Genomic DNA, 57163 nt, shown 5'->3' with positions numbered 1-57163 from the left:
GCCCACGGGCCGCTTTTTTGTTGCCGCCGTCCACCCACGCAGCCTCCGGGTCGCCCGCGCGGCCACGCCATCACCGCCCAGCCTGCGCATTTTTTATGGCGTTTTTACGCCGCGGCCGGCCGGCTGCCATCGAACGTTTACGGCACCCGCGAGCACGATACCGCTCCTGGTACGGGCGGCCGCGCAGGCAATGGCGCCGCCGCTTCCCTTTCCATACGGTACGCCCGCCGCGCAGGCGGTCGCCCCGCTGAACCGAGGTTCCCAATGCCCGGCTGGCTTTTGTTCCTGTGCGGACTGGTGGCGCTGGTCGCTGCCGCCTACCTGCTGTACGCGGTCCTGCGTCCCGAGTCGTTCTGAGGAGCACGCCATGACCGAAGCCCTTGTCATCCTGCTGGCCGGCATCGCCCTGGCGTGGCCGCTGGGCCTGTACCTGGCGCGACTGATGCGCGGCACGCCCATGCGCATCGACCCGCTGTTCCAGTGGATCGAAAAGCCGCTGTACCGGCTGCTCGGCGTGGACCCCGGGCGCGCCATGTCCTGGCGCGGCTATGCCATCGCCTTCCTCGCCAGCAACCTGGTGCTGGCGCTGCCCACGCTGGCGGTGTTCATGACCCAGGCCTGGCTGCCGCTCAACCCCGACCAGGTACCCAACCTGCGCTGGGACACCGCGCTGCACACCCTGGTGTCGTTCCTGACCAACACCAACCAGCAGCACTACAGCGGCCAGGCGCAGCTGTCCTACCTGTCGCAGATGACCGCCATCACCGGCCTGCAGGTGATCACCCCGATGATGGGCCTTGCACTGGCGGTGGCCACGCTGCGGGCCCTGTTCGCGCAGGCGCCGGACCCCGCCACCGGCGCCTCCGCGGCACCGGCACCCGTCACCGTGGGCAACTACTACGCCGACGTGGTGCGCCTGTGCCTGCGCTTCCTGCTGCCACTGTGCCTGGTATGGACGCTGCTGCTGGCCTGGCAGGGCGTGCCCTCGACGCTGGCCGCCGGCCCGCAGGCCACGCCGATCGACGCCAGCGCCGGCATGGCGACGCAGAAGATCCCGCTCGGCCCGGTGGCGGCGATGGTCGCGGCCAAGCAGCTCGGCGCCAATGGCGGTGGCTGGTACGGGCCCAACAGCAGCTTCCCGCTGGAGAACCCGACGCCGCTGTCCAACGCGCTGGAACTGGTCGGCATCGTGCTGGTGCCGATGGCGGTGGTGTTCATGATCGGCGCCTTCACCGGCCGCCGCCGCTTCGGTGCGCTGGTGTTCGGCTGCATGCTCGGCATGTCGCTGCTGTCCACCTTCGGCACGGTGTGGCTGGAAGGGCACGGCGCCGGCGCTGCCAGCCCGTTGCTGATGGAAGGCAAGGAAGTCCGCTTCGGCGCCGACGGCACCGCGCTGTGGGCCACGCTCACCACGCAGGTGCAGAACGGTTCGGTCAACGGCATGCAGGATTCGATGAGTCCGCTGGCCGGCATGGCCTCGCTGGTCAACATGCTGGTCGGTGCCATCTGGGGCGGCATCGGCTGCGGCCTGCAGCAGTTCCTGGTGTACCTGTTGCTGGCGGTGTTCCTGGCCGGGTTGATGACCGGGCGCACGCCCGAGCTGTTCGGCCGCAAGCTGGAAACGCCGCAGGTACGGCTGCTCGCCCTGCTGGTGCTGCTGCAGCCGATCACCCTGCTCGGCATGACCGCGCTGACCCTGGCCATCCCCGGCCTGGCCGGCACCTCCAACCCCGGCTTCCATGGCATCACCCAGGTGTTCTACGAGTTCACCTCGGCCTATGCCAACAACGGCTCGGGCTTTGAAGGGCTGGCCGACAACACGGTCTGGTGGAACCTGAGCTGCGCGCTGGTGCTGGCGCTGGGACGGTTCCCGGTGCTGATCGTGCCGCTGGCCATCGCCGCGCAGCTGGCCGGCAAGCGGCAGGCGCCGCAGGGCGCAGGCAGCCTGCAGATAGAAACCCCGACCTTCGCCCTGACCCTGGTCTGCGTGATCGTCGTCCTGACCGTGCTGCAGTTCATGCCGGCACTGGTGCTCGGCCCGGTGGCCGACCACCTGGGCCTGGCGCTGCAGGGAGCCTGACATCCATGAGCGCTTCGATGAACTCCCCTGTTTCCCGCCCGGCCACGCGCCGCCCCCCGCTGCTGGATGCCGCCGGCTGGCGGCACGCGCTGCGCGAATCCGTGCGCAAGCTCGCGCCGGCGCACCTGCTGCACAACCCGGTGATGGCGGTGGTCATGGCCGGTACCGTACTGGCGCTGCTGCTTACCCTCGGCGGCCAGGCACCGCTGGGCTTCGGCCTGGCGGTTACCGCGATCCTGCTGCTGACGGTGCTGTTCGGCAACTTCGCCGAAGCCGTGGCCGAAGCACGTGGCCGCGGCCAGGCATCGGCGCTGCGGCGTGCGCGCCAGGACCTGGTCGCGCGTCGCCTGGCGGCACCGCGGATCGGCGCGGCCGAAAGCGCGGTCGCGGCCGCGGCGCTGCGCCCGGGCGATCACGTGATCGTCGGTGCCGGCGAGTTCGTGCCGGCCGATGGCGAGATCGTGCTGGGGCTGGCCACCATCAACGAGGCCGCCGTCACCGGCGAATCGGCGCCCGTGCTGCGCGAGGCCGGCACCGACCGCTCCGGGGTGATCGGCGGCACCAAGGTGCTGTCCGACCAGATCGTGGTGCGCGTCACCGCCGAGCCGGGGCACAGCTTCCTCGACCGCATGATCGCGCTGGTGGAGGGCGCCAACCGGCAGAAGACGCCGAACGAGATCGCGCTGACCCTGCTGCTGGCGGCGATGTCGCTGACCTTCCTGGTGGTGGTGGCGACGCTGCCGGCGATCGCCGCCGCCGTCGGCGTGCGGCTCGATCCGCTGCTGCTGATCGCGTTGCTGGTGTGCCTGATCCCGACCACCATCGGCGGGCTGCTGCCGGCCATCGGCATCGCCGGCATGAACCGCGCGCTGCAGGCCAACGTGCTGGCCAAGTCGGGCAAGGCGGTGGAGGTTGCCGGCGACGTGGATGTGCTGCTGCTCGACAAGACCGGCACCATCACCTACGGCGATCGCCAGGCCAGCGCCTTCCATCCGCTGGCCGGCATCGAAGCCTGGCAGCTGCGCGAAGCCGCACTGCTGTCCTCGCTGGCCGACCCGACCCCGGAAGGCCGGTCGATCGTGCGCCTGGCGCGCGAGCAGGGCTGCGCCACGGCCGAGCCGGACCAGGCCGACTACCTGGCGTTCAGCGCGCAGACGCGCATGTCCGGGGTGGACCTTGCGGGCGGTCGCCGCATCCGCAAGGGCGCCGCCGATGCCATCACCGCGCATGTATCGGCGCTGGGCGGCAGCGTGCCCAACGAGCTGCAGGCGCGCGTGGACCAGGTCGCACGCGGCGGCGCCACCCCGCTGGTGGTGTGCGAGGGCCGGCACGTGCTGGGCGTGGTCGAGCTGGCCGACGTGGTCAAGCACGGCATGCGCGAGAAGTTCGCGCAGTTGCGGGCGATGGGCATCCGTACGGTGATGATCACCGGCGACAACCCGCTGACCGCCGCGGCCATCGCCGCCGAGGCCGGCGTGGATGACTACATCGCCCAGGCCAGGCCCGAGGACAAGCTGGCGCGGATACGCAGCGAGCAGGCGGGCGGGCGGCTGGTGGCGATGGTCGGCGACGGCACCAACGATGCTCCGGCCCTGGCCCAGGCCGACATCGGGCTGGCGATGAACTCCGGCACCCAGGCCGCCAAGGAGGCCGGCAACATGGTCGACCTGGACTCGGATCCGGCCAAGCTGCTGGCGGTGGTGGAGGTGGGCAAGCAGCAGCTGATCACCCGCGGCGCGCTGACCACCTTCTCGCTGGCCAACGACGTTTCCAAGTACTTCGCGATCCTGCCGGCGCTGTTCGCCGCGGCGATCCCGTCGATGGCGGCGCTGAACGTGATGCAGCTGTCCAGCCCGCGCAACGCGGTGCTGGCGGCGCTGGTGTTCAACGCGCTGGTGATCCCGGCGCTGATCCCGCTGGCGCTGCGTGGCGTGCGCTTCCGCCCGGCCACCGCCACCGCGCTGCTGCGCCGGAACATGCTGGTGTATGGCGTCGGCGGCGTGCTGCTGCCGTTCGCGGCGATCAAGGCCATCGATCTTCTCCTCGTCCTGGTATTCGGCGCATGACCCCCAAGACCCCCACTGCCCTGTGGCGCCCGGCCATCGGCCTGTCGCTGTTCGCCCTGCTCGGTACCGGCCTGGCCTACGCCGTGCTCGCCACCGGCATCGCCGGCACCCTGTTCCCGGCCCAGGCCGGCGGCAGCCTGGTCCGCGACGCCGACGGCCGCGTACGCGGCTCGCTGCTGCTGGCCCAGCCGTTCGCCGGCGACGGCTACTTCCAGGCGCGGCCATCGGCCAGCGGCTACGACCCGATGGCCGCCGCCGGCAGCAACCTGGCGCGCGGCAACCCGCAACTGGCGCAGCGCGTGGCCGATGCCACTGCCGCGGTGGCGGCACGCGAACGGGTCGCACCGGCGCAGGTGCCGGCCGACCTGGTCACCGCCTCGGCCAGCGGGCTCGACCCGGACCTGTCGCCGGCCGCGGCACGGCTGCAGGTGGCGCGCGTGGCGCGGGCACGCGGCTGGCCGCAGCAGCGCGTGCAAGCCCTGCTGGAACGCCACGTGCAGGCGCCCGGATGGGGCGTGCCCGGGCAGCCGCGGGTGAATGTGATCGCGCTGAACCTGGCCCTGGATGCCGCCGCGCATGCGCGTTGATTCCGCCCATGCCGGTGGCGGCGCACAATCGCGGCCATGAACGACTCCCGCAGCCGCCAGGCCGATGCGCTGGCCGACAGCCTGCAACGCGAGGCGGGCGGCAAGCTGACGGTTTTCCTCGGCGCCGCACCCGGCGTCGGCAAGACCTTCGCCATGCTCACCCGTGCGCAGGAGCAGCTGCGCCGGGGCGTGGACGTGGTCGCGGCCGTGGTGGAAACGCACGGCCGCGACGACACCGCCGCCCTGCTGGACGGCCTGCCGCTGATCGCCCTGCGCGAGGTCCAGTACCGCGCCCACCACCTGCAGGAGATGGACCTGGATGCGGTGCTGGCGCGGCGCCCGGCCCTGGTGCTGGTGGACGAACTGGCGCACCGCAACGCCCCCGGCAGCCGCCACGAACGGCGCTGGCAGGACGTGATGGAACTGCTCGACGCCGGCATCGACGTGTGGACGACCATCAACATCCAGCACCTGGAAAGCCTCAACGACGTGGTGATGCGCATCACCGGGGTGCGCGTTGCCGAAACCGTGCCCGATGCGGTGTTCGACCGCCTGCACGACATCGTGCTGGTCGACCTGCCGCCGCGCGAACTGATCGAGCGCCTGCGGCAGGGCAAGGTGTACGTGCCCGAGCAGGCGGCGCAGGCGCTGCAGGCCTTCTTCTCGCCCGCCAACCTCACCGCGCTGCGCGAACTGGCCATGCAGGAGGCGGCCGACCGCGTCGACAGCAGCCTGCGCGAGACCCGCGCAGCGCGTGGCGAGGGCAACCTGCCGCTGCGGCGCCGGGTGCTGGTGGCGATCGACGGCGGCGGCCAGAGCGAATACCTGGTGCGCGTGGCCCGGCGCATCGCCGAGCGCCGCGATGCCCCGTGGACCGTGGTCACGGTGCAGCACCGCCGCCAGGACGAGGCCACCCGCCGCGAGATCGACGACGCCTTCGCGCTGGCGCGCCGGCTCGGCGGCGATGCCGAACTGCTGCACGGGCCGGGCATCGCCGACGTGCTGCTGGACCACGCCGCGCACAACGCCGTTTCCACCCTGGTGCTGGGCCGCACCCGCGAACGGCCGCTGGCGCGGCTGTTCAACCAGACCCTGACCCAGCAGCTGATCCAGCGCGGCGCGCACTACGAGATCACCATCATCAGCACGCCGCAGGCGCGGGCCAGCGCGCGCCGGGCGCGGTTGTCGCTGGACCCTGAGCACTGGCGCCGGGATGCCGGGCTGGCGCTGCTGGCCACCGCCGTGGCCTGCGGTGCGGCATGGCTGGGCGAACGCTGGATCGGGCTGAGCGACCTGGCGATGGTGTTCATCGTCGCGGTGGTGCTGGTGGCCGCGCGCACGCGCATGGGCGCGGCGGTACTGGCGGCCACGCTGTGCTTCCTGGCCTACAACTTCTTCTTCATCGCGCCGCGTTTCACCTTCGCCATCAACGCGCGCCAGGGCGTGATCACCGTGTTCCTGTTCCTGGCCGCGGCGCTGGTGGCCGGGCGGCTGGCGTCGCGGCTGCGCATGCAGGTGGTGGCGCTGCGCGCGGCCAACCGCCATGCCAACGTGCGCCAGGCGCTGGGCCGGCAACTGGCCAGTGCCGTGGACAACGCGCAGGTGGCCCATGCCGGCCGGGTCGCGCTGGAGCAGGCGCTGGACGCACCGGCCTGGGTGCGGGTGGCGCACGACACCAGCACCGGCGGCAGCGCCGCGCCCGGCGACACCGACCTGGCCGCCGCCGACTGGGCGCTGCGCCACGGGCAGCCGTCGGGCCGCTTCACCGATACCCTGGCCGGCGCCGACTGGTGGTTCCTGCCGCTGCTCGATGGCGAGGGGCATGGCATCGGCGTGGCCGGCCTGCGCTTCGACCGCCAGCATCCGCGACTGGCCCCGGAGCAGCGCCAGCTGGCCGAGGCGATGGTCGATGACATCGCCCAGGCGGCACTGCGCACGCGGCTGGTCGCCGACCTGGAGACCGCCCACCTGCACAACGAGACCGAACGCCTGCGCTCGGCGCTGCTGTCGTCGGTATCGCACGACCTGCGCTCGCCGCTGGCGGCGATGATCGGCTCGGCCGACAGCCTTTCCAGCTATGCCGAGGCGATGGATGCCGGCGACCGCCGCGCCCTGCTCGACACCATCGTGGTCGAGGGCGAGCGCCTGGACCGCTACATCCAGAACCTGCTGGACATGACCCGGCTCGGCCACGACGGGCTCAAGCTCAGCCGCGACTGGATCGGCGTCGACGAACTGATCGGCTCGGCGGCGCGGCGCCTGCAGCGCTACCAGCCAGAAGCGCTGCTGAAGCTGGACATCCCGCACGACCTGCCGCCGATCTGGGTGCATCCGGCGCTGGTCGAGCAGGCACTGTTCAACGTGATGGAGAACGCGGCCAAGTTCTCGCCGCCGGGCGTGGCGGTGGAAGTACGCGCGCGCATGCGCGACGGCGAACTGTGCATCGAGGTGATCGACGAGGGACCGGGCATTCCCGACGCCGAGCGCCAGCGCATCTTCGACATGTTCTACAGCGTCGAGCGCGGCGACCGCGGCCGCCAGGGCACCGGCCTGGGCCTGACCATCTGCCAGGGCATGATCGGCGCGCATGGCGGCCATGTCGAAGCGCTGCCCGGCCGCGATGGACACGGTACGCTGGTGCGCATGACCCTGCCCCTGCTCCAGCCCCACCCGGAAGGCCCGCGCGACGATGGCTGAGCCCCCCGCCATACCGCCGGCGCGGGTGCTGGTGATCGACGACGAGGTGCAGATCCGCCGCTTCCTCGACATCTCGCTGCGCGCCCAGGGATACGCCACCATGCAGGCCGCCAGTGGCGGCGAGGGACTGCGTGCGCTGGCCGGCGAAGGCGCCGACCTGGTGATCCTGGACATCGGCCTGCCCGACATGGAAGGCCACGAGGTGCTGGCCGAACTGCGGCAGTGGAGCCAGGTGCCGGTGATCATGCTCAGCGTGCGCGGTGGCGAGGCGGAGAAGGTGCGGGCGCTGGACAACGGCGCCAACGACTACGTGACCAAGCCGTTCGGCACGCAGGAGCTGATGGCACGGGTGCGGGCGCTGCTGCGCGGCCGCAACGCCGATGGCGACGGCCAGGTGCCGCTGTTCGACGATGGCCACCTGCACATCGACCTGGCCCGCCGCGAGGTCCGCTTGGATGGTGCGGCGGTGGCGCTGACCCGCAAGGAGTACGCGCTGCTGGCGCTGCTGCTGCGCAACGCCGGGCGGGTGGTCACCCAGCCGCAGATCCTGCAGGAAGTCTGGGGCCCGAGCCATCGCCACGACACCCACTACCTGCGCATCCTGGTGGGCCGGCTGCGGCACAAGCTCGGCGACTCGGCGCTGCAGTCGCGCTACCTGTTCACCGAGCCGGGCGTCGGCCTGCGCTTCCAGGCACCCTAGCGCCACGCGCCACCGGGCGCGCGTGCTGTGCCTCGCGGCGAACGGCCGGGCACCCGCGTGCGGCGCGGGTACCCCGGCTCAAAAGCCCAGTTCGGTGCCGGCCGGCAGCACCTGCCGCAGCTGCTCGCGGAACAGGCCCTTGATCCGCTCCAGCGCGTCCGCGTCGTCCGCCTCGAACCGCAGCACCAGCACCGGGGTGGTGTTGGACGCGCGCACCAGCCCCCAGCCGTCGCTGAAATCCGCGCGCAGGCCGTCGATGGTGGAGATGCGGGCGGCCGCGAACGGCGAATCCTCGGCCTGCGCGGCGGCCACCACCAACGCCACCTGCGCATGCTGGGTGCCTTCGGCCACCGCCACTTTCAGCTCCGGCGTGGAGACCGCATCGGGCAGTTCGTCGAACACCTCGGACGGATCTTCCTCGCGCTGTGCCAGGATCTCCAGCAGGCGCGCGGCGGCGTACAGGCCGTCGTCGAAGCCGTACCAGCGCTCCTTGAAGAAGAAGTGGCCGCTCATCTCGCCGGCCAGCTCGGCGTCGGTCTCGCGCATGCGCGCCTTGATCAGCGAATGCCCGGTCTTCCACATCATCGGGCTGCCGCCGTTGCGCAGGATGTAGTCGGCCAGGCGGCCGGTGCACTTGACGTCGTAGATCACCATCGCGCCGGGGTTGCGCGCCAGCACGTCGGCGGCGAACAGCATCAGCAGGCGGTCGGCGAACACGATCCGGCCATCGCGGGTGACCACGCCCAGGCGGTCGCCGTCGCCGTCGAAGGCCACGCCGAGGTCGGCGTCGAAACGCCGGACCATCTGCACCAGGTCCTCGAGGTTGTGCGGTTCGCTCGGGTCCGGGTGGTGGTTGGGGAACTGTCCGTCGACCTCGCAGTACAGCGGGATCACCTCGGCGCCGATGGCTTCCAGCAGCTGCGGGGCGACCGCGCCGGCGACGCCGTTGCCGGCGTCGGCCACCACCTTGAGCGGGCGGTCCAGCTGCACGTCGTCGGCGATGCGCTGCACGTAGTCGGCGATGACCTCGCGCTGCTGCAGCCCGCCCGGGGCATCGGCACGCTGCAGGCGGCCTTCGACGATGCACCGGTGCAGGTCGGTGATCGCCTCGCCGGACAGGGTTTCACCGCCGATGACGATCTTGAAGCCGTTGTAGTCCGGCGGATTGTGGCTGCCGGTCACCGCCACGCAGCTGCCGGCGCGCAGGTGGTACGCGGCGAAGTACACCACCGGGGTCGGCGCCATGCCGATGTCGATGACATCACAGCCGGCGCGGCGCAGGCCTTCGACCAGCCCGGCCACCAGTTCGGGGCCGGACAGGCGGCCGTCGCGCCCCACCACCACCTCGCGCAGGCCCTGGGCCTGCATCTGGGTGCCGATGGCCTGGCCGATCAGCGTGGCCACGGCCGGCGTCAGCTCGCTGCCGACCACCCCGCGGATGTCGTAGGCGCGGAAAATGCCGGCGGGCACCGTGCCGATGTCCAGCTCGGGCGCCGGTTCATCCTCGCCGTCGCCCGCGCCGCGCACGCGCGCCGCCGCCACCGGCAGCGGTTCCTGCGCCAGCGCCTCGCTCAGGGTGACGCCATTGTCGGCATCGACCGCCTCGCCACCGCGCCGCAGCACAGGCAGGCGCAGGCGATTGCGGCCGACCAGCAACAGCACCGCCGTCGCCAGCATCAGCAGCGCCACCGTCGCACAGGCCAGCGTGCCCAGGCCCAGCGGGCCTTCGCTCATGTCGGGCATTTCCGCGACCACGCGCAGGCCGGTGTCGGCCACCGGCCGTGCCAGCGCATCGGCGCCACCGCCCAGGGCGGTATCGCCCCGACGCACGATGGTGAACCCGCCCTGGCGCAGGCCGAGGAAGGCCGAATCGGGCGAATCCAGCGCATCGAACACGGTGGTCAGGGGGTTCAGCGGCTGGCGCACGTAGACCACCGCCGGCCGCTCCTGCAGCCGCACCGGTGCGGCCAGCCCGAGGCGCGGCGCATTGCCGTCACGCACCACCCGCGCCACCGGCTTGCCTTCGCTCATCGCCAGTTCCAGCAGGGCCAGCCGCGAATAGCCGAACGCGGCCGGGTCGGCGTAGGCATCGGCGAGCGCACCGTCGAATACCTGCGCGTCGTCCACCCCGCCCCATTTTTCACGCACCGCCGATGCCACGGCCGCACCATCGCCCTGGGCCAGCGCGGCCTTGACCGGCTCCAGCTCGAGCTGGCGCGCGAACTGCGCGGTCTGCGCGGCAAGGGCCTTGTGCAGTTCCTGCACCGCCTGGTCGCGCGCCTGCTCCAGCCGGGCGCCGGTGCCGGCCTGCCGCCACTGCTCGAAGGCCCCCCAGCCGAACCAGCCGGCCAGCAGCACCAGCAGTGCCGCCAGCAGCGGCGTCGAACGGCCGAGCGCCGGGCGCGGGCGCCCGCTTTGGTTCCCTTGGCTCATCGTGCGTTTCCCCTGTCAGCGCACTCCGGTGTGGCCGAATCCACCCGTTCCACGCGCACTGTCGATGAAAGTATCCACCACCTGCAAGGTCACGCGGGCGATGGGCATGACAACCAGCTGGGCGACGCGGTCGCCCGGTTCGATGGTGAACGGCTCGCGGCCGCGGTTCCACACGCTGATCAGCAGCGGCCCCTGGTAATCGGCATCGATCAGGCCGGTACCGTTGCCCAGCACGATGCCATGGCGGTGGCCCAGCCCCGAGCGCGGCAGCACCACGGCGCACAGGCCCGGGTCGGCGATATGGATGGCGATGCCGCTGGGCAGCAGCGCCGTGTCGCCGGGTTCCAGCGTCATCGGCACTTCGATCGCCGCGCGCAGGTCCATGCCAGCGCTGGCCTCGGTGGCATAGGCCGGCAGCGGCCAGGCATCGCCGAAGCGGGGGTCCAGCAGCTTCACCTGCAATGGGTGCGGGGCGGCGTCCATGTTCATGCGTCCAGTCTCTCCGCGATCAGGTCCAGCAGTTGTTCGGCCAGCTGCGTCTTGGCGGTACCCGGAAACGCGCGCTGGCCATCGCCCCAGTAGGCGGTCGCCGCGTTCTGGTCGCTCTCGAAGCCGCCGCCGGTGATACCGACCTGGTTGGCGATGATGAGGTCCAGGTGCTTGTCGGCGAGCTTGCCACGCGCGTACTTCTCCACGTCGTGGGTCTCGGCGGCAAAGCCGACCACCAGCTTCAGCGCCTGCTCCTGGGTGGCCACCTCGGCCAGGATGTCCGGGGTGCGCACCAGCTCCAGGGTCAGCGTCTGGCTGCCCGCGGTCTTCTTCAGCTTCTGCTGCGCCACCTGGCGCGGGGTGTAGTCGGCCACGGCCGCCGCGCCGATGTAGATATCGGCCGGCAGCGCGGCCAGCACCGCCTCGCGCATCTGCGCGGCCGAGCGTACGTCCACCCGCTGCACGCCGGCCGGCGTCGGCAACTGCACCGGGCCACTGACCAGCACCACCCGCGCGCCACGACGTGCGGCCGCGGCCGCCAGCGCGTAGCCCATCTTGCCGCTGGAGCGGTTGCCGACATAGCGCACCGGGTCCAGGTCCTCATACGTCGGCCCGGCGCTGATCAGCACGCGCATGCCCTGCAGCCGGTCCGGCACGGCCGCAACCGCCGCGGGCGCGGCCTGGCCGGCCAGCGCGGCGACGATGGCCTCCGGTTCGCTCAGCCGCCCGGGGCCGGATTCGCCCTCGGCCAGCGGGCCGTCCTCCGGCCCGATCACCTGCGCGCCGCGCTCGCGCAGCAGCGCGATGTTGGCCTGGGTGGCCGGATGCAGCCACATCCGGTGGTTCATCGCCGGGCACACCGTCAGCGGCGCGGTCGTGGCCAGGCACAGCGTGGTGACCAGGTCGTCGGCATGGCCGTGCGCCAGCCGCGCCAGCAGGTCGGCGGTGGCCGGGGCGATGACGATGCGGTCGGCCCAGCGTGCCAGTTCGATATGGCCCATCGCCTGCTCGGCGGCGCTGTCCCACAGCGTGGTGCGCACCGGTTGCCCGGACAGGGCCTGGAAACTCAACGGCGTGACGAACTGCTGCGCACCGTCGGTCATGGCCACCTGCACGTGGGCGCCGGCGTCGCGCAGGCGGCGCACCAGCTCCAGCGATTTGTAGGCGGCGATGCCGCCGCCGACGCACAGCAGCAGCTTCTGTCCGTCCAGCGGCCGGGAGGGCGCATGGACACTGTGGGGAAAGCCGGTCACTTGGGAAATCCTACCTGCACAAGAATCTTTAGCTTACCCGAAGGGTCCGTGACGACTTATTACCCTGCACACGCTTGACGGCCACCCTGAGGCCATGCACATCCGCCACTGGCCCGACTCCGAACGCCCCCGCGAAAAGCTGCTGGCACAAGGGGCCAGCGTCCTGTCCGACGCGGAGCTGCTGGCCATCTTCCTGGGCTCGGGCCTGCCCGGCCAGGATGCGATACGGACCGCACGCGAGATGCTGCACGTACATGGCCCGCTGCGGCAGTTGATGGACCATGGCGCGCGCGAGTTGATGCGGGTGCCGGGCCTGGGCCCGGCCCGCGCCTGCCGGCTGGTGGCGGCGCTGGAGCTGGGCCAGCGCCACCTGGCCTCGGACCTGGAGCGCGGCACCACCCTCACCGACCCGGACTCGGCCGGCCGTTATTTCGTGCAGCGGCTGCGGCCCCGGCCGCACGAGGTGTTCGCCGCCCTGTTCCTGGACAGCCGGCACCGGGCACTGGCCTTCGAGGAGCTGTTCCGCGGCACCATCGACGGCGCCGAGGTGCACCCGCGCGAACTGGTGCGCCGGGCTCTGGCACACAACGCCGCGGCGGTGATCGTCGGCCACAACCATCCTTCCGGCAGCGCCGAACCGTCGGCGGCCGACCGTACCGTCACCCTGCGCCTGCGCGAGGCACTGGCCCTGGTTCAGATACGGCTGCTGGACCACTTCGTCATCGGCGATGGCCCGCCGGTGTCGCTGGCGGCCCGCGGCTGGATGTAGCCGGATGCGCCTGCCCGCCGGCCCCCGCCCCGGGCGTGACGCGCCTGCACCGGTCTTCCGGGACAGGCATGGCAGCCCCATCGCACGGCACGGCCGCAGGCCATGCAAGCCCCGGCCGCAGCCTGCACGCGCTGTTGACTTCGCTGACCGGCCGCGCCGCCGCGGGAGCAGCGGCCCCGCCGGTCGGGTAAAATGGTCAGTTCCGCGCTCCAAGCAGACAGTCACGTGAAATCCCTACTCCGCGCCCTGATCGGCCAAGGCATCGAAGCCTTGCGCGCCAACGGCACCCTGCCTGCCGACACCCTGCCGCCGGATTTCGTGGTCGAACGACCCAAGACCCGCGAGCACGGCGATTTCGCCACCAATGCCGCGATGCTGCTGGCCAAGGCCGCACGCAGCAACCCGCGCGCGGTGGCGCAGGCGCTGGTCGCGGCGCTGCCACCCAGCGACGACGTCGCCAGCGTCGAGATCGCCGGCCCGGGCTTCATCAACTTCAAGCTGGCGCCGGTGGCATTCCAGCGCGAGGTCGCCAGCGTGCTGCGCGAAGGCGCGGACTACGGCCGCAACCTGGGCGGCAACGGCCGCAGCGTCGGCGTCGAGTACGTCTCGGCCAACCCGACCGGCCCGCTGCACGTCGGCCATGGCCGCGCCGGCGCGATCGGCGACTGCATCGCCCGCGTGCTGGAAGCCAACGGCTGGAATGCCAGGCGCGAGTTCTACTACAACGACGCCGGTGTGCAGATCGAGAACCTGGCCCGCTCGGTCCAGGCGCGCGCACGCGGCTTCAAGCCGGGCGACGAGCAGTGGCCGGCCGAGGCATACAACGGCGAGTACATCGCCGACGTCGCCAAGGCCTACCTGCTCGGCCAGACCGTCGAGCTGGAAGGCAGCCAGGTGGTCGGTGCCGGCGATGCCGGGGACATCGACGCCATCCGCCGCTTCGCCGTGGCCTACCTGCGCAACGAGCAGAACCAGGACCTGGCTGCGTTCGGCGTGGATTTCGACATCTATTTCCTGGAAAGCTCGCTGTACACCGACGGCAAGGTCGCCGAGACGGTGGACCAGCTGGTCGCCTCCGGCCACACCTACGAGGAAGGCGGCGCGCTGTGGCTGCGCTCGACCGATTTCGGTGACGACAAGGACCGCGTGATGCGCAAGTCCGACGGCACCTACACCTACTTCCTGCCGGACGTGGCCTACCACCTGAGCAAGTGGCAGCGTGGTTACGAGCGCGCCATCACCGAACTGGGCGCCGACCACCACGGCTCGCTGGCGCGGGTGCGCGCCGGCCTGCAGGCGCTGGGCGTGGGCATCCCCCAGGGCTGGCCGGAATACGTGCTGCACCAGATGGTGACGGTGATGCGCGGCGGCGAGGAAGTGAAGCTGTCCAAGCGCGCCGGCAGCTACCTGACCCTGCGCGACCTGATCGACGAGGTGGGCAGCGATGCGGTGCGCTGGTTCCTGATCGCGCGCAAGCCCGATTCCCAGCTGACCTTCGACATCGACCTGGCACGCCAGCAGAGCAACGACAACCCGGTGTTCTACGTGCAGTACGCGCATGCCCGCGTCTGCTCGCTGCTGCGGCAGGCGCAGGAGAAGGGCATGGACTACGACCAGGCGATGGGCCTGTCCGCGCTGGCGCAGCTGGACGACGCGGCGTCGCTGGAGCTGATGAACGAAATCTCGCGTTACCCGGAAGTGGTCGAGGCCGCCGGCGTGTCGCTGGAACCGCACCTGGTCGCGCAGTACCTGCGTGAATTGGCGCACGCCTTCCACACGTGGTATCACGGGACGCCGGTGCTGGTGGACGATGCCGCCACCCGCAACGCCCGGCTGGCACTGGCCGGCGCCGCGCGGCAGACGCTCACCAACGGCCTGGGCCTGTTGGGCGTGAGCGCGCCGGAAAAGATGTAAGCAAGGAGACGTTGCAGAAATGGCAGCACGACGCGGCAAGAGCCAGGCCCGGCGCAACAGCGGCAACGGTACGCCCGGCTGGGTATGGCTGGTCGCCGGCGCGGCGATCGCGGCCGTGGTGTTCCTGGCCGCCCCGAACCTGTTCAAGAAGGAAGGCGACGGCTTCCTGCGGGTCGGCCCCCAGCCCAACCCGGACGCACAGCCGGCCCCGGTCGCCGATGCCGACATCGACGCCGGCGCCGACCTCCCCCGTCCAGCCGCGCACGATGGCGCGCAGCCGGCGGAGAAGCCGGCCGCGACCCAGTACGACTTCTACACCCTGCTGCCGGGCAAGGAAGTGCAGATGTCCGACGCCGAGCTGGCCGCCAGCGCACGTGCCGAGGAACAGCGCCGAAGCCAGGCCGCGCGGGCAGCGCAGGCCAGCGAAGCGCAGCGCGCGCAGGCTGCCCTGGAAGGGCGCCCGGTACCGGCGGCCGCCGCACCGCTGCCGGCACCGATCAGCGAGACGCCGCGCCAGGCCGCAGCCGCAGGCACGCCGGCCGGCACCACGGCGACTCCCCCGGCACCTGCCGTGGCCGCAGCCGACAGCGCACCCAGGCGGGCGGAGCCAGCGGCACCGGCAACCGCGGCGGGCGGCGACAACGTCCGCTACATCCTCCAGGCCGGCGCCTTCGGCGCTTCCGGCGACGCCGAGGCGACCAAGGCCAAGCTGGCGATGATGGGCCTGGCCGCCCGCGTCGAATCGGCGCAGATCAACGGCAACACGGTCTACCGCGTGCGCATGGGCCCCTACGGCACCGCCAGCGAACTGGCCGAGGCCAAGGCCAAGCTCAACGGCAGCGGCCTGCAGGCGATGGCCATCAAGGCGCAGTAACACCGCTTTGGCGGTGTGACCCCGACGCCCTCTTCTTCCACAACCCTGCGCCTGTCGGCGCGCCACGGTGACACCGCCACAGCGGTGTTACCCCAATGTCTGCTGCGCAGACATCGGGCCCCACGCCCTTTTCTTCCACAACCCTGCGCCTGTCGGCGCGCCCCCTTGACTCAAGGGGGCTGTGGCTCCGGCGGGAACATCGTGGGTGCGGGGCTTGCCACGCACAGGATTTGGCAAAGTGCACCATTCGCGGCAGGCTCCGCGTCTACGAGCCCCGTGTTCTGCGAGGTGCGGAAATCGTGGGCGCAGTGATGTCGCTACAGAGGCTTCACCCCACGTTTGTGAAACAAACCGTGGGTCCCGTGCCTGTTTTTTCCCACAACCCCGCGCCTGTCGCCCCCCCTTGGCTCAAGCGGACTGGGTCTCCGGTGGGTGGGCGCCATGGGCATGCGCGTTGACGCGATGGACGTGTTCGGGGTGTCCGCATCACGCCAGCGCCGGTGCTCCGCGAAGGTGCGAAAATCGACGGCCTCTTCTCCCTGGGAAACCGTCATGTCCAAGACCGTCCTGATCACCGGCGCCACGTCCGGTTTCGGTGCCGCCGCCGCCCATCGCTTCGCCGCCGCCGGCTGGAAGGTGATCGCCACCGGCCGCCGTGCCGAGCGCCTGCAGCCGCTGGTGGACGAGTTCGGGGCCGAGCGGGTGCACGCCGCGGTCTTCGACATCCGCGATCCAGCGGCGATGGAGGCGGCACTGGCGGCGTTGCCGGCGGCGTTCGGCGGCATCGACCTGCTGGTCAACAACGCCGGCCTGGCGCAGGGCACCGCCGCTGCCCAGCACGCCAGCCTGGAAGACTGGCGCACGATGATCGATACCAACGTCACCGCGCTGGTCACCCTGACCCATCACCTGCTGCCGCGGCTGATCGAACGCCGCGGGGCGATCATCAACATCAGTTCCACCGCCGCCATCTACCCGTATCCGGGCGGCAACGCCTATGGCGGCACCAAGGCCTTCGTCAGCCAGTTCTCGCTGGGCCTGCGCGCCGACCTGCACGGCACCGGCGTGCGCGTGACCGCGATCGAGCCGGGCATGGCCGAGACCGAGTTCACCCTGGTGCGCACCCATGGCAACCAGGCCGCCTCGGACCAGCTGTACAAGGGCGCCAACCCGATGACCGCGCAGGACATCGCCGAGCAGATCTTCTGGGTCGCCACCCTGCCGCCGCACCTGAACGTCAACCGCCTGGAGCTGATGCCGGTGAGCCAGTCGTTCGCCGGCTTCCAGGTCGCGCGCGAAGGCTGATGCCGGCGACACGGACGGGCATGCCGGCGGCTGCGATGCGATGGGCTGTTCCCATGCCTGCCCTCGACGCTGGCGCCCCGCCTGGCACTGCGCGCAGCACAGGCCGCAAATGAGAAGGGGCGGGCACCGCCCGCCCCCTCGTCAGCGCGGCGATGGCCGCGGCCGGCTCAGCCCAGCGGCTCGTCCGACAGGTAGGTATAACCGGTCAGGCCCGCTTCCAGCGCGGCATCCAGTTCGGCGGCACGCTCGGCCGGCAGGTTGGCCGCGGCCACGCGTTGCCGGTAGGCCGCGCGCAGGTCGTCCAGGCGGTAGCCGACGTAATCGAGCATCACGTCGGTGGTGTCGCCGCGACGCTGCTGGGCGATGCGATAACCGCTGCCATCGACCGTGACTTCCACCGCATCGGTGTCGCCGAACAGGTTGTGGATGTCGCCGAGGATTTCCTGGTAGGCGCCGACCAGGAAGAAGCCGATGCGGTAGCTCTCGCCATGACCCACCGAGTGCAGCGGCAGCGAGCTGTCCAGGCTCTCGTTCTCGACGTAGGTCTTGACCATGCCGTCCGAATCGCAGGTCATGTCGGCGATCACGCCGCGGCGGTCCGGGCGCTCGTCCAGGCGCTCGATCGGCACGATCGGGAACACCTGGTCGATGGCCCAGGCATCGGGGATCGACTCGAACACGCTGAAATTGACGAAGTACTTGTCGACCAGGCGGTCGTTCAGCTCGTCCAGCGCGGGGCGATGGCTCTTCTCGTCGTAGCTCAGGCGCGCGCGCACGCCGTTGGCGATGGCGTAGAACAGGTCGTCGATGCGCGCACGCTGCGGCAGGTCGATCTGGCCCAGGGCGTAGGCGCTCAGGCCTTCGGCGTGGAAGTGCTGGGCTTCCTGGAACAGCTCCACCGCCGGGCGCTGGTCCAGTTCGTCATGGATCTCGCGCAGGTGGCGGATCGCGGCCGGCTCGTCGTCATGCGCCTCGGGGATGCGGCCATCGGCGGCCTGCTCCACTTCGGACACATTGGCGATCAGCACCGCGTGGTGGGCGGTCATCGCGCGGCCGCACTCGGTGACGATGCGCGGCGGCGGCAGCGCGTGCGCTTCGCAGGCCTCGGCCAGCGGTTGCACGATGTTGCTGGCGTAGGCGTTCAGGCCGTAGTTGATCGAGCAGTAGCTGCGCGAGCGGGTGCCTTCGTAGTCGATGCCCAGGCCACCGCCGACGTCGACGTGGCTGATCTTCGCACCCAGGCGCGAGAGCTCGACGAAATAGCGGGTGGCCTCGCGCATGCCGTTGGCGATGTCGCGCACGTTGCTGATCTGGCTGCCCATGTGGAAGTGCAGCAGGTTCAGGCAGTCGGCGTACTCGGTATCGCGCAGCGACTTCCACAGGTCCAGCAGCTGGCGCGGCGACAGCCCGAACTTGGCCTTGTCGCCGCCGCTGTTCTGCCACTTGCCGGCACCCAGCGATGCCAGACGCATGCGCACGCCCAGGCCCGGCTTCACGTCCAGCGCCCTGGATTCCTCCAGCACCAGCTTCAGCTCGGAGGGCTTCTCGATGACGATATAGGTCTGCAGGCCGAGCTTGCGGCCGATCAGCGCCAGGCGGATGTACTCGCGGTCCTTGTAGCCGTTGCAGACGATCAGCCCGCCCGGCCGGCTCAACGCCAGTACCGCCATCAGCTCCGGCTTGGAGCCGGCTTCCAGGCCGAAACCCTCGCCATGGTGGCTGGCCAGGGTGCCGGCCACGCCGCGGTGCTGGTTGACCTTGATCGGATAGACCGCGGTGTAGCCGCCACGGTAATCCCAGTCACGCTGGGCCTGGGCGAAAGCCGCCTGCAGCTTGCCCAGACGCTCGCCGAGGATGTCCGGGAACCGCACCAGCAGCGGCAGTTTGGCGCCGGCGGCACGCGCCGAATCGACGATTTCCGGCAACGACACGGCCGGGCCCCGCGCGCCGGTGGGGCGCACCACGACATGCCCGGCGGCATCGACGTCGAAATAACCGTCGGACCAGTGCGGGATCGAATAGGTCTTGCGGGCCTGGTCGAGGGACCAATCGCTCATCGGCGTAGCAACTCTCGGCTGTGGATAAAAAGGACGCGCATTCTAACGCCAGCGGGGCAAGGGTCCGTTACAATCCGCGCCCGCGCCTTCCGCCCTCCCGCTCCGGAGCGGGATCCAGGGGCGGAAATACGGCGCAGACCCCGTCGTACCGGGCTTTGCCGCCCCCCCTCGCCCGCCCTCCGGGGCACCTTTTCCCGCCCGCGGGAGAAGGGAAAAGTCCATTGCACCCAGGAATCCCCATGACCACCCACGACAACTGGTTCATCGAACACTTCCAGCCGACCGGCTCGGCCATCGGTTTCCGCATCACCGGCAAGCTGGACGAAGTGCAGTCGCCGTTCCAGAAGATCGAGATCTACGACAGCACCGACTGGGGCAAGCTGATGGTCATCGATGGCGCCATGATGCTGACCACCAAGGACAACTTCTTCTACCACGAGATGATCAGCCACCCGGTGCTGTTCACCCACCCGGCGCCCAGGCGCGTGGTGATCATCGGCGGCGGCGACTGTGGCACCCTGCGCGAGGTGCTCAAGCACCCGGGCGTTGAAAGTGCCACCCAGTGCGACATCGACGAGCAGGTCACGCGCATGGCCGAGAAGTACTTCCCGGAGCTGTGCGAGTCCAACGGCGATGCCCGTGCCGAGCTGCTGTTCGACGACGGCGTGGCCTACATGGCCAACTGCGCGCCGGGCAGCGTCGACGTGGTGATCGTGGACTCCACCGACCCGGTCGGCCCGGCCGAGGGCCTGTTCAACAAGGCCTTCTTCGAAAGCTGCTTCCGCGCGCTGAAGGACGACGGCCTGCTGGTGCAGCAGAGCGAATCGCCGCTGGCGCTGCTGGACCTGATCAAGGACATGCGCGCGGAGATGGGCAAGGCCGGCTTCCAGTCGTTCAAGACCCTGCCGTTCCCGCAGCCGTGCTACCCGACCGGCTGGTGGTCGGTGACCGTGGCCAGCAAGCAGGCCGGTTTCGGCTTCGGTTTCCGCCAGGAAGACGCCGCCGCCAAGCCGTTCGACACGCTGTACTACACCGCCCCGCTGCACGCCGGCGTGCTGGTCAGCCCGCCGTTCGTGGCCAAGGCGCTGGGCGAGTAAGCCCGCGCCACACCGCAGCGACGTACCCCAACCCCGCGCCGGCCACCGGCGCGGGGTTTTCGTTGGTTCTCCAGGCGCCGCGCATCCCCCGGTCCACCCGGCTGCCGAACGCAGCCATCACGCTGCCTGGCACGGCGCCTCGCCCGGAGGGCCCTGGAACCATGCCGGACGACCCATTGACTACAACTGTAGTCAACCGCTAGCTTCGGACGGGTTCTCCAACGTAGGCCAATCGATGCGTCCCATTGCCCGGGTGTTTGGTTTCGTCCTGCTGACGTGCAGCGCAGTCGCCCTGGCCAAGCAGTCTCCCACGGCCGATGAACTGCGCCGCCTCGTCGACAGCTACGCCGATCACCGTGGGTTCAACGGGACAGTGCTGGTGGCGCGGGGAGACCAGGTGCTGCTGCGCGCCGCCTACGGCCAGGCCAATGTTGAATGGGCAACGCCCAACCGGGTGGAAGGGCGCTATCGGGTCGGCTCGCTGAGCAAGCCGCTGGTCGCCACGCTCACCATGCAACTGGTCCAGCAGGGCACGCTGCGGTTGGACGGGACACTGGGCGAATACCTGCCGGCGCTCTACGCCGGGACGCCTGCGGCGAAGGTGACGGTGGCCCAGCTGCTCAGCCACACCTCGGGGCTTGCCGACGTCCCCGGGCGCTACACCGACCCGTGGTGGCAGACCGCCGCGCGCCGCAGCTATGCGCCGATGGACTTTGCGCGTGAGTGGATCAAGCCGACGCTCCTGGAAAATCCGGGCCAGCAGTGGCGATACAACAACAATGGCTTCTTCCTGCTCGGCCTGCTGATCGAGCAGGCGACCGGGCAGGCTCTTGCGGACAACCTGCAGGAGCGGATATTCGCCCCGGCAGGCATGGCCGCCAGTGGTGTTTTCAACGGCAGTTCGGTGCTGGAACGGCTCGCCGAAGGCTACACCCGCACCGCGGAAGGCACCCTGGTGCAGCCACAGTGGATCGACCCGAGCGTGTCGTTCGCGGCGGCGGGCATCTACACCACGGTCGACGATCTCTACCGCTTCGACCGGGCGCTGTATGGCGAGCGCCTGCTGAGCCACGACACGCGGCGCCAGATGCTGACAGCGCAGGCGTCGCACCATGGATACGGGTGGAATGTCGATGACTGGACACTGCCCGATGGCGCCAGGCTGCAGGTCGTCTCCCACACCGGCAGCGTACCGGGCTACCAGAGCTATTACCTGCGGTCCGAGTCGCACGAGGACTGCGTCATCATCCTCGACAATTTCTGGCAGGGCGCGCTTGTGGTGATGATGGGCCAGGACCTCATGGAGGTGCTCAACGGCAAGCCGATGCAACCGGCAAAGAGGAGCCTGGACGACCTGCTGACCCCGATCGCCTATCGCCAGGGGCCCAAGGCCATGACGGCGGCCTATGAAGGCCTCGCAGCGCGCCGCGACGACTACGACCACAGCGAGAGGGCGCTGAACGCGCTGGGCTACAAGCTTCTTCGCGCGGGCCGCAAGGACGAGGCGGTCAGCGTATTTGAATGGAGCGTGGCGGCGTATCCCGGTTCGGCCAACACCCACGACAGTCTCGGGGAGGCGTATCGCGCGGCCGGGCGGCTGGATGAAGCCCGCGAAAGCTACCGCACCGCCTTGAAGCTCGATCCGGCCAGCCAGAGCGCCCGCGCGGCGCTGGAAGCAATGGGGGCGGACAAACAACCCGGAGACAGCAGCGATTGAGGCATCGGTGCCGCCCGCCCTGTCCTCGCCTGGGCCGGGCGCTCTCCTTTCCCGCATGGGGCCCTATCCCGCCGGATCGTCTTCGTGGCCCCGGCATCGGCGGAGGGCCCGGGGCTCCCGTCCGGAACGACCCGCGTCGCGTCTTTCGCTTGTGGCTCCCCGCGACGCCCGCTGGCCCACAGGACCCAGCAGCTTCAGCGCCGGAGGCGACCTCGCGGATGCGCAGCGCTTGGTTCAGGACGGGGATCGATCACCAGGCCGCCACCTGGGAGCCGGCTGCGGCGATACCGACCAGTGGCCGGCCTGCCCGGGCACGCATGCCACTGTCCGTGGCTCGCCCGCCGCGGTGAGCAACACCGGCAGCGGCCCGCCAGCCGCACTCAACCCTGGAAATCGCGCCAGAGCGGAATGCCGCGCCGGCGCGCATTCCGGCGCGCGTGCAACCCCATCGCCAGGCCGAACAGCACGCCGGCCAACACCATGGCCAACAGCACCATGCCCGCCGGCATCTGCGAACGGCGCCAGACCATCAACCACATCACCAAGCCCCAGGTCGGCCCGAAGAAGCCCCCCATCAGCAAGGCATTCGGGACAAACCCCATCATGAGCGGCGGCGGCACGCGGAAACCGAGCTTCCACAACCCCCGGTACAGCAACGGCGCCGACGTGCCGCGCGGCAGCCCCTTGCCATCCAGCATCGCCAGGGCCCGCTGCAGGCGCTGGCCGAATTCACCGTCCACGGTCGCCATGGTTCAGAGCGCGTCGGCGTCGATCTCACCGGTGCGGATGCGCACCACGCTGCCCAGGTCGTACACGAACACCTTGCCGTCGCCGATCTTGCCGGTGCCGGCGGCCTTGACGATGGCCTCCACCACCTCGTCGGCCTGGGCGTCGGTGACCGCGACCTCGATCTTCACCTTGGGCAGGAAATCGACCACGTACTCGGCGCCGCGGTACAGCTCGGTGTGGCCCTTCTGCCGGCCGAAGCCCTTGACCTCGGTGACGGTGATGCCGGCCACGCCGCGCTCGGCGAGCGCCTCGCGCACGTCGTCCAGCTTGAACGGCTTGACGATGGCCATGATCATTTTCATCGGTCGTTTCCCTGTCTGTGTGCCGGGGAAAGCATAGCCTGCCCGGCGCTGACCCGGCAGGCGCGGGGCGTGCCGCACGGACGGCAAGGGATTATCCTGATACCCCCACGCAACAGAGCCCGATGGCCGCGGTTGCCGGCGGCGCCTAACCTGCCAGCCTGCCCCTGCGGAGACCACCCCATGATCGACCTCAACCACATCGATGCGCTGGCCCGCCGCCTGAGCGACCTGGTGCCACCGGGCCTGCGCGAATCGCGCGAGGAACTGCAGGCTACCTTCAAGAGCGCGCTGCAGGCCGGCCTGGCCAAGCTGGACCTGGTCACCCGCGAGGAGTTCGAAGTGCAGCGCGCCGTGCTGCTGCGCACCCGCGAGAAGCTGGACGCACTGGAACAGGCCGTCGCCGCACTGGAAAAGCGCCCCGCCGGCGACGCCTGAGCCACGCCCATGAGCCTGGCGCTGGTGCACAGCCGTGCCCGCGCCGGGGTGGATGCGCCGCCGGTACGGGTCGAAGTGCACCTGTCCGGCGGGCTGCCCTGCACCCAGATCGTGGGCCTGCCCGAAGCGGCGGTACGCGAATCGCGCGACCGGGTGCGCGCGGCCATTCTCTGCGCACAGTTCGAGTTCCCGGCCCGGCGCATCACCATCAACCTGGCCCCGGCCGATCTGCCCAAGGACGGCGGCCGTTTCGACCTGCCCATCGCACTGGGCATCCTCGCCGCCAGCGGCCAGATCGACCGCCAGGCGCTGGCGGCACACGAGTTCATCGGCGAGCTGGCGCTGACCGGCGAACTGCGCGGCGTGGACGGCGCGCTGCCCGCGGCCATCGCCGCGGCGCGTGAACGGCGCACGCTGGTGGTGGCGCCGGACAACGCCGACGAGGCCGCGCTGGCACGGCAGGCGACGGTCAAGGTCGCGCGCACCCTGCTGGAAGTCTGCGCCGCCCTGGCTGGCGAGAAGACCCTGCCCGACGCGCAGGTCAGCACCCGCGACCCCGCGCCGCTGCCGGACCTGGCCGACGTGCGCGGCCATGCGCAGGCCCGCCGCGCACTGGAGATCGCCGCAGCCGGCGGCCACCACCTGCTGCTGGTCGGCTCGCCCGGCTGCGGCAAGACCCTGCTGGCCTCGCGGCTGCCCGGCATCCTGCCCGAGGCCAGCGAGGCCGAAGCCCTGGAAACGGCGGCCATCGCCTCGGTCGGGCGCCACGGCGTGGACCCGGCACGCTGGCGGCAACGGCCCTACCGCGCCCCGCACCACACCGCCAGCGCGGTCGCTTTGGTCGGCGGCGGCGCGCTGCCGCGGCCCGGCGAGATATCGCGGGCGCACAACGGCGTGTTGTTCCTGGATGAATTGCCCGAATGGAAGCGGCAGACCCTCGAAGTGCTGCGCGAGCCGCTGGAATCGGGCGTGGTCACCATCGCACGGGCCGCGCGCAGCACCGAGTTCCCGGCCCGCTTCCAGCTGGTGGCGGCGATGAACCCATGCCCGTGCGGCTGGGCCGGCGACCGCAGTGGCCGGTGCCGCTGCTCGGCCGATGCGATCGCCCGCTACCGCGCGCGCATCTCCGGCCCGCTGCTGGACCGCATCGACCTGCAGCTGCAGGTGCCACGGCTGCCACCGTCCGAACTGCGCGGCGATGCTCCGCCCGCCGAAACCAGCGCCGCCGTGCAGGCCCGGGTAACGCAGGCGCGTACCCACCAGCTGCAACGCGCCGGTACCCCCAACGCCCGCCTCGACCCGGGACAGACCCTGCGCGATTGCGTGCTGACCGCCGCCGACCAGGCCATGCTCGAACAGGCGATGGAACGCCTGCAGCTGTCCGCACGCTCGATGCACCGCATCCTGCGCGTGGCCCGCACCATCGCCGACCTGGCCGGTGGCGGCCCCATCGAGCGCACGCACCTGGCCGAAGCCATCGGCTACCGCCAGCTGGATCGCGCCTCTCCGGATGGCCCGCCGTAGAGCGGGCAACACCCCGCGGACGCCATCCGGAATGCGCCATCGGCGTTGCCGGCGCACTCTGTGCGGCCTGCGAATACGCCTTCACAACTACCTGTCGATGCGAGGCTCGCCGCGCAGGGGCTTTACCGGCATGGCCCACCGGGTGACGCCCGGCGCTGCATCACACCGCCGCCCATTGGACTCTGGCTCCCTCCGCATGCGCCCATGGGGCCGGCAGCCAGCTGCCACTGCCTGTCGATGAACGGCATCGCTTCGACGCTGCGAGGCACGCCGGCCATCGGGGCCTGCCTCCCCTTCGACCGGCCCATGCCCCCCGGTCGCCGCGGATGCGACGACAATGGCCGAATATGGACCTCCCTTCCCGTGGAGCCGGACATGGACAGGATTCAGCGCCCTTTCTTCCCGATCATCTACGTGCGCGGCTATGCCATGACCCGCGCGGAGATCGTCGAGACCACCTCCACGCCGTTCATGGGACTGGAGGCCGGCTCCACCAAGATCCGCCAGGCCCAGGACGGCTCGGTGGTGAAGTTCGTGTTCGAGTCGCCGCTGGTGCGGCTGATGAAGGACTACGGCTACCGCGACGTCTATGACGGCGGCGCCGAGCTGCGCAGCGGCATCGCCCCGCGCAGCATCGTCATCCACCGCTACTACGACGTGGCCGACCCCGCGTTCGGCGACGGCAAGGCGCCGTCGATCACCGAGGCCGCGGCCAGCCTGGGCCGGCGCATCCTGGAGCTGCGCGACAGCGTGTGCGGCAACAACGCCAGCCAGCGCCGCGACTTCCGCGTGTACCTGGTGGCGCACTCGATGGGCGGGCTGATCTGCCGTTGCCTGCTGCAGAACCCGGAAGTGGCCAGCGCCGAGGCACGCACGCTGGTGGACAAGGTGTTCACCTACGCCACCCCGCACAACGGCATCGATGTCGCCGGCATCAACGTGCCGGACCTGCTGTCGATCAACGACATGAACAACTTCAACCGCGGCAACATGGCGCGCTACCTGAAGGTCCCCAGGGACAAGGTCAACACCCTGGGCGATTCCGGCTTCCCAGCCGAGCGCATGTTCTGCCTGGTCGGCACCAACAGCCGCGACTACGCGGTGGCGCGCGGCCTGTCCTCGTTCGCGGTCGGCGCGCTCAGCGACGGCCTGGTGCGCATCGCCAACGCCTGGGTGGAGGGCGCGCCGCGCGCGTTCGTCAACCGCAGCCACAGCGGCTATTTCGGCATCGTCAATTCCGAGGAGGGGTACCAGAACCTGTCGCGCTTCCTGTTCGGCGACATCTGCGCCACCGCGCAGCTGGACATCACCGCGCTGGCGCTGCCACCGGAGGTCGAGGCCGCACGCCGGCGCGGCAGGCAGGTGCGCTCCTCGTATTACATCGAGGCCACGGTGGCGCCGCGCGGCGCCTATACGTACCAGCTCACCGCGCGCACCCAGGCCAACGAATCGGCGGTGCGCCGCGAGTACGGCGACATCTTCGACGCCGACGGCAACGTGCGCCGCGATGCGCGCGCGCCGGTGCTGTTCTCGGTGTTCCTGGACAGCCGCCGCATCACCGCCGGCAGCGAGGTCGCGTTCTCGATCGAACTGGCGGTGTGCAACGCCGGCTACGAGGTCGATGGCGCGCTGTTCCTGAAGAACCACATTCCCGGCGAATACCTGTTCCGCAACACGCTGGTGCTGTTCGCCCGGCCCGATGGCGATGGCTGGCGGCTGCGCTATGTCTGGGGCGACGACCAGTGGGCCGGCGGCCCCAAGACGCAGGCCGAACTGGACAGCGCCAGCGACAGGGCCATCGGCATCAGCCAGCAGTCACCGCGCGTGTTCACGGTACCGGTGTCTTCGACCAAGGGCTTCGCCGCGGAACTGAAGATCGCGCTGTCCGATTGGCAGTGACGCGGGAGGCCCGGCGCTCACGCCCGCGCTCTGCTGGCGGGTGATTGAACGGTGGCGACGGCGGACGACTGCGGCACGCCAGTACGCACGGTGTGAGCAGCGGCATTGCCGGGCGCCGCGAAGGCAGCGCATCACCTGTCGCGGGCCGGTGCCGCGGCACTGCGCCGATGCGCCACGCTAGTGGAAATCCCGCGATTGGGTCTGCAGGTCGCCCAGCAGGTGGCTGAGGTCGTGCAGGTCGCGGGCGACCAGGTGCTGCACGCCATCGACCTGTTCCCAGCGCCCGCGCACCGCCATCAGCCGCGCCCCCAGCAGTACCTTGCGCCGGCGTGCAGCCAGGTCCTGCCAGACCACGACGTTGAGCGGGCCATGCTCGTCCTCGAGGGTAACGAACACCGTGCCCTTGGCCGTGCCCGGACGCTGCCGCTGCACCACGATGCCGGCCACGTGGGCGCCGCGCCCGTGCGGCAGTTGCCGGACCTGGGCGATGTCGAGCACGCGCTCGCGCTGCAGCCGCGCGCGCAGCAGCGACAGCGGATGCTCGCCGAGGGTGAGGCCGAGCACCCGGTAATCTGCCAGCACCTCCTCGCCGGCCGAAGGCGCCGGCAACGCCACCGCCTCCTCGTCGGGGCTGCCGGGCAGCAGCGGCCGCTGCCGTTCGATGCCGGCTACTTCCCAGCGTGCGGCGTGGCGGTGCCCGGCCAGTGTCTGCAGCGCACCGGCTTCGGCCAGCGCGCGCCGCGCCCGCTCGTCCAGGCCGGCGCGCAGGCACAGGTCGCGCACGTCGGCGAACGGGCGCCTGGCACGCGCGGCGACGATGGCCAGCGCCGCGCTTTCAGGCAAGCCGGCCACCTGGCGCAGGCCCAGGCGGATGGCGGGCTGGCCGTCGTCGTCATCCGGGCCACGGCGTGCCCGTCCGCCTTCCAGGGTGTTGTCCCGGTCGCTGCAGGTCACGTCCACCGGCCGCACCTCCACCGCGCGGCGTCCGCCGTGACCGTCGCGGCGCGCGTCCTGGACGATCTCGCTGGGCGAATAGAAGCCCATCGGCTGCGCGTTGAGCAGCGCACAGGCAAAGGCCGCCGGTTCATGGCGCTTGAGCCAGCTGCTGATGTAGACCAGCTTGGCGAACGAGGCGGCATGGCTCTGCGGGAAGCCGTAGGAGCCGAACCCCTTGATCTGCTCGAAGATCTGGTCGATGAATTCGTCGGAGTAGCCGTTGGCCTGCATCCGTTCGCGGATGCGGACGCGATGCGGCTCCATGTCCCCGCCGCGGCCCCAGGCCGCCATCGAGCGACGCAGGCCATCGGCTTCCCCGGGGCTGTACCTGGCGGCGATGATGACAAGCTCCATCACCTGTTCCTGGAACAGCGGAATGCCGCAGGTGCGCCCGAGGATTTCCCGCAACGCCTCGGGACAGGTCGCCTCCTCCCTGCCCTGTCGCCGGCGCAGGTACGGATGCACCATGCCGCCCTGGATCGGCCCCGGGCGCACGATCGCCACCTCGATCACCAGGTCGTAGAAGCACGCCGGTTTCAGCCGCGGCAGCATGCTCATCTGCGCGCGCGATTCGATCTGGAACACGCCCACGGTGTCGGCGGCCTGGATCATGGCGTAGGTCGGCTCGTCGCCGGCCGGCAACCGTGCCAGGTCGATGCGCTGGCCGCGGTGGCGCTCCACCAGGTCCAGCGCCTTGCGGATGCAGGTGAGCATGCCCAGCGCCAGGCAGTCGACCTTGAGCAGCTTCATCGTCTCCAGGTCGTCCTTGTCCCACTGGATGATGGTGCGCCCGTCCATGGCCGCGTTCTCGACCGGCACCACGGTGGACAGCGGCGCATCGCTGATGACGAAACCGCCCACGTGCTGCGACAGGTGGCGCGGGTGGCCGTTCAACTGCGCGGTGATCGCCATCAGCCGCCGGATCAGCGGGTTGTCCGGGTCGAAGCCGGTCTCGCGCAGCCGCTGCGCCATCGGCACCTCGCCATTGCCCCAGCCATGGCATCCGGCCAGCAGCGCGATCTGGTCCGGCGGCAGGCCGAAGGCACGGGCCACGTCGCGCACCGCGCTCTTGCCGCGGTAACGGATCACGGTGGCCGCCAAAGCGGCGCGGTGGCGGCCGTACTTGGCGTATACGTACTGCAGCACTTCCTCGCGCCGCTCGTGCTCGAAGTCCACGTCGATGTCCGGTGGCTCGTCGCGTTCGCGCGACAGGAAGCGCGCCATCAGCAGCCGGCTTTCGGCCGGGTCCACCACGGTGATGCCCAGCGCGAAGCACACCGCGGAATTGGCCGACGAACCCCGGCCCTGGCACAGGATGTCGCGCTCCCTGGCGAAGCGCACGATGTCCTGCACGGTCAGGAAGAACGCCTCGTACTGCTTGTAGGCGATCAGCTCCAGCTCGTCCTCGATCTGGCGCACGACGTCGGCCGGCGTTCCCTGCGGCCAGCGCTCGCGCATGCCGCGTCCGGTCAGTTCGCGCAGCCAGCTGCTGGGCGTGTGCCCGGCAGGCACCAGTTCGGTCGGGTACGCGTAGCGCAGTTGATCCATGTCGAAACTACAGCGGCGCGCCAGCCGCACCGCGTTGTCCAGCAGTGCCGGCGGGTGGATGTTGCCCAGCGCGCGGCGGGTGCGCAGGTGGCGCTCGCCATTGCGGAACAGGTGCGCGCCGCATTCGGCCAGCGCCAGGTTATGGCGGATGGCGGTCATCGTGTCCTGCAGCATGCGCCGGCGGCGCACGTCCATGTGCACGTCGCCGCTGGCCAGCGGCGTCATCGCCAGCGCATCGGCCAGCGCCAGCAACCGCTGCAGGCGCGCGGCATCGTCCTGTTCGCGGTGCAGTTCCACCGCCAGGTGCGCGCGTGCGCCGAACACGGCCTGCAGCCAGCGCCCCTGTTCCTCCTGCGGCTCGGCGCCCGGCAGCCACAACGCGAACAGGCCCGAGGCCTCGGCACCGGCGTCGCCCAGCACCGACTCCACGTCCGCGCGTGCCAGCCGGTACGTGCCCTTGCCGGCCGCCAGGCGGCCGCGGCTGATCAGTTCGCACAGCCGCGTGTAGCCGGCGGCGGTTTCCACCAGCAATACGCAGCGCAGGCCGCAGCCCAGGGCGAACTCGCTGCCGACCACCAGCTTCACGCCGCTGGCGCGTGCCGCCTCCCAGGCGCGCACGATGCCGGCCAGCGAGCATTCGTCGGTGATCGCCAGCGCTTCGTAGCCGCAGGCGCGCGCACGCGTGAACAGCTGCTCGGCGCTGGCCGCACCGCGCAGGAAGGAAAAATCCGACAGGCAATGCAGTTCGGCGTAGGCGGGCAGGTCGTCCTCGCCGGGCGCGCCATCGTTGGCGGCCGCGCGCCCCAGGCGCTGTGCCACTTCCCAGGCGCGCGGCGCACGCGTGCCGGCATGCGAATCGCGGGCTTCGCGGCGGCTCATGCGAACCACCCGTGCAGCATCCAGCCGCCCTGCTCGCCCGGCGGCGCGAAGGCCCAGGCGCGCTGGCCCTGCGAAGTTTCCAGCACGTAGTAATCGCGGCGCGCGTCGTCGCCGTCCCACCAGCCGCTTTCCAGCCGTTCCGGGCCGGACACGATGCGCAGGCGCGGGTCGCGCAGCGGCACCGGCTGCGGCAGCAGCCAGGCCGGGCGCGGCGGCAGGCCCGGCGCGGCATCGCCGATGCGCGCCTCGTCGCCCTGCAGCGGCCGCCAGGCACGCTCCGGGCGCGGATCGCAGGTCGGCGCGATGCGATGCACCGCGGTATCGCCCAGCCGTGCGCGCAACCGCTCGCGCAGCTGCGGCCACGGCTGCTGCTGGCGCGTACGCGGATCGAACAGGTCGCGCGCGGCCGGCACGAATGGCGGCAGTTCCCGCGCCAGCAGGCGCAGCGCCACCACCGGCCGCTCGAGCCGCACCTGCTCCAGGCGGTTGCGTACCAGCTCGAACAGCAGCGCCGGCTCGCGCTCGGCGGCCAGCAGTCCCACCGCCACGTCGCTGTGGCCCTCCTCGTGCTCCAGCCGCAGCACGAAGCGCTGCACGCCGCCGTCGCGCACCGACAGGTAAGTGCACAGGTCGCCGACCAGGCGGCGCAGCGGGAACAGCAGCGCGGTGTGGCTCTCGACCTCGTAGCCCAGCTCCAGCCGCGCGTCGAAGTGGTCCGGTGGCGCGTAATACGCCAGCGGGTCGTCGGCCTGTCCGTAGAGCCGGTCCAGGTGGTCGAGCAGCGGCAGGCCGAAACGCCGGCGCAGCGCATCGCGCGGCAGCGCACGCAGCGTGCGCAGGTCGCCGATGCCCATGTGCCGCAGGCGCTCGCCGGCATCGTCCGGCAGCCGCGCGCGCGCCACCGGCACGCGGTCCAGCAGCGTCGCCATCGCCGCCGGCTGGGTCACCGCCAGGCCGTCGCGCAGGCCGGCCAGCACCTGCGCGGCGCGCGGCGTCGGCGCCAGCCCGATGCGGTGGCTGAAACCCAGCAGCGCCAGTTCCTCGCGCAGCCGCGCCTCGATGCGCGGCCACGGACCGAGCAGGGCGAAGCTGGCGCGTACTTCCAGCACGATGCAGCCGGGCCACTGCGCGCTGACCAGCGAACTGTGGCGGTAGGCCCAGGCGGCCAGGAAGCGCTGCCAGCGCGCCTCGGCCTGCGGGTCGTGTTCGACCAGGGCCAACCCGGGCAGCAGCGCATGCGCGGCGGTCAGGCGCATGCCGGCCCGTACCCCGGCAGCGGCAGCGGCGGCGTTGACCGCCTGCAGGGTGCGCAGCTGCGCCGGGCCACTGACCAGCGCCAGCGGCGCCTGCGGATCAGGGCATCGCCGCAGGACGGCATCCAGCGCCAGTTGCGGCAGCAGTACACAGGCCCAGAGCATGGCCGCGCCTCACCGCGTGGCCAGGGCAAAGGCGCGCGCCGGCGCCGGGCCGCCGCGGCACTTGCGTACCTGCCAGGCATTGCCGCCGTGCGCGTCGCGCACCGCTTCCAGGCGCAGCGCGGCCGGCGAGGGATTGGCCGCATGGCGGCGGTCGCGCAGGGCAAAGCCCAGGCACTGGCCGCTGTCGGCCGCCACCTGCAGCCGCCGCAGCGCCTGCGCGTCGGCCTGCCGCGGCCAGCCCAGCACCGCTCCGCAGGCGCCACTGCGCAGGCATTGCTCGAACGCCCACAGCGCATCGCGTGGCGTGGCCTGGACGATCTCCAGCCGTTCCAGCGCCACGCCCGCGGCCTGCCAGGCCGGGGCGTAGGGCACATAGGGCGGCGCCACCACCGCCACCGTGGCGCCGGCCTGGCTCAGCCGCGCCAGCGTGGGCAGCAGCAGCGCCAGCTCACCCACGCCATCGGCCGGCAACAGCAGTTCGCTCAGCGCATGACGCGGCCAGCCACCCTGCGGCAGCAGCGCATCGAGCGCGGCATGGCCGGTGGGCTCGCCCAGCGCCGCGGCCGAGGCACGCCCGGCGTGCCACAGCGTCTGCGCCGCCAGCAGGCTGTCGAGGGCGACCACGGTGCCCATTCAAGCCGGGCGTACCAGCCCGCAGTAAACGCCTTCGATGGCGAAATCCTGGCCCGGCCGCACCTCGATCGGCGCATGCGCGCGGTTGCGCGGCAGCAGGTGGATGCACCGCGGCCCGCGCTGCAGGCGCTTGATGGTCAGCTCGCCATCGACGCGCGCCACCACGGTCTGGCCGTCGCGCGCCTCGGGCGTGCGCTGCACACCGACCAGGTCGCCGTCGAGGATGCCGTCGTCGATCATCGAATCGCCCTGCACCCGCAGCAGGTAGTCCGGGCGCAGCGCGAACAGCCGCCGGTCCAGCCAGAACTGCTGGTCCAGGCCGATGTCGGCCCCGATCGGCTGGCCCGCGGCCACCCGCCCGAGCACCGGCAGCGGCAGCAGGTCGGCGTCGCCACCGGGCAGGCGCAGGCCGCGCTTGCGCCCCGGCAGCTGCTCCAGCAGGCCGTCGGCCAGCAGCGCCTGCACGTGCTTCTGCGCGGCGTTGCGCGAGGCAAAGCCGAACGCCGCGGCGATCTCGGCCAGGCTGGGTGCGCGCCCGGCCGCCAGCTCCCGGCGCAGGAAGGCAAGGACGGCGGCGCGCTGCGGTGGCAGGTCGGCGGGGATCATGGGTGTACATTTGTACACCCAGACGGGCACCGTAGCCAGTGCCGCCTGCGGGTTACGCGAAGTGCCGGAAGCGGCCCGCCGCGCGATGGCGGGGCCGTTGTTTCCCGGTGCCGTGGCCGGTACCGGGCCCGCCCGCGCCGGATACGCGGCCGGCGCCGGCTAGCGCAGGTTTTCGCCGAAGAAACGCAGGGCTTCGTCCACCGCCGCCGCATGCGTGGCGGCCTTCGGGACCGCGGTCCGGCACAGCCCCTGCAGCCGGTCCGCTCCCAGCGGGGTGCACTCGGACAGGAAGTCGTAGTGGGCCACGCCGGGGAGGTGGCGGATCACGGCGTTGCCGGCCAGCGCCGCGGCCACGTCGCTGTTGCTGGCGGGGGCGGCCACCGCGTCGTCCGTGCCCACCATGATCGACAGCGGGAGCTGCAGCCCCTCCAGTTCCGCCGGGTCGAACGCCTGCACGATCGCCGGTGCCAGCAGGAAGGCCGCGCGCACCCCGGGCAGCGCGCGGGACTGGCCCGCCTGGCGGACATGCGGCGCCAGTTCCGGGGAGGCCGCCGCGGCCACGCGGGCGGCCTGGGTGTGCGTGGGCGACTCGTCCTGCGGGCGGCACACGCCATCGTCGGGATGCGCGGCGCAGAAGCGCGCCAGGCGCGGCATGTCCGGGCGCACACCGGCGGCAACCAGCGCGGTGAACCCTCCGGCCGAATACCCGACCAGGCCGAGCCGCGCCGTATCCACATGCGCACCGAGCACCGGATCCGCCTGCACCGCCGCCAGTGCCGTCGCCAGGTCATCGGCGCGCAACCAGGGGAGCACGCTGCCGGCCAGGGTCATCGGGTCGATGCCGTTGTTGCCGGGGTGATCGACGGCAATCACCAGGTAGCCCGCGCGGGCCAGCGCCGTTCCCAGCCACCCCATCATCCGCGCCGTTCCGCCATTGCCGTGGGACAGCAGCAGGGTGGGAAGCCGCCCGCCGCTGACCGGCGCATCCTCGACCCGCCCCGCTTCCTGGAACAGCGGGGCGTCGGGCGGGCCGATCGACAGCGGCGTTTCCGCACGTGCCGTGTGCGTCGGATACCACACCGTGAAGCGCAGGGCATCGCGCTGCCCGGCATCGCGGATGGCGGCGGTCGCCGAGCTGGCCACGCCGGTCCGTTCGCCCGCCTTGGGCAGCGGCGGGGCGGGAGCGAGCTGCAGGGCGCCCAGCGCCAACGCCAGGGCCGAGTGGAAAAAGGACATCGATCACTCCGGTCGTTGCGGGATTTCAGCCAGCGGCAGCCATAGCTCCACGCCGCCGTTGCCGCTGCGGTCGTCGAAGCGCGGGTCGTAGCGCTCGAATGCCGGCGTGTCGGCCAGCGCGATCCGCGCCATGGGCAGGTAGTGCTCGCGCAGCCAGCGCCAGGTCGAGCGGATCGAGGACACGTGGCCGGCGTGCCAGGCCACCAGGTAGCGCATCGCCGGCAGGTCGACACGCTGCCAGTGGCGCGGCGGGGGCTGCGCCGGGTCCAGCGGCACCGCGGCGATGTAATCGAACGCCCCGTCCCCGTCGCGGTTCATGCAGACCCCGTAGCTGACCGGTGCCGGCCGCGGCCACTGGCGATCGAGCTGTTGCCATTGGCCGGGGATTTCGCCGTTGCTGAAGCAGGTATGGCGGCGGCCGATGCCGGCGACCGAGAATGCCGGCAGCGTGGCCCGCCACAGCGCGATCCCGTTGCCCGCGGCCGCCTCGTCCAGTTTGAGCGCGTCCACCAGGGCGAGGGACGCCAGCCCGTGGTCGCGCACCTGCGCCGGGGTGCTGCCGAACTGGCCGCAGAACGCGCGGGTAAAGGCGGCATGCGTGGAATAACCGCTGTCCAGCGCGAGCTGCAGGATGTCGTCGCCGCCCTGGGCCAGGCGCCGCGCGGCCAGGGTCAACCGCCGGCCGCGCAGGTAGCGCATCAACGGGGTACCGGTACGGCCATGGAACATGCGGGACAGATGGAACGGCGACAGCCCCACCGCGGCGGCGATATCCGCCAGCGCCAGCGCGCCATCGTCATGGCATTCGATGTGCCACAGCACTTTTGCCGTTGCGCTCAAGATGCGTCCTGCCTGTCGAACGCCGGCAAGAATAGCGGAGCCGGAAACGCCGCGTTTAGCAGTTCTTGCGGCGCATGCAGGCATTCCATCGCGGGCGCCACCGTGACGCCGGCGATATGCACGCCACTGGCGTGCGCGGCATCGAACGCCGCAGCGCCGGGCGCGAAGGCCGGCAATCACGACGAAGCGACATCGAAGATGGCGCGCCCGGAGGGGTGAGAAGCCGCGCCTGCACGCCACTGGCGTGCGCGGCATCGAACGCCGCAGCGCCAGGCGCGAAGGCCGGCAATCACGACGAAGCGACATCGAAGATGGCGCGCCCGGAGGGGTGAGAAGCCGCGCCTGCACGCCACTGGCGTGCGCGGCATCGAACGCCGCAGCGCCGGGCGCGAAGGCCGGCAATCACGACGAAGCGACATCGAAAGATGGCGCGCCCGGAGGGATTCGAACCCCCGACCAATGGCTTCGGAAGCCACTACTCTATCCGGCTGAGCTACGGGCGCGTTGTGTGTCGCTGCGGGAGCCGGGGGCTCCCTACCGTCCGGCGCTGCCGGGCGGAGGCGCATTCTAACGGTAAATGCATGCGCAGGTCTGCCCCTGTCGCACCGGCGCATGGCAACGGACCGCCGGGCCCGGCTGGTAACCTGTGCGCATGGGTTACGAACGCTACCAACAACAGCCGGCGCCGGCACCGTCGCGGCTGGCCAGCTACTGGAAACTGATGCGCGCCGACCGCCCGATCGGCACCCTGCTGCTGCTGTGGCCGACGTGGTGGGCGCTGTGGCTGGCGTCCGATGGCATGCCGGCACCGTGGACGCTGTTCGTGTTCACCGCCGGCGTGTGGCTGACCCGCTCGGCCGGCTGCGTGATCAACGACTACGCCGACCGCTGGCTGGACCCGCACGTCAAGCGCACCAAGGACCGCCCGCTGGCCACCGGCGCGGTGTCCGGGCGGCAGGCGCTGGCGCTGTTCGCCGGGCTGATGCTGGTCGCGTTCGCGCTGGTGCTGACACTCAACGCGCTGACCATCGGCCTGAGTTTCGTCGGCGTGTTCCTGGCCGCCACCTACCCCTACCTCAAGCGCTACACCCACCTGCCGCAGGTCTACCTGGGCATGGCCTTCGGCTGGGGCATCCCGATGGCTTTCGCCGCGGTGCAGGGCGAGGTGCCGCCGCTGGGCTGGGTGCTGTATGCGGCCAACATCCTGTGGTCCACCGCCTACGACACCTGGTATGCGATGGTCGACCGCGACGACGACCTCAAGGTCGGCTCGCGCTCCACCGCCATCCTGTTCGGCGACCTGGACCTGGTGATCCAGGGCATCCTCTACGCGCTGTTCTTCGCGGCGATGGCGCTGGCCGGCCAGCGTGCCGGGCTGGGCATGCCGTACTGGGCCGGCCTCGGCGTGGCCGCGGCGCTGGTGGCCTGGGAATTCTGGATATGCCGCACGCGCGAGCGCCAGGCCTGCTTCCGCGCGTTCCTGCACAACAACTGGGTCGGGGCCGCGCTGTTCGCCGGCATCGTCGCCAGCCAGTACCTGGACTGACACGCCACGGCCCGCCCCCGGCGGGCCGTGCGCATCGACAGCCGGGCCGCCGGCTCAGGCAGCGGTCCGGCCCAGCCGGCGCAGGCGGAACGCGACCACCACCTGCAGCACGCCGTAGACCAGCGCCATCGCGCCGATCCACAGCGACGTGACCATCAGCCCGCCCAGCGGGTTGAGCGCGAACAGCACGCCCAGCACCACCGCCAGCAGGCCGCTGACAATCAGCAGCCATTCGCCGCGGATGTGCTTGCGCACGCGAATGGCGAAGACGATGCGGTAGATGCCGCCGACCACCAGCCACGCTGCCACGAACAGCAGCAGCACGCTCGCCGTGGCCAGCGGGTTGAGCAGGGCGAGCACGCCGAAGGCGATGGACACCAGCGCGTAGAACACCGTCCAGCCGCGCGATACCGGCGCCGAACCGCCGACCGCCGCGGCCAGCGCCACCACGCCCTCGACGATCGCCATCACCCCCAGCCACATGGCCAGCACCGCCGCGGTACGCACCGGCGCGATCAGCGCCAGTACGCCGAAGGCCACCGCGAACAGGCCGAACAGCAGGACCACCCACCAGTGCCGCGACAGCGCACCGAGCAGCGTGTCGGAAGGGAAACCCGGGTTGCCATTCATGTCATCACTCCTTGCTGATCCAGAGGGAAGCCGTCATCCGAGCATACCCCTGCCGTGCTCACGGCACCCGTGCGCAGACCCAGGCATCGACCCGCGCCACGCCAGCCCGGCGCAGCGCACGGGCCGCGGCCTGCACGGTGGCACCGGTGGTCATCACGTCGTCGACCAGCGCCACATGCGCCGGCAGCGGCCCGTGGGCGGTAAAGGCCGTGCGCAGGTTGCGGCGCCGCGCCGGCGCGTCCAGTTCCGACTGCGCCCGGGTGGCGCGGGTGCGCTGCAGCCCGGCCCGCAACGGCAGGCGCAGCGCGCGGGCCAGCGGCCGCGCCAGTTCCAGCGCCTGGTCGTAGCCGCGCCGGCGCAGGCGCGACAGGTGCAGCGGCACCGGCACCAGCGCCTGCGGCCGCACCACCGCCGCCAGCCGGGCGTGCATCAACTGCGCCAGCAGGCGCCCGGCGGCCAGGTCGCCATGGAACTTGAAGCGCCGCAGCAGCCCGTCCACCGGCGCGGCGTACAGCAGCGCGGCGTGGACCGCCGCCAGCGGCGAACGGCCGCCGTGGCAGGCGCCGCACAGCGCCCCGTCCGGCTCGGCGGCCGGCAGCGGCAGGGCGCAGCCACGGCACGCGTTCTCCAGCCACGGCAGGGTGCCGGCACAGGCGCCGCACAGGTCGCACCCGGGCCGGCCCGGCTCGCCGCAGACCAGGCACGTGGGCGGGAACAGCAGGCCGGACAAGGCCCCGCCCATCCTGTAAACCAGATCGACACGTGATTTGTTGACAGCCGGATGCATGCTCACCAGACTGCCCCGCTTCCGTTGCCCGATCTGTCAGGAAACCCCATGTCCGCCGTCATCCGCCACGACTGGAACCGCGAGGAACTGCTGGCGCTGTTCGACCTGCCCTTCCCCGAACTGCTGTTCCGCGCCGCCAGCGTGCACCGCGAACATTTCGACCCGGCACAGGTGCAGGTCTCCACCCTGCTGTCGGTCAAGACCGGCGGCTGCCCGGAAGACTGCGCCTACTGCCCGCAGGCGCAGCGCTACGACACCGGCGTGGATGCGCAGAAACTGATGGACACCGACAGCGTGGTCGCCCGCGCCCGCGCCGCCCGCCAGGCCGGTGCCTCGCGCTTCTGCATGGGCGCGGCCTGGCGCTCGCCCAAGGACCGCGACATCCCCAAGGTGGCGGCGATGATCCGCGAGGTGAAGGCGCTGGGACTGGAGACCTGCGCCACCCTGGGCATGCTCGAAGGCCACCAGGCGCAGGCGCTCAAGGACGCCGGGCTGGACTACTACAACCACAACCTCGACACCGCGCCGGACTATTACGACTCGATCATCCACACCCGCCAGTACCAGGACCGGCTGGACACGCTCGAGCACGTGCGCAACGCCGGGCTGAAGACCTGCTGCGGCGGCATCGTCGGCATGGGCGAGACCCGCGAACACCGCGCCGGCCTGCTGCTGGCCCTGGCCAACCTGCCGGCGCACCCGGATTCGGTGCCGATCAACCGCCTGGTGCAGGTTGCCGGCACGCCGCTGCATGGCAGCGCCGAGCTGGATCCGTTCGAGTTCGTGCGCATGATCGCGGTGGCGCGCATCACCATGCCGCGCTCGATGGTGCGGCTGTCGGCCGGGCGCGAGAGCATGAGCGACGAGCTGCAGGCGCTGTGCTTCGCCGCCGGCGCCAATTCCATCTTCTACGGCGAGAAGCTGCTGACCACCGGCAACCCGGACACCGCGCGCGACCAGGCGCTGTTCGCGCGGCTGGGAATCTCGCCGATGCAGGTGGAGGTGGATGCCGGTGACCACGACCATCCCGGCACCGTGCACCTGGACATCGCCCCGCACTGCGCGGCCACGGCCTGAGCCCACCGCGCCCGCGGTCCGTGCGGTGCGCCGCCGGGCCGCGCCGCAAGCGGTTGCAGCAGCAACCGGTTACGCTAGCCGCCCACCCGTCCATGAACTGACGCCATGGCCCGCTCCGACCTCCTCGCCCGCCTGCAGGACCAGCGCAAGCTCCGCCAAGCGCAGGGGCGCATCCGCGTGCGCCGCAGCGTCGGCCGCCGCGACGGCGTGCGCCTGGAAGTCGGCGGCAAGTGGCTCACCGGCTTCTGCAGCAACGATTACCTGGGCCTGTCGCAGCAGTTCGAAGTGGTCGCCGCACTGCAGGATGCCGCCGGCCGCGAAGGCGCCGGCAGCACCGCATCGCACCTGGTCTGCGGCCACCACGTGCTGCACGAGCAGCTGGAGCACGAGATGGCCGACTGGCTCGGCTATCCGCGCGCGCTGCTGTTCGACAGCGGCTTCATGGCCAATCTCGCCGTGCAGCAGGCGCTGCTGTCCGAAGAGAGCGACGTCTGCGTGCAGGACCGCCTCAACCACGCCAGCCTGCTCGATGCCACCCGCCTGGCGGGCTGCCGCCTGCGCCGCTACCCGCACCTGGACAGCGAAGGCGCCATGCGCCAGCTGAAGAACGCCGCCGACGGCGCCGCCATGCTCGCCACCGATGGCGTGTTCAGCATGGATGGCGATGTCGCCCCGCTGCGCTCGCTGTCGCTGGTGGCGCGCATGCAGGAGGCGCTGTTCTACGTGGACGACGCACACGGCATCGGCGTGGTCGGCGAACACGGCCGCGGCTGCGTGGCCGATGCCGGGCTCGGCGTGAACGAAGTGCCGCTGCAGCTGGCCACCCTGGGCAAGGCGCTGGGCGGTCATGGCGCGGTGGTGCTGGGCGAGGACAGCCTGATCCAGCACCTGGCCGAAACCGCGCGCCCGTACATCTACACCACCGCGCTGCCGCCGGCGCAGGCCGCCGCATCGCTGGCCGCGGTGAAACTGGCACGCCGCGACCACTGGCGCCGCGAGAAGCTGGCCGAACTGATCGCGACGTTCCGCGACGGCGCACGCCGCAACGGCCTGGAGCTGATGCCCTCGGAGACGCCGATCCAGCCGCTGCTGTGCGGCGACGAGGCCACGGTCATGGCGCTGGCCACCGCGCTGGAGCAGTCCGGCTTCATGGTCGGTGCGATCCGCCCGCCGACCGTGCCCGAGGGCAGGGCGCGGCTGCGCATCACGCTGTCGGCGCTGCACACGATCGAACAGGTCAAGGCGCTGGTCGAAGCCACCGCCCGCGCCCGCGACCTGCTCGCCTACGAGCAGTCGCTGAACACTGCCAGCGCCTGAAGAACACCGTATACGCATGCATATCGACGTCACCGGCAGCGGCCCGGCACTGGTCCTGATCCACGGCTGGGCGCTGCACGGCGGCATCTTCGCGCCGCTGGTGCAGCGCCTGTCGCCACACTTCCAGCTGCACGTGGTGGACCTGCCCGGCCACGGCTTCAGCCGCGACGACGACACCCCGCTGCGCCTGCCCTACCTGGTCAACGCCATCGCCGCGGCCACCCCGCCGGCGGTCTGGTGCGGCTGGTCGCTGGGCGGGCTGGTGGCGCTGCACGGCGCGGCCACCCTGCCGCAGGTGCGCGGGCTGGCGATGCTCGCCGCCACGCCGCGCTTCGTGCGCGACAACGACTGGCCCGACGCGGTGGAGCGCAGCGTGTTCGAACAGTTCGGCCGCGACCTGGAACAGGACTACCACGGCACCCTGGAGCGCTTCCTGGCGCTGGACGTAATGGGTTCGCAGCACGCGCGCAGCGAACTGCGCACCCTGCGCGAGGCCCTGGTCGAGCGCGGCGAACCGGCACCGCGTGCCCTGCACGAGGGCCTGGCGCTGCTGGACCGCAGCGACCTGCGCGGCGCCCTGCCCGGCCTGCGCACGCCCGGCCTGTGGATCGGCGGCCAGCGCGACCGCCTGGTGCCGCCCAACGCCCTGCACCGCGCCGCGGCGCTGGCAGCGGCCGGCCTGCACACCGCGCACACCGCGCACACCATCGACGGCGGCGGGCACGCGCCGTTCCTCGGCCATGCCGACGACGTCGCCGGGCGCCTGCAACGCTTCGTTGCAGCCTGCACGTGAGCCTCCACACCGGCCCATCGCCGATCATGGGCACCCGCGCCCGCTACCGCTGACCCCCTTCACCGCCGCACCCTGCGTATCCGCCATGCCTTCCCTGTTCGACTCCAAGCACGTCCGCCGCGCCTTCTCGCGTGCCGCCTCCAGCTACCACGCCGCCGCCGTGCTGCAGCAGGAGGTCGGCAGACGCCTGCTGGAATCGCTCGATTACCTGGAAGAGCGGCAGCCGCAGGTGGTGCTGGACGTGGGCAGCGGCCCGGCGCACTCGACCGCGGCGATGAAGAAGCGCTGGCCCAAGGCGCAGGTGATCGCGCTGGACCTGGCCCTGCCGATGCTGGCCGAAGCCAGGAAGCAGGCCGGCTGGTGGCGCCCGTTCTCGCGCGTGTGTGCCGACGCGCGGGCGCTGCCCCTGGCCGACAACAGCGTGGACGTGATCTTCAGCAACCTGTGCCTGCAGTGGGTGGAAGACCTGCCGTCGGTGTTCGCCGGCTTCCGCCGCGTACTCAAGCCCGGCGGCCTGCTGGTGTGCTCCACTTTCGGCCCGGAAACGCTGGTGGAACTGCGCGAGGCGTTCGCCCAGGCCGACGACACCCCGCACGTGAGCCGCTTCGTGCAGATCGCGCAGTTCGGCGACGCGCTGATGATGGCCGGCTTCCGCGACCCGGTGCTGGACCGCGACCTGTTCACCCTCACCTACGACGACCTGCCAGCGCTGATGCGCGAGCTCAAGGCCATCGGCGCCACCAACGCGCTGAGCGGGCGCCGCCACACCCTCACCGGGCGCAGCCGCTTCAACGCCGCGCAGGCGGCCTACGAGCCGCTGCGCCGGGCCGATGGCAAGCTGCCCAGCAGCTGGGAAGTCATCTATGCCCACGCCTGGGCGCCGGAACCGGGCGCCCCCATCCGCGAGCACGGCCATGACGTCGCCGCGGTGCCGGTATCGGCCATTCCGATCCGTCGCAGGCCGCAGAACCCCTGACCGCGCAGCGCGCGGCGGCGCCGGCAATGCGCCGCCGCGGCAGGCCCGGCCCGGGCCTCAGCCGCCGACCTGGGCGATCCAGTCCTGCAGGTTGTAGTAGTTGCTGACCCGCGCGATGCGGCCATCGCAGATATCGAAGAACGCACCGCCGGGCAGTACGTAGCGCTGGCCGTTGGCCGGCGGCAGGCCTTCGTCAGTGTGGTGGTACTCGCCATGCACCACGTACTCGGCCGCGGCGCGGCTGCCGTCGGCGCTGGCCATCACCACCACCTCGCGCAGCTGCTCGCGGTAGCTGGCCTCCATGCGCCGCAGGAACGCGGCGAACGCCTCGCGCCCGCTTTCGCGCGCGCCCTGGTTGAGGTCATGCGCCACATCGTCGTCCAGGCGCTCCAGCATGCCGGCCCAGTCGCCGCGGTTGAAGGCATCGTAGTAGCCGCTGACCAGGTCGATGGCCTGCTGCCGGGCGGGGGAAACGTCGTGGCTCATGGGGTCTCTCGCGGGGAAGGGGCGATGGCGCCGCTCAGGCGCCGCCGGCGAACAGGTCGCGGTGGAAGAAATAGATTTCCTGCGCCAGGAACCGCCAGCTGGTGTGGAAGCTGCGGAAACGCGTGCTCGGGGTGGACGAGGCCAGCGCGTCGATGCCCAGCTCCCTGGACAGGCGCAGCGCGCGCGCCATGTGCAGCGGATCGCTCACCAGGATGGCGCGGCGCATGCCATGGGCGTCCATCAGCCGCTTGGCCTCGACCAGGTTCTGGCGGGTGGTGCGCGAGCGGCTTTCGATCAGGATGTCCTGCGCCGGGATCTGCTGCTTGAGCGCGTAGCGGCGCGCGACCTGCGATTCGGAAAAGCGCGCGGTGGCGCCGCCGAAACCGCCGGTGAAGATCAGCTTCGGCGCCAGCCCCTGCCGGTACAGGTCCAGGCCGTGGCGGATGCGCTCCTCGAACACCGGCGACGGCTTGGCGTCGTAGGCCGCCGCGCCCAGCACGATGATCGCATCGGACGGCGCGGCCTGGTCGCGGTCGCCCACCCAGATGATCCACGCCGCCACGCCCAGCAGCCACAGCAGCAGCAGCACGCACAGGCGCCACAGCCAGTCGAACAGGCGGGTGCGCCGGCGGCTCATGCGCCCATCCACGGCAGCGCGTCCAGGTCGACGTTGCCGCCGGACAGCACCAGCCCCACGTTGCGCCCGGCAAAGCGCGCCGGCTGCGCCAGCACCGCCGCCAGCACCGTGGCCGAGGACGGCTCCACCACCTGCTTGAGCACCTGCCACAGCAGGCGCATCGCCGCCACGGTGGCGGCATCGTCCACGGTGATGGCGGTGGCCTTGCCGTGCAGCAGCGCGAAATTGGGCTCGCCCAGCGCGCCACGCAGGCCGTCGCAGACGGTATCGGGCACGAAATCCACCAGCCGCCGGCCCGCTTCCAGCGACCGCGCGGTGTCCGCCGCACCGGCGGGTTCGGCCAGTACCAGCTCGCAGCCCGGCGCCGCCTGCTGCAGGGCCAGCAGGGTGCCGGAGGCCAGCCCACCGCCACCGGCCGGCACCACCACCACGTCCAGCGCCGTGCCGGCCTGGCGCAGCAGTTCCAGCGTGGCCGTGCCCTGGCCGGCAATCACCCGTGCGTCGGCATACGGATGCACCAGCACCGCGCCGGTATCGCGCTGCACCCGTGCGCACTCGGCCTCGCGCGCGGCCTGGGTCGGCGCGCAGCGCCACAGGGTCGCGCCATGGCGGGCGATGTTGGCCAGCTTGGCCGCCACCGCGCCCTCGGGCACCACCACGTGGCAGGGGATGCCGCGCGACTGCGCCGCCAGCGCCAGCGCCGCGCCATGGTTGCCGGACGAGTGCGTCACCACACCGTGGCGCGCCTGCGCCTCGTCCAGCGCCCATACCGCGTTGCATGCGCCGCGGAACTTGAAGGCGCCGCCCCGCTGCAGGTGCTCGGCCTTGAAATGCAGGTGCGCGCCGGACAGCGCGTCCAGGGCACGCGAACGCAGAACCGGCGTGACCGTGGCATGGGCCGCGATACGGGCCGCGGCGGCCAGCACGTCGGCCGGCCCTGGCAGGGTGAGTTCAACCATGGGGAAAGGTTAACGTAGGCCCCCGGTGCCGGACCATCTCATGCCATCGCTGCACCTGCATTCAGCCCTGCCCGCAGGGTTAAGGACCGATTCAATGCGCGGGCCCGAAGCTGGCTGCGCACCCAACAGGGGGACTGTCATGAAAAAGCGCCTGATCCTTTCGGCCGGCCTGCTGCTCGGCCTGTCCGGCTGCGCCACCTACGACTATGTCGACGGCGGCGCGGGCGGCTATTACCGCGGCGCGACGTCGGTGCAGCGCACCTACCCGTACGGCTATCCCTACGGCGCCTACGGCGCTGGCCCCTACGGCTACGGTGGCTATGGCAGCTACGGCTATTACGACTACCGCTACCCGTACCCGGTCTACCGCCCGCCGTACCGGCCACGCCCCCCGCACGGCGGCCATGACGGCAACGGACATCGTCCGCCGCCGGGCCACGGCAACGGCGATGGCGGCCACCGCCCGCCACGGCCCGGTGATGGCGACGGCAACGGACGCCCGCCGCGCCCCCGCCCGCCGGTGGACGGCGGCGGCAAATCGCCCTGGCGCGACATGGACCGCCTGCAGCGCCCGCAACCGCGCCCGCAGGCCCAGATGCCGCGCGCGATGCCATCTCCCCAGGCCAGCGGCGCGCCGCGGCCGATGATGCAGCGCCCCGCACCGGCCCGACCGCCGTCACAACCCCGTGGTCCGCGTACGGTGCAGCAGCAGGAACCCTGAAACCCTTGCATTTGGGGAAAAACCAGGCAATCTTGTGGGGCCGAGTGACCGAAAGCGTCCATAACTGACGCAAACCGCAATCGCACATCGACCGCTTCCATGTCGATGTCCGCACAGGAAATCTGGATCCCCCCTGTTCCGGCCCTGTCGGGCATCGGCACCTAAAACGACAAGCCCCGGCCATGCCGGGGCTTCGTCTTTCACGGCATCGCCAGGCGCCACCGCCGCAGCCGCACGGATGCAGCCATCGGCATGACGCATTGCGCACCGGGGCAACGCACGGGCAATAACGGCAGGGCCAGCGACCGCGGACGCAACGCGGGCTCCGGAAAGAACAAGGGCCGGCAGTCCCCCGACTGCCGGCCCCATGCTTCCCCGGTATGCGCTTCGGCTGGCCCCTGTTCCAATTCCAGCCACTGCGCCCATGTCGCATGCCACACCGGGTGCGATGACGTTAACTGCACTTTGCGTGCCAACTTTAGGCCGCCGGCGGTGCCCACCGGGCATTGGCGGTAAAATCACCAGCCCGTCGCCGCGGCCTTCCCCTACCGGCCACCGACGGATTTCACACTTCCAGCCCGCACCCCTTTCATGACCGACTCCTTCCATCGTTACGACGTCATCGTCATCGGCGGCGGCCACGCCGGCACCGAGGCCGCCCTGGCCGCGGCGCGCGGCGGCGCCCGCACCCTGCTGCTGACCCACAACGTGGAAACCGTGGGCGCGATGAGCTGCAACCCGGCCATCGGCGGCATCGGCAAGGGCCACCTGGTCAAGGAGATCGACGCGCTGGGCGGGGCCATGGCCCACGCCGCCGACCTGGCCGGCATCCAGTGGCGCACGCTCAACGCCTCCAAGGGCCCGGCAGTGCGCGCCACCCGCTGCCAGGCCGACCGCAACCTGTACCGCATGGCGATCCGCCGCATCGTCGAATCGCAGCCCAACCTGACCGTGTTCCAGGCCGCGGTGGACGACCTCATCATCGAAGGCGACGCCGTGCGCGGCGCCATCACCCAGACCGGGCTGACCTTCCATGCGCCGGCCGTGGTGCTCACCGCCGGCACCTTCCTGGCCGGCAAGATCCACATCGGCGAAACCCAGTACACCGCCGGGCGCATGGGTGACCCGCCGGCCACCACCCTGGCCGCGCGCCTGCGCGAGCGCCCGTTCGCCATCGACCGGCTCAAGACCGGCACCCCGCCACGCATCGACGGCCGCTCGCTCGACTACAGCGTCATGGACGAACAGCCCGGCGACGACCCGCTGCCGGTGATGTCCTACCTGGGCAACGTGGCCGAACACCCGCGCCAGGTGAGCTGCTGGATCACTCACACCAGCGAGCGCACCCACGAGGTGATCCGCAACGCGCTGCACCGCTCGCCGCTGTACAGCGGCCAGATCGAAGGCATCGGCCCGCGCTACTGCCCGTCCATCGAGGACAAGGTGGTGCGCTTCGCCGAAAAGGACAGCCACCAGATCTTCGTCGAACCCGAAGGCCTGGACGTGGTGGAGATCTACCCCAACGGCATTTCCACCTCGCTGCCGTTCGACGTGCAGCTGGAACTGGTGCGCAGCATCCGCGGCTTCGAACACGCGCACATCACCCGCCCCGGCTACGCCATCGAATACGACTTCTTCGACCCGCGTGGGCTCAAGAACACGCTGGAAACCCGCCAGGTGGCCGGCCTGTTCTTCGCCGGCCAGATCAACGGCACCACCGGCTACGAGGAAGCCGGCGCGCAGGGCCTGCTGGCCGGCATCAACGCCGCGCTGTTCGTGCAGGGCCGCCAGGGCTGGTGCCCGCGCCGCGACGAGGCCTACATCGGCGTGCTGGTGGACGACCTGATCACCCACGGCACCAGCGAGCCCTACCGCATGTTCACCAGCCGCGCCGAATACCGGCTGCAGCTGCGCGAGGACAACGCCGACGCGCGCCTGACCCCCACCGGCCGCGAACTGGGCCTGGTCGACGACCGCCGCTGGCACGCCTTCGAAACCAAGCAGGCCGCCGTGGCCAGCGAAAGCGCGCGCCTGCGCGGCCTGTGGGCCACCCCCGCCAACGCCCTGGGCCGCGAGGTGCATGAAACCACTGGCGTGGCGGTGAGCCGCGAAACCAACGTGCTCGACCTGATCAAACGCCCGGAACTGGACTACACCAAGCTCATGCAGGTGCCCTCGCTCGGCCCCGGCGTGGACGATGCGCGCGTGGCCGAACAGGTGGAAATCAGCGTCAAGTACGCCGGCTACCTGGACCGCCAGCGCGAAGAGATCGAACGCCAGCAGCGCCACGAGAACACTGCCATTGCCGAAGGCTTCGACTTCGCCGCCGTGCGCGGCCTCTCCGCCGAAGTGCTGCAGAAACTCGAACGCGTGCGCCCGCAGACCATCGGCCAGGCCCAGCGAATCCCCGGCATGACACCGGCCGCGATCTCGCTGCTGCTGGTGCATCTGGAGCGGGCGCGGCGGGGGAAGGTGGCGTGAGTGCGCGTGCTGCGCGGGGCGTTGGTTGAGCAGAAGACGTTTGATCTCCTGCGCAACGCCTTCGCGTCATGCACCTGACCGCGTTACCCAAGAAGAAGCCCGCGCAAGCGGGCTTCTTCTTTTTCATGACTGCGGAAAGCGCGCTGCGGCGGCCACTGCTACCGACAAGCATCCAGCGTTGAACAGCCGCAACGCAGCGCCGCTCACTCGTCGTTCGTGCTGCGGCTGATCAGCAACAAGCCATTGCCCACCGTCACCTGCAACGCATCGCCCACGGCAAAGCCGCAACGTTCCAGCCAACGGCCGGACAGGCGCAGCCTGGGCACGGCCCGGCCAACGACCTGTTGGCCCCGGCGCTCGTCGTAGTACAGATAGCCCATCGTGCAGCGCCTGGGTATGCGCGCCCAGCCGCTGGAAGCGGGCGGCATGGGCAACGGGGGCGAGAACAACTCCGGAACCGGCGCGGAATCGATCATCCGCGACGCGGATGCCTCGTGCCTGGATGAGCTACGGTTGGACGCAACGGTGGAAACGCGTGTGACTTCCTTGGTACGGCTCATGTCGGACTCCTTGTGCGATAGGGAATCCGCCGCCTTGCTGTCAATCGAGGGTGGCGGACGGTGCGCGGTTGACAGACCGGCCACAAGGAACCGGCAGGCCTTTCGGCCTCCGCACACCGCCCGCCGTCGAACTGGCAGCTTCGCCCATGCCGAATACCGGGCAGAAGAAAAGCGCCGGCATCGAAGATGGGCGCTGGTGCGCCTTGTGGTTTCAGGCTGTCAAACCCGGCTGCGGAGTTTGCCGCAGCGGGTTGATGGTGCTATCGAACCCTTCGGGATGTCAATCAGACTTCTCCCATATGGTCGAAAAGGGAACCCTTCCTCACTGCATTGTTGAAGGCAATCAAACTCACGGACCCCGCCACCGGAGGCCTATCTGTCATACCGCTGATCGAAGCTTAGCTATGAGCCCGCGTTGTTCGTACAATTCGCCCACATCGCGCTCCACCCCATTGAGAACGATGCTCGGCAGTAGTTCGGCGAAAGGTATCCAAAGGATGGTGGATAAATGAAGTCAGGGACCTTGATGATTCATACATCACGGGACGACGTTGCTCCCTTCGTGCAAGACGTCCGTAGAGCGGCCGATGCTCAGACTTTGGCGCTGGGGTTCTTCCCAGCCAATGTCTATGTCGATTTTGCCAGGCGCGAACAACTTTACGTAGCAACTCGTCTAGTCGACGGAAAGCCAGTCTATGCAGGACACCTGCTCTTTGACCTACGGTACCCGCGCGCCAATATTCTGCAGATGTTCTGTGACACGAACAGCCGACGTCTGGGCGTAGCGTCCCGGCTCTTAGCCACCCTAAAAGAAGCACTCACTCGACACAATTTCGTCGCCATATACGCGCGAGTAGCTGAAGATCTTGCGGATGCCACCGCCTTCTGGTCGGCACAGAATTTCTATCAACAGCGCATAGCCCCTGGTAGCGCAGCCCGCAAGCGCCGGATAGCTGTTCGTGTATTAGAACTTGAGTCGCCTCAGCTATTTCCACCTAGTGGGCTTAGTACTGCTGTACAAGACCCATTAGGGCTGCAGGCGCAAGTAACCGGTGAACCACCGCTATACCTTATCGATCTCAATGTCCTTTTCGACCTGCAACCCCGTCGTCTTCGCCACGCGACAGCGATTAACCTCTTTCGCGCTTGCAACGAAGGCACATGTCGACTAGGCATAAGTAGCGAAATACGGAACGAGTTGCGCCGGCATCAACCAGAGCAGGGCCGCACCGATCCAATGATCGAGCTGGTCGCGACACTACCTGAGTTCCTGCCGGATTTTGCGGACGACGAAATGTGTACGCTGATTTCAGATCTTGCGTTGATTGTCTTCCCAGCACAGTCTCGAAATGGGCAACTTTCTATCAATGACAAATCTGACCTGAAGCACCTCGCGATAGCTATCAATCAGAAGCTTAGCGGCTTCATAACCAGCGAGATCGCGATGCTTCAAGCCGCTGGCACACTTCAGGAGACCTACGGAATTCAAGTTCTTTCACCAGAAGCCTTCGAGCACCAAGAGCAACAGTGGACCGAGGGAGTGTCTGTCCAAACCGTATCGGAATCGCAGCTCATCACGCGCGCGATGGAGAGTGGTGACACCCAAGAAGTTCGACGATTGCTCCGCCAATGCGGACTTTCGAATGGAACTATCACTCACAGTTGGCTAACACCGGATGGCCTTCGGCGAGCCACACATCAGACCGTCGTGCACTGTGGAGAAAGCTGCGTTGGCTATATCACGTGGCCCATGATCACAGAGGGAGCTAAGTACCCAGCACATGCAGCAATCGATGAGACGCATGCGGAGGCTTCCAACGTAGCTCGGGAACTGCTGCGCCACATCATCCAGCATATGGACAACCACAGTCCCTGCATCGTTTCATTGACGCTACCGACCCACCAGTCCCACCTTCGTGAAGTTGCGCTTTCATTGGGCTTTCGTGCTGCCCACAAGCACTCCCCTTTGGTCAAAATGATCGCGGGATATGTGCTAACCGGTTCAACATGGAAGACATACCGCTCAGAGATCGCTCGACTTTGTGGACTGAAGTTGCCAGAGGCTCAACCTAGCTTCGTGAGTGCCAGTCAAGCCATAGAAATCTATTCACCCGATGGCAACCGACGCTATCTCCCCTTGGACTTGCTAGAGACACTGCTTTCTCCAGTGCTGCTCTGCCTCGCTGATCGTCCTGCGGTCATAAGCCCAATTGAACGGCGATTTGCCGAGCCTTTGCTCGGCCACTCCCGTCAAGCATCATTGCTTCCAGCGCACTCAGCATCCCTTTACGCAGCTAGGCACTACCTGTGTGATCCACGTTCACTAAAGCACTTGCAACGGGGTGCGCTGATGCTGTTCTATGAATCCTCAAAGGGTGGCGGACAGCAAGCCATCGTCGCTGTAGCACGTATCGTGGAATCCTATCTCAGGAGACGAGACGCACTCCTGCTATCTGATCTCCAGTCGTCTGTGCTCCGGCCAGAAACGTTAGACCAGATAGGTCAAGCTGAAATCAAGGCGGTGAGTGTCATCGACAACATCTTCCCTTTAAAAAAGCCAGTGACGCTAGCCCAACTCCAGCTACTAGGGTGTGGAAATCCTAACCAGCTAATTACGACAAACCCTATCACCAACGACCAACTGACCAACATCCTTCTTGAAGGCTTTTCCGATGACTGAAGCTCAGCACATTTTAATTTCTCTTGAACCCCGGCATGCCGAGAACATCCTATCGGGGCGCAAGCGTGTTGAGCTTCGCAAACGACCTATGAATGTTGGTGTAGGCACGACTGTCTGGATATACGCCAAGCTGCCAATTGGTTCCGTAGTTGGCAAAGCGAAGGTAAAGGAAGTCCACGCAGCGACACCAGCAAGCATTTGGCGACGGTTCGGGAAGGACACTGGTGTCACGAAGCAGGAGTTTTCCGACTACTACAGCGAATCATCGCAGGCTGTGGTACTAGTGCTAGAAGAAACCACACGCTTCGAGAGATCGATATCACTTGATCACTTGCGAAAGACAACTGGGGCGTTTTATCCCCCACAGTTTTTCACACGTCTGTTCCCCGAACATCCCGTTTTCAAGGCCGTAAGATTTGCTGCATAGCGCTTAGCCAAACGTATTGCCCTTTCTCGTCCGTGACACAGCCATGCCCGCCTTGCGTTCCTTCCTAGACAAAACCCCCACCCTCGGCCAGCGCGTCTACATCGACCCCGCCTGCACCATCATCGGCGACGTGGTGCTGGGCGATGACGTGTCGGTGTGGCCGGGCACGGTGATCCGCGGCGATGTGAACCATGTGCGCATCCGCGCGCGCACCAATGTGCAGGACGGCACCATCATCCATGTCAGCCACGAAAGCCCGTACAACAAGGGCGGCTACCCCACGCTGATCGGCGAGGGTGTCACGGTGGGGCATGGCTGCATCATCCATGCGTGCAGCATTGGCGATTACTGCCTGATCGGCATGGGCGCGTGCGTGCTCGATGGCGCGGTGATCGAGGACGAGGCGTTCATCGGCGCCGGTGCGGTGGTGGGGCCGGGCAAGCGGGTGGCGCGCGGTGAGTTGTGGGTGGGCAACCCGGCGCGGCCGGTGCGCACCTTGAGCGCGAAGGACATCGAAGGGCTGCGCTATTCGGCGGACCATTACGTGCGGTTGAAAGACCAGTACCTGGGCATGGCCGGCTGACGGGGGCCTGCGGGGCAGGCCCCGCAGCTACAGGCATCGGCGGCGCTGGCCGTTGCCCGCGGGCCGGGCTTGGCCCACACTGCCGGCCTCGGGCGTGGGGACGCCCTTTTTCCAGGGAAAGGAATATTCCATGTCGATCAGAACCATGGCGCTGGCCCTGCTGGCCGGTGCAACGCTGCTCTGCGCCGCTTTGCCGGCCGCATACGCACAGGATGAGCAGGACGCCGCGGCGTTCGTGCAGTCGCTGCATTTCCGCTCCGGCACCATCGAAGTGCCCGCGGCCAAGGCGCGCTTCAACCTGGGCCCGGAGTTCCAGTACCTGGACCAGGCCGATGCGCGGCGCGTGCTGGAAGACCTGTGGGGCAACCCGCCCGACGCGGACGTGCTGGGGCTGGTGGTGCCGCGTTCGCCGGGGCTGGCGGATGACGACAGCTGGGCGGTGGTGGTGACCTATTCGGACGACGGCTACGTGTCCGACGAGGACGCGTCGAAGATGAATTACACCAAGCTGCTGCGCGAGATGCAGGAGCAGACCGAAGCGGCCAACCCCGAGCGCGAGAAGGCCGGCTACGGCACGCTGCAGCTGGTGGGCTGGGCGGTGCCGCCGCGCTACGACGCCGGCAACAACAAGCTGTACTGGGCCAAGGAGCTGGCGTTCAACGGCCAGCCCAACCACGTGCTCAATTACGACATCCGCGTGCTCGGCCGCCACGGCTACCTGAGCCTCAATGCGGTGTCGGGCATGGGCGAGCTGGGGCTGGTGCGCACCGGCATGGAGAAGCTGCTGCCGATGGCCGAGTTCGAGCCGGGCGCGCGCTATGCCGACCACAACCCCAAGACCGACAAGATCGCCGCCTACGGCGTGGCTACGCTGATCGGCGGCGGGCTGGCGGCCAAGGCTGGGCTGTTCGCCAAGCTGGGCCTGATCTTCGCCAAGTTCTGGAAGCTGCTGCTGATCGGCGCCATCGCGCTGGGCGGGGTGGCACGCAAGTTCTTCGGCGAGCGCAACAAGGGCACGGTGCGCTGACCTGCGCGCGCCGCCACGGTGCCCGGCGCAGGCTGGGCATCGGCGGCGGCGGCGGGTAAAGTCAGCCGCTGACAGGACGCCACCGAGACACGCATGCCAGCGGCAGCCGCCCGGTTTGGATACCGGGTTTGCGACAACACACGACCCTGCGCGCGACCGGCGGCGCCCGGCCGTTGAACGCAGCGCCGCCCATGCTCGATACCTACCGCGAGGTGATCACGCCCGAAGGCGTGCCGCTGCAGTTGCCGGCGGCCGGCCCGGTGCCGCGCGCGCTGGCGTGGCTGGTCGACCTGATGGTGCGGTTTGGCGTGCTGGGGCTGATGAGCCCGCTGCTGATGGCGCTGGGCGGGCTGGGTCAGGGCCTGTACCTGGGGCTGATGTTCCTGCTGTTCTGGGGCTACCCCATCGTGCTGGAAGTCTGGTTCGGGCAGACCCTGGGCAAGCGCGCGCTGGGCCTGCGGGTGGTGGCGCGCGACGGCGCACCGCTGGGCTGGATGCCGGCGATCGTGCGCAACCTGCTGCGCACCGTGGACATGCTGCCGTTCGGCTACGCGCTGGGCCTGCTGGCCTGCCTGTGGGATCCGCACGGGCGGCGGCTGGGCGACCTGGTGGCCGGCAGCCTGGTGGTGCACGTGCCGGCGCCGGCACCGGTGCCACCGGCGCGCATCGACAGCGTGCTGGCGCCGCCGCTGCCGCTGCAGCCGGCCGAACAGCAGGCGGTGATCGCCTTTGCCGACCGCGCACCGGCACTGTCGGGCCCGCGCCAGAACGAGCTGGCCGACATCGCCAGCGGCCTGAGCGGGGCACGCGGGCAGACCGGCGTGCTGCGCCTGTATGCGATGGCCAACTGGCTGCTGGGGCGGCGATGAGGCAGGAACAGTTCGTCACCCGCCACGAGCACGAATGGCGCCAGTTCGAGGACTGGCTGCAGCAGCGGGGTGGCAGTGCGCGCAAGGCGCGCAACACGCCGTCGCCGGACCTGCCCGGCGACGAGACCATTCCCGAGCGCTACCGGCGCCTGTGCCAGCAGCTGGCGCTGGCGCGCCGCCGCGGCTACAGCCCGCAGCTGGTCGAGCGCCTGCAGCAGCTGATGCAGCGCGGCCACAATCTGCTGTACCGCGCGCCGCCGCCGCGCTGGCAGCGCGCGCTGGAGTTCCTGTTCGCCGGGTTCCCGCAGCTGGTGCGCAGCCAGGCCGCGGCCATGTGGGTGGCATGCGCACTGTTCGTGCTGCCGCTGGTGGGCGTGTTCGTGCTGCTGCAGTACAAGCCCGAACTGGTGCACCTGCTGCTGGACCCGCAGCAGATCGCGCACATGGAGAAGTCGTACGACCCGTCGGCCGAGCACCTGGGCCGCACCCGCGACAGCGGCACCGACTGGGCGATGTTCGGCCATTACATCATGAACAACATCAGCATCGGCCTGCGCACCTTCGCCAGCGGCCTGCTGGCCGGCGTCGGCACGGCGCTGGTGCTGCTGTACAACGGGCTGACCATCGGCGCGGTGGCCGGCCACCTGCAGCACATGGGCTATGGCGACCCGTTCTGGCGTTTCGTCGCCGGGCATGCGCCGCTGGAACTGACCGCGATTGTCATTGCCGGTGGCGCCGGCCTGCAGCTGGGGTTGCGGCTGATCGCGCCGGGCCGCAAGCGGCGCATCGACGCGCTGGTGGACGGCGGGGTGATCGGCGCGCGGCTGTGCCTGGGGGTGGCGTTCATGCTGCTGCTGGCGGCGTTCGTCGAGGCGTTCTGGTCGTCCATCGCCGCGGTGCCGGCCTGGGGCAAGTTCACCGTGTCCGGCGTGCTGTGGGCGCTGGTGTTCGGCTGGCTGTGGCGCGGCGGCCACGGGGGTGGCGATGCGCATTGACCAGCTCGACGTGGTGCTGCGCGCCCGCTCGCAGTGGGAGGCGATGGAGCTGGGCACCGCGCTGGTGCGGCGCCACGCCGCGGCCATCTGGACGCCGTGGCTGCTGCTCACCGGCCCGGTGTTCGTGCTGCTCAACCTGGGCGGGTGGTGGCTGGATGCCTTGTGGCTGCCGGCGCTGCTGATGTGGTGGCTGAAGCCGGTGTTCGAGCGCATCCCGCTGTACGTCATATCGCGCGGCGCGTTCGGTGCGGTGCCCGGTACCGCGCAGACCCTGCGCGCGCAGATGCATTGGGGTGTGCGCGCGCTGCCCGGTTACCTGCTGTGGCGCCGGCTGAGCCCGGCGCGCGCGCTGCTGATGCCGGTGGACCTGCTCGAAGGCGGCGACGCCGTGCAGCGGCGGCAACGGCGGCGCGTGCTGGGGGGCGCGGCCTATGGCCATGCCACGCTGCTGACGCTGGTGTGCTGGCATTTCGAAGTGATGCTGCAGGTGGCCGGCATCGCACTGGTGTTCATGTTCGTGCCGCTGGATTCCCTGCCCGAGTCGCTGCGCGTGGCGGTATCGCTGATCGGCAGCGACACCCCGGCCTGGGTGTGGCTGGGCTTCAATCTGCTGGCCTGGGCCGCGATGACGCTGATCGGCCCGTTCTACAGCGGCGCCGGCTTCGGCCTGTACCTCAACCGCCGCACCCAGCTGGAAGCCTGGGACGTGGAAATCGCCTTCCGCCGCCTGCGCGCACGGCTGGCGCAGGCAGCGTCGCTGGTGCTGGTGATGGTGATGGGGCTGGCCATGCTGCCGCTGGCGGCGCCGGTGCATGCCCAGGATGCCGCCACCGCGGCCCCGGCGGCACACGACAACCACAAGGCGGGCGGGTCGCAGGCCACGGCCGCCGCCACGCCCGCGGATGTGTTTGGCGCTGCGCAGGTCGATACCGCCGGCTTCCGCCAGGCCGCCGCGCGCGCCTATGACGACCCGCAGCTGGGCGCCAGCCACACGGTCTGCCGCTGGGAACGCCGCAATGCGGAAGCGGACAAGCCGCAGCCGCGGGAGTTTCCTGGCGGCCAGTTGTTCGGCGCGGTGGCCAAGCTGCTGGCCCTGCTCAGCGAAGCGGCCCTGTGGATCCTGGTCGGCGCGCTGCTGCTCGTGCTGGTGCTGACCGCGCGCTGGTGGCTGCCGTGGCTGCGGGGCAGCGGGCGCCGCCGCCGCCGCGAGGCCGAATCGGAGGTCACCGCGCACGCGCTGCAGCTGCCCGACACCTTGCCGCCGGACATCCTCGCCAGCGCCCGCCGCCTGTGGCACGACGGCAAGCCGCGGCACGCGCTGGCGCTGCTGTACCGCGCCAGCCTGGACGAACTGGCGCAGCGCGCCGACATCGTGTTGCCGCCGGGCAGCACCGAAGCGCAGTGCCTGCGCGCCGCACGACGCATGCCGCAGGACGCGGACCGGCGCCTGTTCGCGCACATGGTGCGCACCTGGCAGTACGCCGCCTATGCCGGCCGGCTGCCGTCGGATGACGCGTTCCAGGCACTGCTCGACGCGCTGCACCAGCAGTACGGGTGGCCGGCATGAGCGCACGCGTGCGCAATGCGCTGATCGCCCTGGCGGTGCTGCTGCTGGCCGGACTGGCGGTGATGTGGTTCCTGCGCAGCCACCAGCGCGTATGCCAACCGGCCACGCTGCCGGCCTACGGCGAACCCACCTTCAACCCGCTTTTCGCGCTGCGCGAGGCCCTGCGCCGCGACGGCGTGGACGCCGAGACGCGGCGCACGCTGGACCTGGCGGGCATGCAGCTGCAGCCGCGCGATACCGTGCTGCTGCTGGACGACCCGCGCCAGCTCACGCCCGCGCAGGTCGAGCAGCTGGTGGAGTGGGTGGAGTACGGCGGCCACCTGCTGCTGCGCATGCCCGCGGCCGACGATGCGCTGGATGGCGAGCAGACGCTGTTCGGCCGTTTCGGCATCGCACCGGGCAAGGTGGCGCCGCGCTGCCAGCCCTGGCATGTGCCGGGGCAGGAGGAGCACCAGGAATTCTGTGCCGGCCCGCGCTTCACCCTGGGCGAGCACGCGCGCGTCGAACGGCGCTGGGGCGATGCCATCGACGCCACCCTCGCCTACGCGCGGCTGCGCTACGGCAGCGGCCGGGTGGATGTGCTGGCCGACATGGATTTCCTGCGCAACGGCCGCGACACGCAGGACACCGGCCTGCGCGGGCTGCCGCACCGCGACCTGGCGCGGCTGGTGCTCGCGCCCAACTACGGCAAGGGCCGCATGCACCTGGTCTACGCCGCCGAAGCGCCGTCGCTGTGGCGCATCGTGCTGCAACGCGGCTGGCCGATCTGGCTGCCGCTGCTGCTGGCGCTGCTGGCGTGGCTGTGGATGCGCGCCCAGCGCTTCGGCCCGCTGCAGCCGTCGCCGCGGCAGGAGCGCCGCTCGCTGCTTGAACACGTGCGCGCCAGCGGCGAACACCTGCAC

At 70.2% G+C, this 57163-nt stretch carries 48 protein-coding genes and 1 tRNA gene (1 of these 49 cut by a window edge); 30 read left to right on the top strand and 19 right to left on the bottom strand.

Features of this window, described 5'->3' with window-relative positions; translation table 11 throughout:
* Positions 1-264: 264 nt before the first annotated feature.
* From QQA12_RS00980 to QQA12_RS00955, 6 genes are read left to right on the top strand one after another with little or no spacing between them, the layout of a single operon-like run.
* Positions 265-357: a potassium-transporting ATPase subunit F gene (locus QQA12_RS00980; protein ID WP_054662589.1), complete on the top strand. Its 93-nt coding sequence runs from the start codon at positions 265-267 to the stop codon at positions 355-357.
* 10 nt (positions 358-367) lie between these two features.
* Positions 368-2080: a potassium-transporting ATPase subunit KdpA gene (gene kdpA / locus QQA12_RS00975; protein WP_226050755.1), complete on the top strand. Its 1713-nt coding sequence runs from the start codon at positions 368-370 to the stop codon at positions 2078-2080.
* A gap of 5 nt (positions 2081-2085) precedes the next feature.
* Positions 2086-4146: a potassium-transporting ATPase subunit KdpB gene (gene kdpB, locus QQA12_RS00970; RefSeq protein ID WP_226050756.1), complete on the top strand. Its 2061-nt coding sequence runs from the start codon at positions 2086-2088 to the stop codon at positions 4144-4146.
* Positions 4143-4733: a potassium-transporting ATPase subunit KdpC gene (gene kdpC / locus QQA12_RS00965; RefSeq protein WP_054662580.1), complete on the top strand. Its 591-nt coding sequence runs from the start codon at positions 4143-4145 to the stop codon at positions 4731-4733. The genes kdpB and kdpC overlap by 4 nt, the downstream gene beginning before the upstream one ends.
* 36 nt (positions 4734-4769) lie before the next feature.
* A complete protein-coding gene (locus tag QQA12_RS00960; RefSeq protein ID WP_226050757.1) occupies positions 4770-7430 on the top strand; it encodes a sensor histidine kinase KdpD in 2661 nt (886 codons plus the stop codon).
* Positions 7423-8130 carry a response regulator transcription factor gene (locus QQA12_RS00955; protein ID WP_054662574.1) on the top strand — a complete coding sequence of 236 codons (708 nt, stop codon included), beginning with the start codon at positions 7423-7425 and terminating at the stop codon, positions 8128-8130. The genes QQA12_RS00960 and QQA12_RS00955 overlap by 8 nt, the downstream gene beginning before the upstream one ends.
* Positions 8131-8208: 78 nt before the next feature.
* On the opposite strand, the gene QQA12_RS00950 is transcribed toward QQA12_RS00955, so the two are convergent.
* From QQA12_RS00950 to coaBC, 3 genes are read right to left on the bottom strand one after another with little or no spacing between them, the layout of a single operon-like run.
* Positions 8209-10563: a phosphomannomutase/phosphoglucomutase gene (locus tag QQA12_RS00950; RefSeq protein ID WP_226050758.1), complete on the bottom strand. Its 2355-nt coding sequence runs from the start codon at positions 10561-10563 to the stop codon at positions 8209-8211.
* Between the two features lie 15 nt (positions 10564-10578).
* Positions 10579-11046 carry a dUTP diphosphatase gene (dut, locus tag QQA12_RS00945; protein WP_226050837.1) on the bottom strand — a complete coding sequence of 156 codons (468 nt, stop codon included), beginning with the start codon at positions 11044-11046 and terminating at the stop codon, positions 10579-10581.
* Positions 11047-11048: 2 nt separating this feature from the next.
* Positions 11049-12305 carry a bifunctional phosphopantothenoylcysteine decarboxylase/phosphopantothenate--cysteine ligase CoaBC gene (gene coaBC / locus QQA12_RS00940; RefSeq protein ID WP_226050759.1) on the bottom strand — a complete coding sequence of 419 codons (1257 nt, stop codon included), beginning with the start codon at positions 12303-12305 and terminating at the stop codon, positions 11049-11051.
* Between the two features lie 94 nt (positions 12306-12399).
* Here coaBC and radC point away from each other — a divergent pair, with 94 nt between their 5' ends.
* The 4 genes from radC (at position 12400) to QQA12_RS00920 (ending at position 17167) form a co-directional block, all read left to right on the top strand.
* Positions 12400-13074 (top strand): DNA repair protein RadC, encoded by a 675-nt coding sequence (radC, locus tag QQA12_RS00935; protein WP_054662566.1) that lies wholly within the window; start codon positions 12400-12402, stop codon positions 13072-13074.
* A gap of 225 nt (positions 13075-13299) precedes the next feature.
* A complete protein-coding gene (argS, locus tag QQA12_RS00930; RefSeq protein ID WP_226050760.1) occupies positions 13300-14988 on the top strand; it encodes an arginine--tRNA ligase in 1689 nt (562 codons plus the stop codon).
* Between the two features lie 19 nt (positions 14989-15007).
* Positions 15008-15862 (top strand): SPOR domain-containing protein, encoded by an 855-nt coding sequence (locus QQA12_RS00925; RefSeq protein ID WP_054662561.1) that lies wholly within the window; start codon positions 15008-15010, stop codon positions 15860-15862.
* A gap of 552 nt (positions 15863-16414) precedes the next feature.
* The gene (locus QQA12_RS00920; RefSeq protein ID WP_226050761.1) at positions 16415-17167 is read left to right on the top strand and encodes an SDR family NAD(P)-dependent oxidoreductase; all 753 of its coding nucleotides are present in this window, start codon (positions 16415-16417) and stop codon (positions 17165-17167) included.
* Positions 17168-17334: 167 nt separating this feature from the next.
* Here QQA12_RS00920 and speA read toward each other — a convergent pair whose 3' ends face one another.
* On the bottom strand, positions 17335-19224 hold the full coding sequence (gene speA / locus QQA12_RS00915) for an arginine decarboxylase (RefSeq protein WP_054662555.1): 1890 nt from the start codon (positions 19222-19224) through the stop codon (positions 17335-17337).
* A gap of 239 nt (positions 19225-19463) precedes the next feature.
* Between speA and speE the strand changes: the two genes are divergently transcribed.
* Positions 19464-20321 (top strand): polyamine aminopropyltransferase, encoded by an 858-nt coding sequence (gene speE, locus QQA12_RS00910; protein WP_226050762.1) that lies wholly within the window; start codon positions 19464-19466, stop codon positions 20319-20321.
* A 235-nt stretch (positions 20322-20556) separates the two neighbouring features.
* Complete coding sequence (locus tag QQA12_RS00905) at positions 20557-22038, top strand: serine hydrolase domain-containing protein (protein WP_226050763.1); 1482 nt, start codon at positions 20557-20559, stop codon at positions 22036-22038.
* Positions 22039-22418: 380 nt separating this feature from the next.
* Here QQA12_RS00905 and QQA12_RS00900 read toward each other — a convergent pair whose 3' ends face one another.
* The gene (locus QQA12_RS00900; protein ID WP_226050764.1) at positions 22419-22787 is read right to left on the bottom strand and encodes a DUF6404 family protein; all 369 of its coding nucleotides are present in this window, start codon (positions 22785-22787) and stop codon (positions 22419-22421) included.
* A 3-nt stretch (positions 22788-22790) separates the two neighbouring features.
* Positions 22791-23129, bottom strand: a complete 339-nt coding sequence (locus QQA12_RS00895) for a P-II family nitrogen regulator (protein ID WP_182335875.1) — start codon at positions 23127-23129, stop codon at positions 22791-22793.
* 180 nt (positions 23130-23309) lie between these two features.
* On the opposite strand from QQA12_RS00895, the gene QQA12_RS00890 reads away from it, so the two are divergent.
* The 3 genes from QQA12_RS00890 (at position 23310) to QQA12_RS00880 (ending at position 26987) form a co-directional block, all read left to right on the top strand.
* Complete coding sequence (locus tag QQA12_RS00890; protein WP_182335874.1) at positions 23310-23564, top strand: accessory factor UbiK family protein; 255 nt, start codon at positions 23310-23312, stop codon at positions 23562-23564.
* A gap of 9 nt (positions 23565-23573) precedes the next feature.
* Complete coding sequence (locus QQA12_RS00885) at positions 23574-25088, top strand: YifB family Mg chelatase-like AAA ATPase (protein WP_226050765.1); 1515 nt, start codon at positions 23574-23576, stop codon at positions 25086-25088.
* A 375-nt stretch (positions 25089-25463) separates the two neighbouring features.
* A complete protein-coding gene (locus QQA12_RS00880; RefSeq protein WP_226050766.1) occupies positions 25464-26987 on the top strand; it encodes a hypothetical protein in 1524 nt (507 codons plus the stop codon).
* 177 nt (positions 26988-27164) lie between these two features.
* Here the strand turns inward: QQA12_RS00880 and QQA12_RS00875 are convergent, their stop codons facing one another.
* The 7 genes from QQA12_RS00875 to QQA12_RS00845 form a co-directional block, all read right to left on the bottom strand.
* Positions 27165-30410 (bottom strand): error-prone DNA polymerase, encoded by a 3246-nt coding sequence (locus tag QQA12_RS00875; RefSeq protein ID WP_226050767.1) that lies wholly within the window; start codon positions 30408-30410, stop codon positions 27165-27167.
* Complete coding sequence (locus QQA12_RS00870) at positions 30407-31828, bottom strand: DNA polymerase Y family protein (RefSeq protein WP_182335863.1); 1422 nt, start codon at positions 31826-31828, stop codon at positions 30407-30409. Before QQA12_RS00870 ends, QQA12_RS00875 begins: the two co-directional genes overlap by 4 nt.
* Before the next feature lie 9 nt (positions 31829-31837).
* Complete coding sequence (imuA, locus tag QQA12_RS00865; protein ID WP_182335862.1) at positions 31838-32461, bottom strand: translesion DNA synthesis-associated protein ImuA; 624 nt, start codon at positions 32459-32461, stop codon at positions 31838-31840.
* Positions 32462-33067, bottom strand: coding sequence for a transcriptional repressor LexA (gene lexA / locus QQA12_RS00860; RefSeq protein ID WP_226050768.1), 606 nt, complete (start codon positions 33065-33067; stop codon positions 32462-32464). It abuts the gene before it with no gap.
* 159 nt (positions 33068-33226) lie between these two features.
* The gene (locus tag QQA12_RS00855; protein WP_226050769.1) at positions 33227-34303 is read right to left on the bottom strand and encodes an alpha/beta fold hydrolase; all 1077 of its coding nucleotides are present in this window, start codon (positions 34301-34303) and stop codon (positions 33227-33229) included.
* A gap of 3 nt (positions 34304-34306) precedes the next feature.
* Entirely contained in the window at positions 34307-35143 is an 837-nt protein-coding gene (locus tag QQA12_RS00850) for an AraC family transcriptional regulator (protein ID WP_226050770.1), read from the bottom strand.
* 426 nt (positions 35144-35569) lie between these two features.
* Positions 35570-35646: transfer RNA gene (locus QQA12_RS00845), tRNA-Arg, on the bottom strand.
* A gap of 149 nt (positions 35647-35795) precedes the next feature.
* On the opposite strand from QQA12_RS00845, the gene ubiA reads away from it, so the two are divergent.
* Entirely contained in the window at positions 35796-36689 is an 894-nt protein-coding gene (gene ubiA, locus QQA12_RS00840; protein WP_056932428.1) for a 4-hydroxybenzoate octaprenyltransferase, read from the top strand.
* 54 nt (positions 36690-36743) lie between these two features.
* Here the strand turns inward: ubiA and QQA12_RS00835 are convergent, their stop codons facing one another.
* Together QQA12_RS00835 and QQA12_RS00830 are read right to left on the bottom strand one after the other, a co-directional pair.
* Positions 36744-37319: an HdeD family acid-resistance protein gene (locus QQA12_RS00835; protein ID WP_056932429.1), complete on the bottom strand. Its 576-nt coding sequence runs from the start codon at positions 37317-37319 to the stop codon at positions 36744-36746.
* Positions 37320-37377: 58 nt separating this feature from the next.
* Entirely contained in the window at positions 37378-38061 is a 684-nt protein-coding gene (locus QQA12_RS00830; RefSeq protein ID WP_226050771.1) for a ComF family protein, read from the bottom strand.
* A 93-nt stretch (positions 38062-38154) separates the two neighbouring features.
* On the opposite strand from QQA12_RS00830, the gene bioB reads away from it, so the two are divergent.
* From bioB to bioC, 4 genes are all read left to right on the top strand, one after another.
* Entirely contained in the window at positions 38155-39183 is a 1029-nt protein-coding gene (bioB, locus tag QQA12_RS00825; RefSeq protein WP_054662384.1) for a biotin synthase BioB, read from the top strand.
* A 105-nt stretch (positions 39184-39288) separates the two neighbouring features.
* Entirely contained in the window at positions 39289-40500 is a 1212-nt protein-coding gene (gene bioF, locus QQA12_RS00820) for an 8-amino-7-oxononanoate synthase (protein WP_226050772.1), read from the top strand.
* A gap of 16 nt (positions 40501-40516) precedes the next feature.
* Positions 40517-41293 carry a pimeloyl-ACP methyl ester esterase BioH gene (gene bioH, locus QQA12_RS00815; RefSeq protein ID WP_226050773.1) on the top strand — a complete coding sequence of 259 codons (777 nt, stop codon included), beginning with the start codon at positions 40517-40519 and terminating at the stop codon, positions 41291-41293.
* 85 nt (positions 41294-41378) lie between these two features.
* Entirely contained in the window at positions 41379-42269 is an 891-nt protein-coding gene (gene bioC / locus QQA12_RS00810) for a malonyl-ACP O-methyltransferase BioC (protein ID WP_226050774.1), read from the top strand.
* A 57-nt stretch (positions 42270-42326) separates the two neighbouring features.
* Here bioC and QQA12_RS00805 read toward each other — a convergent pair whose 3' ends face one another.
* Genes QQA12_RS00805 through QQA12_RS00795 form a run of 3 tightly spaced genes read right to left on the bottom strand, consistent with a single transcriptional unit; the run spans position 42327 to position 44351 of the window.
* Positions 42327-42755 carry a ketosteroid isomerase-related protein gene (locus QQA12_RS00805; RefSeq protein ID WP_226050775.1) on the bottom strand — a complete coding sequence of 143 codons (429 nt, stop codon included), beginning with the start codon at positions 42753-42755 and terminating at the stop codon, positions 42327-42329.
* Between the two features lie 34 nt (positions 42756-42789).
* The gene (locus QQA12_RS00800) at positions 42790-43392 is read right to left on the bottom strand and encodes a YdcF family protein (RefSeq protein WP_182335850.1); all 603 of its coding nucleotides are present in this window, start codon (positions 43390-43392) and stop codon (positions 42790-42792) included.
* Complete coding sequence (locus QQA12_RS00795) at positions 43389-44351, bottom strand: pyridoxal-phosphate dependent enzyme (RefSeq protein WP_226050776.1); 963 nt, start codon at positions 44349-44351, stop codon at positions 43389-43391. Before QQA12_RS00795 ends, QQA12_RS00800 begins: the two co-directional genes overlap by 4 nt.
* A 139-nt stretch (positions 44352-44490) precedes the next feature.
* On the opposite strand from QQA12_RS00795, the gene QQA12_RS00790 reads away from it, so the two are divergent.
* Together QQA12_RS00790 and mnmG are read left to right on the top strand one after the other, a co-directional pair.
* Complete coding sequence (locus QQA12_RS00790) at positions 44491-45072, top strand: hypothetical protein (protein WP_182335848.1); 582 nt, start codon at positions 44491-44493, stop codon at positions 45070-45072.
* A gap of 591 nt (positions 45073-45663) precedes the next feature.
* Entirely contained in the window at positions 45664-47553 is a 1890-nt protein-coding gene (gene mnmG / locus QQA12_RS00785; protein WP_226050777.1) for a tRNA uridine-5-carboxymethylaminomethyl(34) synthesis enzyme MnmG, read from the top strand.
* A 203-nt stretch (positions 47554-47756) separates the two neighbouring features.
* Here the strand turns inward: mnmG and QQA12_RS00780 are convergent, their stop codons facing one another.
* Positions 47757-48113, bottom strand: a complete 357-nt coding sequence (locus QQA12_RS00780) for a SymE family type I addiction module toxin (RefSeq protein ID WP_226050778.1) — start codon at positions 48111-48113, stop codon at positions 47757-47759.
* A 508-nt stretch (positions 48114-48621) separates the two neighbouring features.
* Here QQA12_RS00780 and QQA12_RS00775 point away from each other — a divergent pair.
* From QQA12_RS00775 to QQA12_RS00740, 8 genes are all read left to right on the top strand, one after another.
* The gene (locus tag QQA12_RS00775; RefSeq protein ID WP_182335846.1) at positions 48622-50793 is read left to right on the top strand and encodes a GNAT family N-acetyltransferase; all 2172 of its coding nucleotides are present in this window, start codon (positions 48622-48624) and stop codon (positions 50791-50793) included.
* Positions 50786-51220 (top strand): ASCH domain-containing protein, encoded by a 435-nt coding sequence (locus QQA12_RS00770; protein ID WP_182335845.1) that lies wholly within the window; start codon positions 50786-50788, stop codon positions 51218-51220. Before QQA12_RS00775 ends, QQA12_RS00770 begins: the two co-directional genes overlap by 8 nt.
* Before the next feature lie 43 nt (positions 51221-51263).
* Positions 51264-51803, top strand: coding sequence for a gamma carbonic anhydrase family protein (locus tag QQA12_RS00765; protein WP_226050779.1), 540 nt, complete (start codon positions 51264-51266; stop codon positions 51801-51803).
* A gap of 130 nt (positions 51804-51933) precedes the next feature.
* Positions 51934-52830, top strand: a complete 897-nt coding sequence (locus QQA12_RS00760; RefSeq protein ID WP_226050780.1) for a DUF2167 domain-containing protein — start codon at positions 51934-51936, stop codon at positions 52828-52830.
* Between the two features lie 191 nt (positions 52831-53021).
* Entirely contained in the window at positions 53022-53699 is a 678-nt protein-coding gene (locus QQA12_RS00755) for an RDD family protein (RefSeq protein WP_056932442.1), read from the top strand.
* Positions 53696-54694, top strand: a complete 999-nt coding sequence (locus QQA12_RS00750; RefSeq protein ID WP_226050781.1) for a stage II sporulation protein M — start codon at positions 53696-53698, stop codon at positions 54692-54694. The genes QQA12_RS00755 and QQA12_RS00750 overlap by 4 nt, the downstream gene beginning before the upstream one ends.
* Positions 54684-56261 carry a DUF4129 domain-containing protein gene (locus QQA12_RS00745; protein WP_226050782.1) on the top strand — a complete coding sequence of 526 codons (1578 nt, stop codon included), beginning with the start codon at positions 54684-54686 and terminating at the stop codon, positions 56259-56261. The genes QQA12_RS00750 and QQA12_RS00745 overlap by 11 nt, the downstream gene beginning before the upstream one ends.
* Positions 56258-57163: the 5' portion of a DUF4350 domain-containing protein gene (locus tag QQA12_RS00740; RefSeq protein ID WP_226050783.1), read on the top strand. The gene runs 240 nt beyond the window's last position; only the first 906 of its 1146 coding nucleotides appear in the window; the start codon lies at positions 56258-56260; its stop codon lies beyond the right edge, outside the window. Before QQA12_RS00745 ends, QQA12_RS00740 begins: the two co-directional genes overlap by 4 nt.

Origin of the sequence: Stenotrophomonas sp. 17(2023), assembly GCF_030345315.1 — a bacterium.
GTDB lineage: Bacteria > Pseudomonadota > Gammaproteobacteria > Xanthomonadales > Xanthomonadaceae > Stenotrophomonas > Stenotrophomonas acidaminiphila.
This window is presented reverse-complemented; position numbering and strand designations above follow the sequence as displayed.

Coding starts and splice junctions, on each gene's coding strand:
- QQA12_RS00890 (WP_182335874.1), top strand. CDS start 23,310: ATGATCGACCTCAACCACATCGATGCGCTGGCCCGCCGCCTGAGCGAC.
- imuA (WP_182335862.1), bottom strand. CDS start 32,461: ATGGGCACCGTGGTCGCCCTCGACAGCCTGCTGGCGGCGCAGACGCTG.
- bioB (WP_054662384.1), top strand. CDS start 38,155: ATGTCCGCCGTCATCCGCCACGACTGGAACCGCGAGGAACTGCTGGCG.
- QQA12_RS00900 (WP_226050764.1), bottom strand. CDS start 22,787: ATGGCGACCGTGGACGGTGAATTCGGCCAGCGCCTGCAGCGGGCCCTG.
- QQA12_RS00880 (WP_226050766.1), top strand. CDS start 25,464: ATGGACAGGATTCAGCGCCCTTTCTTCCCGATCATCTACGTGCGCGGC.
- kdpB (WP_226050756.1), top strand. CDS start 2,086: ATGAGCGCTTCGATGAACTCCCCTGTTTCCCGCCCGGCCACGCGCCGC.
- QQA12_RS00765 (WP_226050779.1), top strand. CDS start 51,264: ATGCCCGCCTTGCGTTCCTTCCTAGACAAAACCCCCACCCTCGGCCAG.
- QQA12_RS00790 (WP_182335848.1), top strand. CDS start 44,491: ATGAAAAAGCGCCTGATCCTTTCGGCCGGCCTGCTGCTCGGCCTGTCC.
- QQA12_RS00905 (WP_226050763.1), top strand. CDS start 20,557: ATGCGTCCCATTGCCCGGGTGTTTGGTTTCGTCCTGCTGACGTGCAGC.
- dut (WP_226050837.1), bottom strand. CDS start 11,046: ATGGACGCCGCCCCGCACCCATTGCAGGTGAAGCTGCTGGACCCCCGC.
- kdpC (WP_054662580.1), top strand. CDS start 4,143: ATGACCCCCAAGACCCCCACTGCCCTGTGGCGCCCGGCCATCGGCCTG.
- QQA12_RS00960 (WP_226050757.1), top strand. CDS start 4,770: ATGAACGACTCCCGCAGCCGCCAGGCCGATGCGCTGGCCGACAGCCTG.
- speE (WP_226050762.1), top strand. CDS start 19,464: ATGACCACCCACGACAACTGGTTCATCGAACACTTCCAGCCGACCGGC.
- QQA12_RS00760 (WP_226050780.1), top strand. CDS start 51,934: ATGTCGATCAGAACCATGGCGCTGGCCCTGCTGGCCGGTGCAACGCTG.
- QQA12_RS00780 (WP_226050778.1), bottom strand. CDS start 48,113: ATGAGCCGTACCAAGGAAGTCACACGCGTTTCCACCGTTGCGTCCAAC.
- QQA12_RS00855 (WP_226050769.1), bottom strand. CDS start 34,303: ATGTCCTTTTTCCACTCGGCCCTGGCGTTGGCGCTGGGCGCCCTGCAG.
- QQA12_RS00950 (WP_226050758.1), bottom strand. CDS start 10,563: ATGAGCCAAGGGAACCAAAGCGGGCGCCCGCGCCCGGCGCTCGGCCGT.
- QQA12_RS00775 (WP_182335846.1), top strand. CDS start 48,622: ATGAAGTCAGGGACCTTGATGATTCATACATCACGGGACGACGTTGCT.
- bioC (WP_226050774.1), top strand. CDS start 41,379: ATGCCTTCCCTGTTCGACTCCAAGCACGTCCGCCGCGCCTTCTCGCGT.
- QQA12_RS00870 (WP_182335863.1), bottom strand. CDS start 31,828: ATGCTCTGGGCCTGTGTACTGCTGCCGCAACTGGCGCTGGATGCCGTC.
- QQA12_RS00885 (WP_226050765.1), top strand. CDS start 23,574: ATGAGCCTGGCGCTGGTGCACAGCCGTGCCCGCGCCGGGGTGGATGCG.
- QQA12_RS00835 (WP_056932429.1), bottom strand. CDS start 37,319: ATGAATGGCAACCCGGGTTTCCCTTCCGACACGCTGCTCGGTGCGCTG.
- QQA12_RS00755 (WP_056932442.1), top strand. CDS start 53,022: ATGCTCGATACCTACCGCGAGGTGATCACGCCCGAAGGCGTGCCGCTG.
- QQA12_RS00795 (WP_226050776.1), bottom strand. CDS start 44,351: ATGGTTGAACTCACCCTGCCAGGGCCGGCCGACGTGCTGGCCGCCGCG.
- QQA12_RS00980 (WP_054662589.1), top strand. CDS start 265: ATGCCCGGCTGGCTTTTGTTCCTGTGCGGACTGGTGGCGCTGGTCGCT.
- QQA12_RS00955 (WP_054662574.1), top strand. CDS start 7,423: ATGGCTGAGCCCCCCGCCATACCGCCGGCGCGGGTGCTGGTGATCGAC.
- bioF (WP_226050772.1), top strand. CDS start 39,289: ATGGCCCGCTCCGACCTCCTCGCCCGCCTGCAGGACCAGCGCAAGCTC.
- QQA12_RS00925 (WP_054662561.1), top strand. CDS start 15,008: ATGGCAGCACGACGCGGCAAGAGCCAGGCCCGGCGCAACAGCGGCAAC.
- QQA12_RS00750 (WP_226050781.1), top strand. CDS start 53,696: ATGAGGCAGGAACAGTTCGTCACCCGCCACGAGCACGAATGGCGCCAG.
- QQA12_RS00920 (WP_226050761.1), top strand. CDS start 16,415: ATGTCCAAGACCGTCCTGATCACCGGCGCCACGTCCGGTTTCGGTGCC.
- QQA12_RS00875 (WP_226050767.1), bottom strand. CDS start 30,410: ATGAGCCGCCGCGAAGCCCGCGATTCGCATGCCGGCACGCGTGCGCCG.
- mnmG (WP_226050777.1), top strand. CDS start 45,664: ATGACCGACTCCTTCCATCGTTACGACGTCATCGTCATCGGCGGCGGC.
- kdpA (WP_226050755.1), top strand. CDS start 368: ATGACCGAAGCCCTTGTCATCCTGCTGGCCGGCATCGCCCTGGCGTGG.
- bioH (WP_226050773.1), top strand. CDS start 40,517: ATGCATATCGACGTCACCGGCAGCGGCCCGGCACTGGTCCTGATCCAC.
- QQA12_RS00800 (WP_182335850.1), bottom strand. CDS start 43,392: ATGAGCCGCCGGCGCACCCGCCTGTTCGACTGGCTGTGGCGCCTGTGC.
- lexA (WP_226050768.1), bottom strand. CDS start 33,067: ATGATCCCCGCCGACCTGCCACCGCAGCGCGCCGCCGTCCTTGCCTTC.
- QQA12_RS00805 (WP_226050775.1), bottom strand. CDS start 42,755: ATGAGCCACGACGTTTCCCCCGCCCGGCAGCAGGCCATCGACCTGGTC.
- QQA12_RS00770 (WP_182335845.1), top strand. CDS start 50,786: ATGACTGAAGCTCAGCACATTTTAATTTCTCTTGAACCCCGGCATGCC.
- QQA12_RS00745 (WP_226050782.1), top strand. CDS start 54,684: ATGCGCATTGACCAGCTCGACGTGGTGCTGCGCGCCCGCTCGCAGTGG.
- ubiA (WP_056932428.1), top strand. CDS start 35,796: ATGGGTTACGAACGCTACCAACAACAGCCGGCGCCGGCACCGTCGCGG.
- speA (WP_054662555.1), bottom strand. CDS start 19,224: ATGAGCGATTGGTCCCTCGACCAGGCCCGCAAGACCTATTCGATCCCG.
- QQA12_RS00830 (WP_226050771.1), bottom strand. CDS start 38,061: ATGGGCGGGGCCTTGTCCGGCCTGCTGTTCCCGCCCACGTGCCTGGTC.
- radC (WP_054662566.1), top strand. CDS start 12,400: ATGCACATCCGCCACTGGCCCGACTCCGAACGCCCCCGCGAAAAGCTG.
- QQA12_RS00895 (WP_182335875.1), bottom strand. CDS start 23,129: ATGAAAATGATCATGGCCATCGTCAAGCCGTTCAAGCTGGACGACGTG.